Source organism: Vannielia sp. (genome assembly GCF_029212645.1).
In the GTDB taxonomy this organism is placed as follows: domain Bacteria; phylum Pseudomonadota; class Alphaproteobacteria; order Rhodobacterales; family Rhodobacteraceae; genus Vannielia.
Genome location: NZ_JARGND010000010.1, coordinates 1 through 55,849, shown reverse-complemented (window position 1 = coordinate 55,849; position 55,849 = coordinate 1). Strand labels below are relative to the sequence as shown.

Sequence of the window (55,849 nt, the reverse complement as noted above, 5' to 3'; positions counted from 1 at the left end):
ATCCGACGTAGAAGCAGACGACGTTTATGACGCGTATGAGGATTATTATGACAACTAGTCACCCCACGTTCCTGAGCCGCCGCAGCCTGCTGGCAGGCCTTGCCGCCCTTCCTGCCGCCACGCTGGCCCTGCCGCGCAGCGCCATGGCGCTCTCCTCCGGCGCATCCGAAAAGCTGGTGCGCGCCGCGGTGGATGATATCAACAAGGTCATCAACTCGGGCAAATCAGAGCGCGCGATGTATGGCGACTTCGAGCGCCTGTTCATCAACTACTCGGATGTGAATTTCATCGCCTACTCGTCGCTTGGCGTGGCTGCTCGCAGTGCCTCGAAAGCGCAGATGAGGGCCTATGTCCCGGCCTATACCGCCTATGTCAGCCGCAAGTATGGCCGTCGCTTCCGGGAGTTGATCGGCGGCAAGATCGAGGTTGATGGCGCGCGTCCGGTGAAAAGCTGGATCGAGGTTGATACCACCGCACGGCTGCGCGGCGAAGCGCCGTTTGATGTGACCTTCCTCGTGAGTGACAAGAGCGGCAAGCACAAGTTTTTCAACCTGTTCATTGCCGATGTGAACATGCTTTTGACCGAGCGCACCGAGGTTGGGGCCATGCTGGACAGACGCGGCGGCAACGTGGATGCGCTGATCCAGGACCTGAAACGCGCGTGAGCAAGCACCGGCTTCTGGCGGCGTTTCTGGCGCTTGGCATCGCGGCCCCCGCTGCGGCGCTTGAGGTGGAGGGCCGCTACAAGGCCACACCGGAAGCCGATTGTGCCGGGCCGGATGATGCCGAGGGGCTGATCCGCATCGAAGGCGGGATCTTCAGCGGCATCCGCTCACGCTGCGAAATGCGCAATCCGGTCAACGTGGTGGGCATGAATGCCCAGCTTTTCGATATGCACTGTGAGGGCGAAAACGAAACTTGGACAGAGCGCGCGCTGTTCATGGAAGGGGCCGAGGGCGGCCTCATACTCGCGTGGAACGGCTACGCCTTTCGATATGAGCGGTGCCCGCTGCCAAGCGAAGAACCCGCCACCGAAGAGACGCGCGCCGAGGATGCCAGCGCCGAAGAGCGCCCTGAAACAGCCGCCGATTAAGCTTGGCGACCCTCGCGACCCTGTGGGCGATCAGTTATTGCCGCCCAGCAGGTTTTTCAGCACATCATCAAGAATCCGCTCTGCGAGATCGCCGTTTTCCTTGCGGCGTTGCTGGCGCTCCTGTCGGCGTTTATCCCGTTCGGCCTGACGCTGGGCACGCTCTGCGGCGCGGCGCTCGGCGGCGGTTTGTTCCCGCCGGGATTGCTGGGGGGCTTCGGCAACCGATGGTTTTGCCGCCTCGGGCACCTTCATCGGCAACGCCCGCACCGGCAGGCCCTCGTTCACCCGCAACATGGTTTCGCGCCAGATCTCGGCGGGCAGCCCGCCACCGGTGACGCCGGTGAGCGGGGTGTTATCGTCATATCCCATCCACACGCCTGCAACGTAATCGGCGGTGAACCCAAGGAACCAGGCATCCCGCGCCGCCGAAGTAGTGCCGGTTTTGCCAGCAGCGGGGCGGCCGATCTTGGCGCGCCTGCCGGTGCCAGACTCAACCACCTGGCTCATCATATAAACCAGGTATTGCGCCGCCTCATCGGTGATGACGCGCTCGCCAATGCCGCCACCCTGGCCCATCAGCGGGGCGTCATCGCCCTTGATGCGCAACTCGATGATCCCGTAGGGCGTAACCGACTGGCCGCCATTGAGAATGCCCGCATAGGCGCCAGACATCTCCAGCAACGACGATTCGGACGCGCCCAGAGCCAGCGCGGGGCCAGCGGCGAGATCACTCTCGATGCCAAAGTCCTCGGCAATGTTGCGCACGTTTTCACGCCCCACAGCCTCAGAGACCTTCACGGCGGGGATATTGTAGCTATGGGCCAGCGCCTCGGTGAGCGTGACCCGGCCGTGGAACTTTTTGTCATAGTTCTTGGGGCTATAGGGGCCGGAGCCGGGCACATTGATGGTAAGCGGCTCATCCACCACCGTCGCATTGGGGGTATAGCCCAGATCAAGCGCGGCGGCGTAAACGAAGGGCTTGAAGCTGGAGCCGGTTTGCCGCTTGGCCATGGTGGCCCGGTTGAACGCACCGCTGACCTTGGTTTGCCGCCCGCCGACCATGGCGCGCACGGCACCATCGGCGCTCATCACCACAATTGCCGCCTGCGCCTTGGAGCCTTCGCGCACCTTGGTGGCAAACACCTCTTTCATCGCGGCCTCGGCAGCCTTTTGCAGCCGCTGGTCGAGGGTGGTTTTGAGAATCACGTCCTCGGCGGTGTCTTTCGTCAAAAAGTCGGGACCAGCCTCCATCACCCAATCGGCAAAGTAGCCGCCAGCCCGCGCTTGCGCCGCTTGGCTGAGGGTTGCCGGGGTGTTGGTGTTTTTCTGGCGCTCGTCCATGGTGATATAGCCCTGCTCCTGCATCAGCTTGAGCACGGTTGCGGCACGCGCCTGTGACCGCTCCAGATTGTTGGTTGGGGCATAGCGCGTAGGGGCCACCAGAAGGCCCGCCAGCATGGCCGCTTGCGCCGGGTTCAACTCTTTGGCGGGGATGCCGAAGTAGCGCTGCGAGGCGGCGGCAAACCCACGCGACGAGGCCCCAAGATACGCCCGGTTGAGGTAAATCGCGAGCACCTCATCCTTGGTGTAGCGGGTTTCCAGCGCCATGGCGTAGATCATTTCCTTCAGCTTGCGCCACAGGGTGGTTTCCCGGCAATCCGCCTCATAGGCGGCTTCGCTCTCCCATGCGCTGGGATCATAAGGGGTGCCGAGGCAGAGCAGTTTGGCGGTTTGCTGGGTGAGGGTAGAGCCACCGTGCCCCGAAAGCGGCCCGCGCCCCTCCGACAGGTTGATCTTGATGGCAGAGGCAATGCCGCGCGGGCTGACGCCGAAGTGGCGATAGAATCGCTTGTCCTCGGTGGCCACCACTGCGTTTTTCAGGTGGGGGGAGATATTATCAACGGTGACGGCACCGCCAAAGGTTTCTCCGCGCCAGGCAAAAACCTTGCTCTCCCGGTCAAGCAGGGTCACGGAGCCACGGGTGCGGGCATCAAGCAGCGCGTTCACATCTGCGGGAAGCTTGGTGTAAAAATAGGCAACGGCCCCGGCCACGATCAGGCCAGTCACCACCCCGGCGCGCCAGGAAATGCCCCAGATCAGCCGCACGAAGAAACCGATCACCCGGCGCACCCATCCGGCAAAGCCCTTGGGCGCGGGGCGCTTGGCCCGCGGTGCTCTCTTTTTCTTCGGGGGTTTTGCCTTGGTCTTGGCCGGTGCCGCGCGTGAATAGCGCCGATCCGCCCTCAAAGGCGTCTTCTTGTTTCCGTTCCCGCTCATGCGTGCCTCGTTCGCATTTTTGCCGCACCATAGCGACCCCAACACCAAAAGGGGAGACAAAGCAGCGCGATCTGGCCTCTTTTAACTTCGCTTAATTTTTATGCATGACCATCAATTTGTGCAAAAATTGTGCAACTGCACCCAGATTCAGCCCCCTTTCCCCCCTCCCGTTCCTTGAAGCTCCCCCCCTTCCCGGCGTGACTGACCTCCGTCAACCCGCCGGGGGAGCCTGGCAAATTGGAAGGGGACATCAGTGAAACTCATCATTGCAGCAATCAAGCCGTTCAAGCTGGAGGAGGTCCGGGAAGCCCTGACCGCCATTGGCGTGCGCGGGATGATGGTGACCGAGATCAAGGGTTTCGGATCGCAATCAGGGCATACCGAAATCTACCGTGGCGCAGAATACGCGGTGAACTTCGTGCCCAAGGTAAAGCTCGAAATCGCCGTGGCGGCCTCGATGGCCGACCAGGTTGTAGAGACCATTCAGACCACCGCGAAAACCGACAAGATCGGCGACGGCAAGATCTTCGTGCTGGACATCAACCAAGCAGTGCGCGTGCGCACCGGCGAAATGAACGAAGAAGCGCTGTAAGGCGCGACGGGACAACGGAGAGACCGAGAACCATGAAAGCGATCAAACTCCTTATGGCCAGTGGCGCGATTGCGCTATTTGCCAGCCTTGCGAGCGCCCCGGTGGCGATTGCGCAAGAGACAGCCACCGAGGAGCCTGCTGCGGAAGCTGCGGCTGATGGCCCCTCTGCTGCGGCCCTTGCGGCTGCCGATGCGGCCTATGTGTCGCCCGAAGAGATGCTGAAAGCAAAGGCCGCCGCCGCTGCACAGGCTGCGATCGACGAGGGTGAAGACCCCGCCGAAGCCGCTGCTGGTGTGATGTCGGCAACCTATCAGCCCTTCATCAACGGCGACTTCATCCTCACCAGCTTCCTGTTCCTCGTGGCAGGCTTCCTGGTGTTCTGGATGGCGGCTGGCTTTGCCATGCTCGAAGCGGGCCTTGTGCGCCAGAAGAACGTGACGATGCAGCTCACCAAGAACGTGGCGTTGTTTTCGCTCGCTGCGATCTTCTATTACCTGATCGGCTATAACCTCATGTACCCGTTGGGCACATGGTCGGTTGATGGTGTGTTTTCGGGCGTTTGGGGCCCGGGTGTTCTGGAAGCTGTGGGCGTTTCGGCCGCAGATGCCGACGACATCGGCTATGCCTCCACCGGCTCGGACTTCTTCTTTCAGTTGATGTTCTGCGCCACCACCGCTTCGATCGTTTCCGGCACGCTGGCCGAGCGTATCAAGCTGTGGCCTTTCCTGCTGTTCACCATCGCGCTGACAGCCGTGATCTACCCGCTTCAGGCTTCCTGGAAGTGGGGCGGCGGTTTCCTCGATGCGGCAAACTTCCAGGACTTCGCCGGCTCGACGGTTGTGCACTCTGTGGGTGGCTGGGCCGCTCTGACAGGGGCGATCATCCTTGGCGCCCGGATTGGCAAGTATAAGGACGGTCGTGTGCATCCGATGCCCGGCTCCAACCTGACACTCGCCACGCTTGGTACGTTTATCCTGTGGCTCGGTTGGTTTGGCTTCAATGGCGGCTCGCAGCTTGCCATGGGTACCGTGGGCGATGTGGCTGATGTGAGCCGGATCTTCTCCAACACCAACACCGCTGCTGCGGGTGGCGCGATTGCCGCACTGGTGATGACGCAGATCCTCTACAAGAAGGTCGACCTGACGATGGTTCTCAACGGCGCTCTCGCGGGCCTCGTTTCGATCACCGCCGAGCCGCTTACGCCTTCTCTGGGCATGGCAACGCTGATCGGCATGGTCGGTGGTATCATCGTGGTCTTCGCGGTGCCGTTCCTCGACAAGCTCAAGATCGACGACGTTGTGGGCGCCATTCCGGTGCACCTGATGGCCGGTATCTGGGGCACCATCGCGGTTCCGATCACCAACGGCGACGCTTCGTTTGGCGCACAGCTTTACGGCATCGTTGTGGTGGGTATCTTCACCGTGATCGCCTCCGGTCTGGTGTGGTTCATCCTGAACCTCGTGATGGGCCTGCGGTGCAGCGAAGAAGACGAGATCAACGGTCTCGACACTTCGGAGCTGGGCATGGAAGCCTACCCCGAGTTCGCAAAGGGCTGATCCGCCCCACCGAACCAAAGCAAACAAAAATGCCCCGGGTGCCTATGGTGCCCGGGGTTTTTCTTTGCGCGAATGCATGGGTGCGGGCTGTTTGTGGCTGTCCGTGGGGGCTGGCACGGATCAGCGGCGAAGCGCGCGCCCTCGGCCCCGGGCAACGCGCGCGGGGTTAGAGCGTGCCGCGTTCATTCGAATTCACGAGACACGCTCTAACTTATTGATTTCGCGTGTTCGAGAAGCTCAAAACCGGTTCCCACTTTTGAGCAACATGCTCTAGCTGGTGGCGTAGGCTTCAGCCGTCGGGCGCAGCTCTTCGCGGCCCTCTTCACCGAGCAAAAACACCTGCCCGTCTTCGATCACCACGCCAGAGAGCGGCCCGCCGTAAGCGGCGGCGCTGTCGATGTTGAGGCGGTTTCCGTAATGAACGGGGCTGCGCACGGGCGAGTGGCCGTGCACGATGAGCGGGCCATGGTCGCGCGGGTCCGAAAGGAACGGCTCGCGAATCCAAACCAGATCATCCTCAACCTGCTCGTCAAGCGGCACGCCGGGGCGGATGCCTGCATGCACAAAGTAGAGGCCCTCCATCGCAAGGACGTTTGGCATGGCCGTGAGAAAGGCGATGTGTTCTTGGGGCACCGCGGCGAGGGCATCCGCGTGGATTGCCTCCTTGCCACGGTCGGGGTTGGTATCCACCCCATAGCTTTGCAGGGTTTCGCTGCCACCGATGCTGAACTGCAGCCAATGCAGATCAGTGCGCAGCTGGTCCCGCAGGCGGGCAGGATCAAGGAAGCGGCTCATGAGCCTGTCATGGTTGCCTCTCAGCGCCTCCCAGGGTTTGCCTGCGTTCATGCCTTCCAAAAGGTAGGAGATCACGCCCGCCGAATCAGGCCCACGGTCCACAAGATCACCGACATGCACCACAAGGGCGTTCGGGTCATTGACCTGCGCCCTGTCAGCCGCGATGCGGCCGTGGATATCCTTGAGCTTATCGAGATGTCCGTGAACATCCCCAATCGCATAGACACGCATACCGCTTTGACCTTTCAACAAAAATCGGGCGACACCGATCAACCGACACCGCCCGATAAAACACACCTGGCTGTGAGGTCAACCGCGAGGCGATTGATCCCACAAAACCGTTACGAAACGTCGAACGCAAGCGGCTTGATTTGCTGGAACAGGCCGGTATCGCGCAGCTTGCCCTGCACCTCTGGCGAGATCACCCCATCAACGTAGAGCAGCGCAATCGCATCGCCGCCAACATCGGAGCGGCCAAGCGTAAAGTTGGCGATGTTCACGCCGTTTTCACCCATGGTTTGCCCCAAGGTGCCGATAATGCCCGGCTGGTCCTTGTTGGTGGTGTAGAGCATATGCGCCCCGATCTCGGCGTCGATGTTGATGCCCTTGATCTGGATGAAGCGCGGCTTGTTGTCGGAAAACACCGTGCCCGCGATTGAGCGTTCACGCGTTTCGGTCACCACCGTCACCTTGATGTAGCCCTCGAACACGCCGGACTGGTCCTGGTTGGTGGTCGACAACTGCACACCGCGCTCTTTGGCGATAACCGGTGCGCTCACCAGGTTCACGTCGGGGTTCGAGCGCTTCATGATGCCCGCCACCACGGCGCAGTTGAGCGCCTCAAGGTTCATCTTGGACGCCACACCATCATAGAGGATGTTGATCGCCTTGATCGGATCATCGGTCAGCTGGCCGATAAAGCTGCCGAGGTGATCCGCAAGCTTGACCCACGGCCCCATGACCTTGGCTTCTTCGGCGGTCATCGACGGCATGTTGAGCGCGTTTTCAACAGCGCCGGTGAGCAGGTAGTTCGACATCTGCTCCGCGACTTGCAGCGCCACGTTTTCCTGCGCCTCGGTGGTGGCCGCCCCAAGGTGCGGGGTGCAAACCACGTTGGGCAGGCCAAACAGCGGGTTCTCCTTGGCGGGCTCTTCGGAAAACACATCAAAGCCAGCGCCAGCCACATGGCCGGATTTCAGCAGCTCGGCCAGAGCGACCTCATCAACAAGGCCACCACGGGCGCAGTTGATGATCCGCACGCCTTTCTTGGTTTTGGCGAGGTTCTCGGCCGAAAGGATATTGCGGGTGCTATCGGTGAGCGGGACGTGCAGGGTGATGAAATCGGCGCGCTGGAGAAGCTCATCAAGCTCAACCTTCTCGACCTGCATCTTTTGCGCCTTCTCTTCCGAGAGGAACGGATCAAAGGCCACAACCTTCATGTGCAGGCCACGGGCGCGGTCACAGACGATCCCACCGATGTTGCCCGCGCCGATCACGCCAAGGGTTTTGCCGGTCAGCTCAACCCCCATGAACTTGGACTTTTCCCACTTGCCCGCATGGGTCGAGGCAGAGGCCTCGGGGAGCTGGCGCGCGACGGCGAACATCATGGCGATGGCATGTTCGGCGGTGGTGATCATGTTGCCGAAGGGCGTGTTCATCACGATCACGCCCTTCTTGGAGGCGGCTTCCTTATCGACATTGTCGGTGCCGATGCCAGCACGGCCCACCACCTTGAGCTTGTCGGCATGTTCCAGCAGCGTGGGCGTGACCTTGGTGGCGGAGCGGATGGCAAGGCCATCATACTGGCCGATCACTTCGGCGAGCTTTTCCTTGTCTTTGCCCAGCTCGGGCATGAAATCAACGTCGATCCCGCGATCGCGAAAAATCTGCACAGCGGTTTCGGAAAGTTTGTCGGATACGAGTACTTTAGGCGCCATTTTGCGTGGTCCTCGGCTTTGAGTCAGGGGTCAGTTCTGTCCCTTGCGTGGGGTCAGCACGCGCGGGCTTTCAGGTCGGGGTGCCCTCCCCTGTGGCGGGGAGGGCGCGTGTTTTACACGGTTGGCACAGGAGCCGGGGGCGTGGCAGCCAGCGGGTCGGGACCAAAACGGTTTGGCCCTTCGGTGCCCTTGGTGCAGAACCACACGATCAGAATGATCGCGCCAACCAGCGGGATCAAACAGATCAGCAGCCACCAGCCGCTTTTGTCGAGATCATGCAAACGGCGCACGCTGACTGCGATACCAGGGATCAGCAGCCCGAGGATCACCACCAGAACGATGATGGCACCAATGAGCGCTGCGGTCTGGCCCATGGCAGCGAAAACGCCCATGAGAACCTGCGCGACGATGTTCACAATCTGTGTAAATAGGAACCACCACCAAAAACCCGACCGCGGCGTGCGATCGCGAAAGTTGGTGTAATTGCTGAAACCGTTAGAAATTGCTTCTCCAAAAGTCATTTTATTGTAACTCCTTAGTGGATAATTTAATTTAGACCTGTTCGCCCAGAACTGACTCAAGGCCAGTCCGGGCTACCAGAGGTCTTAAATTGAAGCAACTTCAACGTTATAGGCCCACTCCAGCCACGGCAGCATCGCTTCCACGTCTGCGGTCTCTACCGTGCCACCGCACCAGATACGCAAACCTGCGGGCGCGTCACGGTATGCGCCCACATCCAGGGCCACATTTTCGGCCTCCAGACGCTTGGCGACGGCCTTGGCGAAGGCCGCACCATCTGTGATGCGCGGATCGGTGAACTTGACGCAAACCGAGGTGTTGGAGCGGGTCGCCGGATCGTTTGCGAGGTTGGCGATCCAGTCGCGGCTGTCGCAAAAATCCCATACGGCACGGGCATTTGCATTGGCCCGGCCCATCAGGCCCTCAAGCCCGCCAACCGATTTGGCCCATGCCAGCGCTTGCAAATAATCCTCAACGGCGAGCATCGACGGGGTGTTGATGGTTTCACCCACGAAGATACCCTCGATCAGCTTGCCGCCCTTGGTCATGCGGAAGATCTTGGGCAGCGGCCATGCGGGGGTGTAGCTTTCAAGCCGTTCCACCGCGCGGGGGCTCAGGATGAGCATCCCGTGGGCCGCCTCGCCGCCCAGCACTTTTTGCCAGGAGAAGGTGGTGACATCGAGCTTGTCCCACGGCAGATCCTGCGCGAAGGCCGCCGAGGTGGCATCACAAATGGTCAGCCCTTCGCGGTTAGCCGGGATCGCCGCGCCATTTGGCAAGCACACGCCAGAGGTGGTGCCGTTCCAGGTGAACACAACGTCGGTGTCAAAGTCGATCTCGGCAAAGTCGACGATCTCACCGTAGTCGGCGGTTTTGGTGGTCGCGTCGATCTTGAGCTGCTTGACCACATCGGTCACCCAACCAGCGCCAAAGCTCTCCCATGCCACCATGGTGGCGGGGCGGGCACCGAGCATCGACCACATCGCCATTTCAACGGCGCCGGTATCGGAGGCGGGCACAATCCCGATGCGATAATCGGCAGGAACGCCAAGAATTTCGCGGGTGGTCTCGATCGCTTCTTTCAGCTTCGCCTTGCCAATGGCCGCACGGTGCGACCGGCCCAAAGCGGCGTCAGACAGCTTGTCGAGTGTGAAAACGGGGGGTTTGGCACAGGGGCCAGAAGAAAAACGCGGATTTGCCGGGCGCGTTGCCGGAGCTTCGATAGCCATTGATGGTATCCTTACAGATATATGCCCTTCGTTGGGGAAGGGTGTCCCACCCCCGCCCATAAAGCCGGTTTCACAGAGGCGCAAGGCGGAAATTGCGGCAATGTCGACGCATCTGGGCGCAAAAGCGGCAGCGGCGGGTGGGATCGTCAAAAGCTTGGCGTGGCGCGCGCTAGTGAGTCGGCGGGCCGAACCGTGCCCTCATGCGCTCCACGAGTTGATCGCGCACCTGCCGGTAGACGGAAAGCTTGGCATCGCGGGTTTCACCCAGGCCGCTTGGGTCCATGATCGGCCAATACTCCACCTCTAGGTGGTAGATCCGTGTCAACTCAAGGACTTGGCGCTGTGACGCGGGCGAGAGCGCGACCACCAGATCAAACCCCGAAAGATCATCGCCCCACTGCTGCATCTCTTCGAAACTGCGCGATTTGTGCCGCTCCAGTTCCACCCCGATCTCGGCGCAGACGGCAATGGCGAAGCCGTCAATATCAAGGTCGTTATACACCCCGGCAGATTGCACATAGGCATCGTGGCCATAGAACTTCTTCATCAGCCCTTCGGCCATAGGCGAGCGTATGGCATTGTGATCACAGCAAAAAAGCACTGACGAAGGGAAGTTTTTGCCCAACCCCTAGCTCCCGAAGTGCAACACGCAGATGAGAGTAAAGAGCCGGCGGGCGGTGTCGGTATCAACCTCGGCCTTGCCTTCAAGGCGCTCTTGCAGCACGCGCGCGCCCTCATCGTGGATGCCACGGCGGGCCATGTCGATCGCCTCGATCTGATGCGGCGGCAGCTTTTTGACAGCGTCGTAATAGCTTTCACAGATTTGCCAATAGTCCTTCACGACCTGCTTGAAAGGCGACAGCGAAAGGTGGAACGCGCCAATCCTTGCGCCGCTTTCATCAGCGATATCAAACACAAGGCGACGGTCGCGGATAGAAAGGTGAAGCTGATAGGGGCCCTTGGGCACGTCTGCACCATCGCGGGCCGCGGGCGTGAAGCTATTGCTTTCCAGCAGGTCAAACACCGCAACCTTGCGCTCTTGCTCGATCTCCGGCGTGGGCGGAGGCAGATTGGCGTCGTCGATCTCGATCCGGCAGATGCAACTCATGGGCGCACGTCCTTTAGCAGTTGCCAAAGGAGTAGCGCGGCTGGGCGCATACTGCAATGCAGCGAAGTCCTAGCGATTGAGCTTGTCGAGCCGGGCACGCACCGAAAGCCCGTGGGCTTCAAGGCTTTCCGACTTTGCCAGTGTTTCCGCCGCCGGGCCGATGGCGGCGAGCGCCTCGGGGGTCATCCTGGCGACGGTGGTGCGCTTGAGAAAGTCCATCACCGACAAGCCAGAAGAGAAGCGGGCGGAGCGGGCGGTGGGCAACACATGGTTGGGGCCGCCGATGTAATCGCCGATGGCTTCGGGGGTCCACTGACCAAGGAAAAGCGCTCCCGCGTGCTTGATGCGGGCGGCCAATGGCTCGGGGTCGGCTACGCAAAGCTCCAGGTGTTCGGGGGCGATGCGATCAGAGAGTTTGGCAGCTTCTTCAAGGGTTTGCACGGTAATGACCGCCCCGAAATCGCGCCAGCTTTTGCCAGCGATCTCGCGGCGCTCCAGCGTTTTCAGCCGTTTCTCAACCGCTTCGGCCACCTTGCGGCCAAAAGCGGCGTCGGTGGTGATGAGGATGGATTGCGCGCTTTCATCGTGCTCGGCCTGCGAAAGCAGATCAAGGGCGAGCCAATCCGGGTCATTCTCGGCATCGGCGATCACGAGAATCTCGGAGGGACCGGCGATCATATCAATCCCGACGCGGCCAAACACCCGGCGCTTGGCGGCGGCCACGAAGGCATTGCCGGGGCCTGTGATTTTATCCACTGGATCAATGGCTTGCGTGCCATAAGCCAGGGCCGCAATCGCCTGGGCGCCGCCGATGCGGTAAACCGTTTCCACCCCGGCCAAACGGGCGGCGTAGAGCACCAGCGGGTTCACCACACCGCCCGGCGTGGGGCAGGCCACCACCAGCCGCTCCACCCCGGCAACCTGCGCGGGCACGGCGTTCATCAACACCGAGGAGGGGTAGCTGGCCAGCCCGCCGGGCACATAGAGGCCCGCCGCCGAAACCGCACCCCAGCGCCAGCCAAGGGTTGCGCCCTCGGGATCGGTCCACTGGGCATTTTCGGGCATTTGGCGAACGTGATAGGCGCGGATGCGCTCTGCCGCGAGTTCCAGCGCCTCGGCCTCTGCCGGGGGGACGCGGGCGCAATGCGCCTCGATCTCGGCCTCGGAAAAGGCCAGCGTCTCAGGCGTGAGATCGAGCTTATCGAACTTTGCCGTCAACTCGATCACCGCTGCATCCCCACGGGCGCGCACATCGGCAATGATCCCGGCGACGATATCATCGACATCCGGCGCATCTTCGCGCTTGGCCCCCAGCAGGGCGGTGAAAGCGGCCTCGAAGCCGGGTTCGCTGCTGTCGAGATAGACGGGCATGGCAACTCCTTTGCCCGCCTCTTACCCGCCCTGCGGAATGCGCTCAAGCGGTGAGATCACCATCAAGACGCCGTATCATATGCCATTCATCGTGAAACATATCGTTAACGCGCAGCGCACGGGGGGCCACGCCCACCCTCTCAAAGCTGTGCCGGGCATAAAACGCCTGGGCGCGGGGGGCGGCGGAGGAGACATAAAGCTCTGCCTGAAGCACGCCATCCGCGCGGGCCTGGGCAAGCGCGGCCTGCATCAGCGCATCGGCCGCGCCGGTGCCGCGATGGGCAGGGCTGACATAGGCCGACATGATCCAGGCGCGATGGTCAATCTTGAGGCCGTCTTCGCGGACATAGGCGAGGAAGCCCGTGAGCTTGCCCGCAGAAAAGGCCCCGAAGAAGGTGAGCATTTCCAAGCGGTTGACGAAGTGCGACAGCGGCAGGCGGCGGGCCTCATCGTAAGAGTCGCCAATGGCTGGGGGGAAATGGCGCTGGGCCTCACGCCGCCGCGCGCTAACGGCTTCGCCGTCGCGGGTGGTGCGGCGCGGCTGGCTCACACGGCGGGGTGGGTGGGGGCGTGGCCGGAGGGGGCGATGTAGGGGCGGGTGACATCTTTTAACACGATATCAAGGCATTCCACGGTGAGCTTGATCGCGCCGTCGCCTGCCAGTGTGAGCACCACAACCCCGGTGCCATCTTCGCCCTCCTGCCACGTGATATCGAGCAGGGAGAGGATGGTTTCACTATCGTGCCGGTCAATCCCCATCGTGGAAACGCCTGTTACATCGCCCAGCCGCAGCACCGATTGAACCCGCTCGTAGGGGCGGCCACTGGCCTCGGCGCGGGGCTTGTCTTCCCAGCGGAAGCGATTGAGAAGAAGGGCAAATTCGCGGTGCGCGCGATCCCATTTCATCTCGGTGATGGGAAAGATTGCATCCTGCACCAGTGACGCAACGATCGGCACAGAGCCTGCATCCATCGCGGCGATATAGATCGGGCGTTCGTCGCCGTCTTCAAATTTGGCATCGTCAGACAAAGCGGGCCTCCGGGCGGGATGGGATGGGTCACGTTGTCAAAGACATAGGCGCTAAGCGCCCCGGTCTCAAGCGGACAGGCGGGTTAAGATCGGAACAAAGGGGGAGGATTGTGGGGGCCACAAGCGATGCACAAGGGATGCACACCCCATATGGGCGACATTTGCGACATTTCATGGTGAAGGCGGCGGGCGGTGCCGCAGGGGAGTGGCAAGGATGCTTGCCGGAGCCTCCGCCACAGGCCAGCGGCAGGAGCGCGGAGCGCGAGGCGCGTGGGGTTTTGTGTCCGGTTGATTGCTCCCGCGACCTGGCGGGCAATTATTCGCCGCTGATCCGCTCGATATTTGCGCCGATGCCGGAGAGTTTGCGCACCACGTGCTCGTAGCCGCGATCAAGGTGGTAGACGCGGCTGACAACGGTTTCGCCTTCGGCGGCAAGGCCCGCGAGGATGAGCGAGACCGAGGCGCGCAGGTCGGTCGCCATAACAGGGGCGCCTTTCAGCCGCGCCACGCCCTTGACGGTGGCGGTGCCGCCCTGAACCTCGATCTCGGCACCCATGCGGGTGAGTTCAGGGGCGTGCATGAAGCGGTTTTCAAAGATCTTCTCTTCGAGCACGCTCTCGCCCTCGGCGGTGCACATCAGCGCCATCATCTGCGCTTGCAGATCGGTCGGGAAACCGGGGAACGGCTCTGTCACCACATCAACCGATTTCACCCGGTCGGTGGTGCGCTTGACCTTGAGGCCACGGGCGGTTTCGGTGACTTCAACGCCCGCCTCTTCAAGCTTGTTGGCGAAGCTTTGCACCAGCGAGAGCTTGCCGCCGAGGCACTCAACCTCGCCGCCGGCGATCACCGGGGCCAGCATATAGGTGCCAAGCTCGATCCGGTCGGAGACAACGGGGTGGGTCGCGCCGTGCAGGCTGTCAACGCCCTGAATGGTGATTTCAGAGGTGCCGTCACCCTCGATCTGCGCGCCCATCTTGCGCAGGCAATCGGCCAGGTCCACGATCTCTGGCTCGCGGGCGGCATTTTTGAGAACGGTGGTGCCCTTGGCCAGCGTGGCGGCCATCATGATGTTTTCGGTCGCGCCGACCGAGGCAAAGGGGAAATCAACCACAGCGCCTTTGAGGCCCGAGGGGGCCTTGGCGTGCAGGTAGCCCTCTTTCAGCTCGATCTGGGCGCCAAGGGCCTCAAGGCCGTGGATGTGAATGTCCATCGGGCGGGCGCCAATGGCGCAGCCGCCGGGCAAGGATACAACCGCATGGCCCAGCCGCGCGATCATCGGGCCAAGCACCAGGTTGGAAGCGCGCATCTTGCGCACGATGTCATAATCGGCCTTGTGGTTGTTCAGATCATGCGAAGACATCGCCTGCACCTGCCCGGCCTGAAGCGAGGTTACCTCGCAGCCGAGCGACTGCAAAAGCTCGGTCATCGTCGCGATATCCGACAGGCGGGGCGCGTTGGTGAGGGTAAGCGGCTCATCCGAAAGGAGCGTTGCGGGCATGAGGGTAAGGCAGGCGTTCTTTGCCCCCGAAATCGGAATTTCTCCCGAAAGCGCGCCGTTACCTTTGACCAGAATCCTGTCCATCACTGCCCTCTTTACTACTCGTGGCCCGCTGCCCCGCATCATCCGGTGCGGCGCGTGCGCGAGCCTGTGCCTTACGGCGCGCCATATTTGCCTTGAGCGCCTGTTTCAGCCGGTCTTCGCGCGAGGGCTTTTGGGTCTTCGCCATGCGCTCCCCATAAGGCATGGGGCTTGGCGCGTCCAGAGTCTGGCGTCAGTGCGGGGCGGCAATCCATGCGGCGGCGCGAGACATGATTGCGGCGCCCGCATCGGAGAGGTCACCATGGGCTTCAACCACCGAATACCCTGCGGCAAAGTTCGCACGGTCTTCTGCCGCGCGGTTCAGCGCGTCGGTGCGTTCTTCGGGGGTAAGGTGCGGCGAGGCGGCCAGATTTTCCATCGCCCAGGCCATGCGGGCGGAGACATAGGCGGCGTGGTAGATGCCATCCATCGGGCGATCATCGGCGCGCAGCGGCGACGGGTAAAGCGCGTCGTCCGGGTTGAACACCAGCGGTGCGTCGATGGTTAGCCCAAAGAGCAGGCTGTGCGAGATTTCATGAGTCAGCACCTCGGCCAGTGCGAGGCGGGTGGGGTGGAAGGCCGGGTTCAGCAGCAACATGCCCCAGAACTGGTAGTGCGATGCGCCATCGAACTGGAACTTGCTGTCCTTGCGCCCTTCTGCAGCGACGACCCTGTGGGTGATTGCGGTCAACTCGCCATGCAGATCCGGCAGCGCTTGTTTCATCAGCGCGAAGGCTTCGGCGAGGCGGGCCTTGAGGGCTTCGGCCTTGGCCGCACTGGAGAGGGCAAAATCGGCGGCTTCTGCGCCCATGCGCAGCTCCATCAACGCATCAAGCTCGCCCGCGCCGCCGCGTGGCACGACGGTGAGGCCCCCGCGCGGCGTGGCAATTTCGCGGGTCAGCGCGGCGAGGTGTTCGGGCAGGCCGCTCGGTTCGTCCGCGAGGAGCTGGGCAGCGATCTGGAAGTAGCGGGCGAAGGCTTCGGGGCCAACAAGCTGGCCCGCCGCGAGGCGTTGCGCGGCGTCAGCGAGCGGGGCGGCGACATCCGGCGTTGCGGCGCTGGCTTCGGCCAAATGGCTCAAGCTGGCGGCGAGCTCGTGATGCATCCGCGCATCAAGGAAGCGGCCTCGCGCCGGGTCTGGAACGAAGCCGTAGAGGATGTCATCAGAGGGCGGTGCTGGTGCCACGCCCGAAAGGCCGCTCATTTACGACCGGGGGGCAGCGACGGATTTCACACCTGCCTTGGCGCCGACTTTACCGCCAAGTTTAATGCCAGCCTTTTTGCCCATCTTGAGGCCTTCGGCTTCTGCCGAATCGAGTTTGAAGCCGAGCAGCTTGGAAGGGTCAATCTTGGTCATGTTATCGGTCCTGCATTTTGGGTTAACGTGCGAAAAGTAACGCCGATTCACCACGTTCTGTCAAGGATAACCCAATGCCAGCCCTGCCCCGCCTCCTGATTTTCACCACTCGGCAGCGGCGCAACACCTTTCGCGCGATGCGGGCAGGGGCCGGGCGACATGGCTATCGGATCGAGCTGATCGGCTATGAACAGGCGGTGCGGCGCTGGCATCTGCCGGGGGGCGCGGCGATATTTACCGACTTCGAGCGGATGTCGCCGCCCTGGCTTGAGGTGGCCGCCCGCTTGCATGCGCGGGTCAAGGCGGCGGGCGCACCTGTCCTGAACGATCCAACGCGGTTCCTGCCGCGCGCGGCCTTGTTGAAAGCGCTGCACCGGGAGGGCATCAACCGCTTTACCTGCTGGTTGCCAGCCTTGGGCGAGGTGCCAGAGCGGTTTCCGGTTTTTCTGCGGACGCTCTGGGCGCATCGCGGGGTGATCGGAGACCTGTTGGAAGGCCCGGACGCCGCCGCTGCGGCATTGAAAAGCGCCCTGGAGGAGGGGCACACGCTGAGCGATCTGGCCTTCATCGAATATACTGGAGTGGCGGAGCAGAACGGGGTGTTTCGCAAGCTGTCGGGCTATGGCGTTGGCGATGCGATCATCCCGGGGCTGACGGTGAGCGATCATCACTGGGTGGCGAAATCCGGCGTGGAGGGAGCGGCCGGGGCCGAGGCCTATGCCGCCGATCACGCCGCCCTGGAGCCATGGCCGCATGACGGGCTGGTGCGCCGGGTGATGGCCGTTACCGGAATGGAGTTTGGCCGGGTGGATTTTGCCGCGTCGCAAAGCGGGCACGCGGTGTTCGAGCTGAACACCAACCCCTACATCCGCGCAGTTCGCAACCATCCAGATCCGAATCGCCTGAAAACCAGCGCCTGGATCGAGACCCGCCTGCACGAGTCGCTGGCCGATCTGGCGCGACAAGGCGCCGGGACCGGGCGGATTGATCTGCGCGCGGCATTTGGCTGACGCGGGAAGCTGCGAAAGCCACCGAAAATGCCATAGAGAAGGCTTGCACTTCAACAGGACTGATGTAAAAGGCCCCTCACGCCGCGCGCTGCATCCGCAGAGGTGGCGGAACGGATGCTGTGGTAGCTCAGTGGTAGAGCACACCCTTGGTAAGGGGAGGCTCCGGGCGCAGAGGCGGCTGATACTGAAGGGCTTTTCCAGAGCCCGCTTGATCCGGGGTAACGCCCGGGGTAGCTATCTGGAAAACAGCGGGCTGCTGTAGCTCAGAGGTAGAGCACTCCCTTGGTAAGGGAGAGGTCGAGAGTTCAATTCTCTCCAGCAGCACCACCCACCCCACGAAATCAAGCACTTACGGGACCGGCAACGGGTCAATTCTGCGTTACCCCAGCGTTACCCGGAGGCGACTCACGCCACCTCGCCCCAGTCAGGGTCGATGTCGCAGCCATTGCCGCCGTCCGCCTCGACCATGATGCCGTTGTGGCCGCCCCCAGCCTCCATCACAGCGTCAGCGATTGCCCAGCGGAGGTCGGGCAGCCAGAGGCCGGGCCGGACGGTCACCGTGTAACAAGCCCCGGCATTTGAATCGCACCAGATTGTTTCGAGACGGCGCGCCATAAGCTCGGGCATCGCGTCGATGATCCGGCGCATGGTGTCCAGCTCTGCCATGACCGCCCACCGGCTCTCAATCTGGACGCCCCGGTAGCGGAAGCTGGAAACCGGGGCCTTTGGTCCGGCGTCGGCGCGGTCAATGTCATACTGGCGCTGGATCAGCTCAGCCGCCTCGGGCGGCAGGTCAGTGTATTCTACCATGCTTATCTCCTGTGAACTGTCGTGCCCCGCGAAGCTCTGTCGCAGGGCACGACGATGGCCGTCACTTCTTCTTGATGGTCTCCACCACGTGGGTGGACTTGCGTTGCGTGGCCTTCTTGACCGTGGTGAAGCGGCCAGTCTTGGCGCTGCGGCCAACTTTGAACGATTTCGATTTCATCTATTCTGCTTTCATTAGTGCATGGTGGGTGGGAGGCACGCTAATCGCGCCTCCCGTTGATCTGGGTGGGGTGTCTATTCCGGGATCAGAATAGGCCACGCCCGCAGCCCAAACGCTTTCGCGTAGAGCCGGGTGCCGGTCTTTGGGCATGTCCGCCAAGGGCGGAAGACATACCGGTATCCCGGCGGAGGGGGTGTGTGACGCTTGGTCATTACACTCTCCACTTCGGGGCGTATCTTGCCTTTAGACCCAGATTGCGCTATGTGCAGTCTTGCTTAGGAGACTGATTTGCGCTTCCGGGAGGCTCTGCATCGTCAAGCCCCTGATGCACGATGAAGAAATCTGCGAGGAGGCTCGGGCGCCAACCTGAGCCTTCTTTCGTTAGAGCCTCCCGTTTTTGTGGAGGTAGCGCAGCCGGTTGCGCGCCGCCTCCCACGAGACGCCGAAGCGCTGTATCAGGTCATCCTCATCGTCCAGAGCGTCAATGAAGCACTCCGGCATCAGGAACTCTGCGGCAAACTGGTTCGCCTGCGGCTCGGCCAGACGGAAGGACGGGGTGCCATCCCCCCTCCGCGCCCGGGCGAGCGGGATGTTGGTATGCATCGCCCAGTGGCCCAACTCATGGGCGGTGGTGAACCGTGCGCGACCCTCACCCGCCCAGACACCCTCATAAACATCCTCGCGGAGCATAATGAATTCGCCCTTGGGGCAGGTGTAGCCCTCCGCACGGCCCATTTCCTTTTGGCTCCCAACCTCAAAGTTGAGGAGCCCGAGCCGCTGGTCCAGCACGCGCTCAATGATCTCGATCACCGGCACACAGGGCGTTTGTGCCTGCCCGAGTTGGTGGCGGAGGTTGTCCGCGATGCCGCCGATTTCCGCCCAGCGGCGCGGCGGCACAATGAAGTCATTCGTCTCAGTCATTTCGCGTCCTTCTTGCTGAGGATTTGGAAGATGTTGTTGAGCTCATCCTCGGACAGCGAATTCATCCGGCGGGCCATCAGCCCTGCGGTGTCCCTCGCCAAGAGGCTGTCTGCCTCCAGAGTAAAGTTTTTGCGTGATCTGTCGGCGGCCCGGCGGAGAGATGCTGCGGCATCCTCAGCCAGCCTGTAGGCCCGGATCACAAGCTCAACAAAGCCTTCGGGCGGGGTCTTAGTCCCCCGCTCTACGGCGGAGATGAACGCGGAGGACTTCTCAAGCCTTGCGGCCATATCCAACAGTCGTTCATCCTCATCAATTCGCAGTTTCCGCAGCTCCTTCCCGATTTCTGTGGTCATGGTTGGTCTCCTGGTGGTTCGACACCCAATATGTGGTGTCCGCGCGGAGCTGTCAACCTTGTTGGTTAATTTTTCCTCCCCAAGAGGTTAACAGCCCAACCGTCGCACTAATCCCCGCCGGAACCGCGCCCGATTGGCGCGACCGACACGGGGCGCGCGGTGTGGCAATTCTCCTTCCACTGGCCAATGGGGCCGGATGGAAAAGGAGAAGATCAATGGGAGAGAACACCAAACGCGAACTGACCTTCGCAGAGGTCATCGAAGCGGCAAGGCGGGTCGATCAATATTCCAGACGCCTCGCGGGACATTGCACGCTTCATATGGACAGCAAGGAAGGGTCCACTTTCTGGGCCACGCCCGAGAAGTCACCCGAAGGCGACCCATACCTCACCCGCGCAATTGAACGGATGAACGAGGCTGTCGCGGTGCTGAATGCCGCGACAGCCGACAATCCGAGCGTCCGCGTGTCGATGGACGGCGAGCGCGTGACTTTCAATTTCAAGTCAGCCTGAAGCCCCGCGCCGCCCGGCGCGGTGTCGGGCGGCGCTCCGCCCAAACACGAAAGGAACACTCCCGTGGATATGAAGGAGCATGAGCAGGCCATTGCCCGGCTGATGGAGCAGATCAAGGCCGCGCCGGAACACGATGGCATCGACTACCACTTTCTGGCGCTGGCCGGGCTGGAGGTCGCGGAGCTTGCCTTGGCTGCAATGCGCGATGACCTCTGGCCGGTTGACCATGCGGCGGCGATCTTGGGTGATGCGATGGCGGAGGCGGCGCACACTGGGCCGGAGCGCTGGATTGGCCGGATTGAAGGTCCCGCGCGGGCACTTGCCCAAGCCGGGCGCAACGGCCAGCGTGACTGCGAGTGGGATGATGTGGAGCAGGATGGCTGGACTGAGGCAGCACCAGCCCCAGCGCAGCGCGTCCTGCATTGACGGTCACCCCGAAAGGGCCGCGCCGGGGACGACCTGCGCGTCCCTGTTTCCTTGGATTCACGGCGGGGCAAGGTCGCCACCGCTGAAAGCGGTCGGTTTGAGGGTCAGTGCAGGACCGGGGAGCGCAGGCGAAGCCAGCCCAGATCGGTCGTGGCGCAGAACCATCCGAAGGCCCGGACCACCTTGTGGTCGTGCTGGCGGATCAGGTGCGGCGTGGCCTTGTCTGGTTCACGGACAGCATCGACCCAGACCGCGCGCCGGTCCGCCACCGGCTGGCGCGACAACATTCCAACCAAGGCCCCGAGTGGGCCGCGCGGCACACCGTAGAGCCGCGAGAACCGTTCCACATCCGAGGGTGTGGGCCAGCCGTCAGGGCTGGCCTCCTCGGCCCAGGCGACAAGCGCCATATGGGCCTGACGAAGGCGGCACGGGAAAAGGGTCGGGTATGCTTCTGCGATCCGCCGCGACCAGACCAAATCCATCACCCCAACTCCACAGCCGCGCCTGCGTTCTTCGCCGCGTCCCGGTCGGCCAGCGCCGATGCGATCCGGGCGGTGGCGTTGCGGCGGCCAGACGCAAACTCGCGGTCAGCGTTCAGGGCGCGCTGGTGCGCCTGTTTCACCGCCGCGATGGCCGCGCGGGCCTGCCGCACATCGTCACCGATCAAGCGTTCGGCCAGTTCCTGCGGCGACACGATCCGCTGCTTTGCGTGCATCCGGTCCAGCAGGGCCGCTACACTGGCGCCCAGAACCCTGTCCAGCGTGGCGGCGGCCAGCGCAGCCGCCGTGCGCAACTCCGCCGGGCCAGCGCCCGAAAGCTGCGCCATATGGTTCGTGCGCTTGTCGCTGCCCATCCCGGCGCGGGCCAGAGCGACCACCGGCGAAGCCCAGAGAACATCCGAGGCGGACAGACCCGAGGCCAGCGCGTCGAGCTGGCGCAGGATCGCCCAGCGGTCATCGTCAGACGCGGCGCGCACGTCATTGCGGGCCTTCGCGGCCATCTTGGTTTCGGCGTTCTGGGCGTCGAGCTTGCCAAAACCCGCGCGGCGCGCACTGTTGGCGGCATCCTGCGCCTGCTTCAAGATCGCGGCCTCAAGCCGTTCGATCATCGCGCGGTGCTTCTCTTCCATCTGGATCGCGGTGGCGACTGCCTCGGCCAGTTCGGGCAGGCCATAGAGCGTCCCGGCGCCGGGCAAGGTCGGGGGCGTGTCGTCGGGGGAAAGCGTTGCGGTCATCGGTCGGTCCTCTCAGGTTTGGGGGCCGACGCGCTGCCACTGCGCTGTCAGGGTCGCCATCGCCCCGGATGCGCAACTATAGCGCGAGCGCTTGGGGCGGCAGAGCGGTATTCGTTGCTGTTCAATCTCGGAAGACTGGGTAAACTAGAGAGAGGCGGCAGACATAAGCAACCCAAAAGGCGAAGTTTACGAATGGACTTGTCAGAACTCATAAAACCCCAGTGGGTTTTCCGTTCAGAGGATAACGGAGATTGGGACGTATATTTCTATTCTGTCAACGCTGCCGTAGCCATCGAGAAGCACCTTGAGAGCGATCAGCCGAACTCAATAGACGCAATCCGAGCGCTTATGGGAATAATGCTCAAGAGCCACGTCGAAGATCAGGATCAAGGAGACGGCGAAAAGTCGAGCGAACCGACAGAAGGCGAACTTGCCGCGTTCACCGACGAAGACGTAAATAGATTCGCGCACGAGTTTCTCGCGAATGACAAGTCGTTCGAGCAGGAAACTGAGATCGAAAGAAGCGAAGATCAGTCAGATTCGGATTTCTTGCTCAAGGTGCTAGAGGCGGAGAACAAGAAGCAAAGCGCGAAGATGGCCGACATGTTCGCAGGCCTAAAAGGCTCACTTGGCGGTCTTCTCGGCAGCAAGAATCTTGGCATTAGGAGCGTCAGCGAAGACCTTCTCAAACAGAGCGAGGGCCTTGAGAGCATCTATGGCCCGAAACCAAGTATATGGGCCCCCTCACCCGCGACATTTGAGCCAATGGATTTCCCGCCGCACCCGGCTCACGAGACGAACGAGCGTTTGGGCGACATGACAGATCGGCTCGAAAATCTCGTTGGCTTCGGGGAGAACGCGCTTAGGATCATGAATGGTCTACAAGTTGCGGCGGCAGAGTTCCTCGATAATTTCTCGACAGAAGCAGAGAAGAACAGCAAGGCCGCCAATAAGGCTATCCTCGTCGGCATCTTCGCAGTTGTCTTCTCGGTCGCGCAAATCGCCTATACTGAGTATTGGCGAGTTCCGCAGGATTCTGCGGTCATGGACGCGGCTCTCGAAAGTATCCGAGGCGAGATAGACGAACTGCAAACGGCATTGGGAAACGACTTAGGCACTTCTCAAGCCGCAATAGAGAGCGTTTCCGCCGCCGTTGCGGATGCGGTTCAGGCAACCGGCGAAACCAATGCTGCCCTACTAGCAACAATCGAGCAATTGCTCCGGCAGCAACAGGCGCGGGATCAGGCTATCATAGAAGCGTTAGAAGGTATTGTTGCGACCCCGTCTTCGCAACCCGACTAGCTTTTCCCGATAGTCAGTCACCCCGTTTGGTCTCAGGGTCCAGCACCGCCTCGATGGTGCGCTGTCCGGGGATGCGCTCCACGGTGTCGGGCCGGACTGGGCTGTCATACAAGCCCGCCTGCCGCTGGGCCTCAAGGAACTCCTCCATCGTCATCTTGTTCGGCACCACCAGAACGCCGCCGGTGTCGATGTTCACGTTCACATTCGCTCCGGCCTGCTCGCCCTCGCGGTATCCGTGGCGGGCCTTCAAGAGGAACATCGCCGGGACATACTGGCCCGCCATCGCCAGATCATGCAGGACACCCACGAGCTTGTCGTGTTCGGTCGCGCGGCCCCGGTCGATTGCCTCCTGCACCGCAGGATCGCGCCGCTTCGCAGCGCGAAAGGCATCCTTGCCCATCCGCAGGGCCTTGGCCATCGTCGCCTCGGCAACGCCGCGCGCGGCAAGCTCTTCCACGATCTCCAATCCACGCTTGCCGACGCGATAGGCCGGACCGCCGGGGGTGCCGTCCGACACGCGGCGCGCCACCGCGTCAAAACTGTCTTCATCCATCTGCCGTCTCCTTGTCAAACTCTTGGCAAACCCTCTGGCTCAGGCCCTTGCCGCATTTCAGGTTGCGCGCGATCCGGTCCATCCCCATTCCGTCCGCGCGCAGGGCGCGGATCGCGTCGATCAGCGCGTCAGAGGCCGGGGCGCGACCGATCTGCTTGCCGCGCGCCCGGGCGCGGGCCATCCCGGCTTTCGTGCGCTCCACGATCATCGCCCGCTCAAACTCAGCGAACACGCCCGACATTTGCAGGAGCGCGCGGCCCGCCGGTGTCGAGGTGTCGAGCGCCTGCTGTTCCAGAAAGAGGTCGCAGCCGACGCTGCGCAGCGTCTCGAATAGGTCCACCAGATCGCGCAGGGATCGCCCGAGGCGCGATACATCCCAAGCCATCACCACGTCGAACCGGCGGCGCGCGGCGTCCTTCACCATCGTGTCCAGTCCGGGCCGCGCGCGGCTGGCCCCGGATGCCGTCTCGACATATTCGCAGACTATGGCCCACCCCGCGCGCTCCGCCACCTCTCGCAGGCGGATAAGCTGGTTTTCGGGCGTCTGTTCGCCGGTCGATACCCGGGCATAGATCGCAGCCTTCCTCATCAAAATCTCCTCTTGCAGTAATTAGCACTATTAGCTATTTATAGACGGTAAGCAGAATCGGAGAAAGCTATGAATAGGACCATCTCAGTATCGACGGCGGTTTTCGCGGCAATCTGGGCACAGCGGCAGGCGGGGGAAGACACGGAGGACGCCATCCTCAACCGATTGCTCAAATGCGGCGAACCCGCACCGATGCAGAACAAAGACACACCGAAGGGCAACGGCCTCACGGATAGGCGAAGCGGCGTCCATTTCGCAGAAGGCTTCGAGGTTTTCCGCAACTACAAGCGCAAACATTACACCGGCGTGGTCGAAGGCGGCCAGTGGATCAGACCGGATACCGGAGAACGCTTTCCGACGCTCAACCAGCTCAACCAGTCGATAGTGGATGGCAACGAAAACGTCTGGAATGGGAACTGGAAGTTTCTCGGAACAGATGGCACCCAGCGGTCAATCGCGGAACTGCGATAAGCGCAGGCCACCCCCTGCCGGTCGGTCCGGGGGTGGCTTTCTAGGCGGGGATAGACGCCTGCGAATATGGGCTTTCAGGGGGCCAGATCGCGCGACCCTTGCGGGGTGGCCATTGCCCAGCAAGATCAGGCTAAGGGGATCGGCGCGGCGGATCGCGGATCACAGCACCAAGACCAACTCGGCGGGGCGCAGGATCAGGAGCAGCCTTTTAAGAGGGGCGCACAACGCGGGTTTCGGTGTTTCGGCCACGACGGCCCATGCCACACGCAAACTGCCCAGAGGGGCCAGCGAGGCACGAACCCGGTAAACCCGGTTAAACCCGGTAATCACTTTTCCCTTATCTCTCTTATACTTAACCGGGTTAACCGAGTTAACCGGGAATAAAGTTCGGAAACAGAACCGCCGGATTGTCTCGCCCTCTGGGCATAGAGGCCCCGCGAGCTGGGGGAACGGAAATGGGACGGCTAACCCGGCTAACCCGGTTAATGGCTTGTTCTCGAACAGAAAGGCATTACCGGGCTCACCGGATACAGCCCCGACCCGGTAATCAGCGGCACGAACTCGGCAATCAGGCCCGTTCACCACGGCTCACCTCCCCCAGCCCAGTCAGCAGCATCATCCCAAATCTGGGCAGGCAGGTCCGGCTGCGCATCCCATGTCGCGCGCGCATCGCTCAACAGCGGCAGGACGTAGCCCGAGGGGCGACGCTTGCGGTTCTTCTCCGCGCCGATCTTGTCCAGCACCTTCGACACCTCGACGGAGGTTATCACGGCCCGGGTCTGGCGCTGAACGAATGCTGCCAGCTCACCGGTGGCGACAAAGGGTCGGGCGTCGGTTCCTCGCGCGTCGGCGGATATGTCGGACGGCAGCGCCCCCTCGCGCAACATGTCGAGCGCCGCCGCGTGGACGGGATCAAGGCCGCGCGACTTCTGGTCGTTCAGCGCGTCAGTCTTCGGCACGTCCTCGCGCGGGTGCCAGCGCCCTAGGTCCATCTCCAGCAGGTCATGCAGCATCGCCGCCAGCCCGCCGGATTCAAGCTCGGCAAAGAGCGGCGCAAAGTAGTCTCGCCTCTGGCGCTGGGTGGCCGACACGTCAAACACGGCATAGCGGCGCTCGAATGGACCGGCAGGGACAACCCACTCGCTGTTGCTCGAAATGATGACGTGCAGCATATTCGGCCACGTCACCGCGTCCACGCCCTTGCCCTCAATCATAAGCGTTGGTTCGGTCAGGAAGGTCTTGACCTTGGCCTCCGCCTTCCTGTCACCGTCCCAAACCACCTCGTCAGCGAACAGCAGGCAGCAGTCGCGGAAGTGCTTGTTGAAGCGGCCCGTGATCATCTCACTGCCGCCGGTGTGCAGGCCGTGCTGCCCAAAGAGCTGCGCCATCGTCCTGCCGAACACGCCCTTGCCGGTCCCGGGCTCGCCCCGGAAGGTCAGCGCGACCTCCGCCGGTTCATCCGGGTTCTGTAGGGTCCACGCCATCCACCGGATGATGTAGCTGTCGGACGCCTCGTCACCGCTGGCCAGCACATCGCGGATGTGGGCGCGCATCAGGGACCAGTCGCCCGGCGCGGGCCGGACGGTGAAGCCCTGCCAGAGGTTCAACTGGCGGGTTGCGCCGGTGCCGACCTCCTCGCCATCGCGGGGCCGGAACGTCAGAGAGTGGAACTGCCGCCGGGCCGCATTCTGTAACCACCACTTGCCGAGGGCCATCTTCACATCGTTGCCGTCCTTGTCCCGTCCGACCACCACGCTGCGGTTCAGGAAGCGGTTGCGGAAGTCCTCGAAGCTCTGGAGCGTCACCACGGATCGGGTCTTGCCCTTCACGCCAGTCGGCATCTCGACAAACTCAAGGATGCGGCACTTGCCGCCCTCGTTCTCAAGAACCGTGAACTGGTCGTTCAGCTCGCGCAGCGCGGGGTCAATCGCATGGTCGTGCGCGCGCTGGATCTGCCTCTGGGCGTATCGGCGCGGGTTGGGCTGTTCGAGCACGTGGGCGCTTATGCCGTGGTCCGGGTCAAGGATCACCGCAGCAATCACATCGTCGGGCACCTCCGCCCTGACCAGTTCACACAGCACGGCGAACAGGACCTCAGACCGGCTCGGATACTTGGTCGGGTCGTCCGGGTCGTCGCCATTCGTGATCAGCATCTTGGTCCGGTCACTGACGGCGGCGGGCAGGCTTTCGAGCCCCTCCACCTTGGGCAGGTCCTGCGACAGGCTGACCCGTGCAGTGCCACTGGCAGCGCCCGCCGCCACCATCTGGCTCCGCTCGAAGTCCTCCAGCGTGTAGGACCGCGACCAGTCCGCCGACACCACCCGCGCCAGCGCGGGCGTGCGCCCCTTCTTACGCTTCTTTTCCCCGGGCCAGTTGACGGTCCCGGGCAGCCGCATAATGCGGTCGATGTTGTGGCAGCTATCACCCTGCAAGGCCGTCTCAATCTTGAGGTTCCGCTCTTCAACGGGCAGGTGGCGGGCCTCGTCACTGGGCTCGCCCGGCAGGTCCAGCTCCCCGCCCAGCCGCCAGAAGCCTTGGAACCCGCCCCCGCTGTCGATGATGACCGTGGCCGCAGGGCTGTATTCCCTCAGCACCTTCTCCGCCCGGGTGCGCTCGCTGTCGAAGTCCTCTCCCGGCCTCGGGTCCACGTCCACATGGAGGCCCGTTGCTGACGCCAAATCGTCCTTGGTCGGCTTCTTGCTGACCGGCTTGCGCGTCACGTTCACGGTGAAGTAGAGGTTCCAGCGCCCGCCGCTGTGATCTAGGACCCAGCGCCGCACCTCGTCAGCCGTGGTCAGGGTCACGGTCGGGATGCGGGGTTGCTTGGACTCGCCGTCCCTGCCCTTGGGCGGGTCCACCTCAATCGCGGTCAGGACCCAAGGCCCACCGGGACGCCACGCCTCAAGGAAGCCCACCGCCGCATCGGCGTCAGGCAACAAGTCTTTATGGTCGGCTCCGGTGCCATCCGGGGCTATACTATCCCCGATGATGTCAGGGTTGTCTTCGACATGCTCCCCTTCGCCCCCGGTCTGCTGTCCCGCGCCGGGGGCGTTTTCTTCATCTCCCCTCATACCGCAGTCCTCGCCTCAGCTCGGGCCGCGACCCATGCGCTGACCTCGCGCTCAAGCCACGCAACCTTGTTGGCGCAGAGGCGGAGCTGGCGGGGAAAGTCCCCCTGCCGGATCAGCTTGTAGATGGTGGGCTTGGAGAGGCGGGTGCGCACGGCAACCTCCTCAATCGTCAGCAGTGTGTCTGCGTCTGGCATGGTCTTTATCCCCGGATATGGCGTCATCTGGGGAGAGACTACGGGGGCCTAGACCATAGGTCGGTCGCGCCAATCGGGGGTGGAAACGCTCGACATTAGCGCGACCGCGCTCGATGAAGCTGGTCAACTTGGCGCCAGCAATCATGCAACAGACGGCGCTTTGCGTCCGGCCACTTCATCATGCGGTAGTGTTCGGGGATTGCCCGCAAGACACCGGCGGCGACAAACCGCACAGTCGGTGTAGGGCGCATGGGCCGTTCCCCCGGATGCTGTCGGCCATCCGTGGTGTAGAGCCTGCCCGGCTGGACCGTCCCGCCTTGGTTCTTCCAAGCCTGCATCAAGGTCTGGACCGCCTCTCGCAATCCGGGGAAATCCGGCGGGTTGCCCTCACGCCCCCTCGCGTTCTCGACAATCATCTGCGCCGCCGCGCCAACGTCGATTGCCAGCGTGTCCGGTATCTCTCCGACCTGCGCTGACAGGACACGGTTGAATTCGTCACGCTCGGCAGGCGTCATGTTGGACCAGATCGCCGCAATCTTAGCGGCTGCCCCAGCGGCAGTCGCGGGCGCGATTGCATCGTCACCGAACGTGGCGGCTGCGATCCGCTCCCACTCCGGGATGTCAGCGACCGAATGGAACGCTTGCCGGGCCTTCGCCACGTCTGCCTTGGTCAGCCTCGGTTTCACACCCATTCCTGCCCCCATGCGTCCAGCGCCGCCCGCTTCTCCGGCAGGTAGCTGTATCGGTTGTAGGTCCCCGCCACGCCTTCAATCGCATGGCCCAGGACGCGCTCGATGTGTTCCTGCGCCACCCCGAGGCGCGCCATGTGCGTTGCGGCGGAGCGGCGCAGGTCGTGCAGCGTCCAGCCCTCCACCTCGGACAGCTTATCGAGCCGGGCCTTGGCCTTGGAGAAGCCGGAGACGGGCCGCTTGCCCGCCGTGGTGGACAGCATGAAGTCCCCGCTGTTCCACTTGGGCAGACCCTCGACAATGGCCAACGCGGGCGCTGAAAGCGGCACCACCTGCGGGCGGTCGGTCTTGTAGTGGCTGGCCGGGACCTCGAATGCCTGCTGGTCGGGCAGCAGCCATCCGCGCTCAAGGTTGGCGACCTCCGCCCGGCGCTGCGCGGTCAGGATCAGCAGCCGCACCATCGGCCCGAACGGGTATCCCATCTTTCCCGCCGCTGCCCAGACGGCGCGCAGCTCGTCCATCGACAGCACCCGCTCGCGCGGCGTGTAGCCCAGCTCGGGGCGGCGCATCCCGGCCACCGGGCTCGCAGCCAGCAGTCCCCGGTCCACCGACCAGTTGAACAGCTTGGTGATGTGCTTCCGCACCTCGCGCGCCGCGCCGGTGCCGTGTTCCATCGCAATGTCGTCCAGCAGCTCGTGCGCCGCCGCCCGGTCAATCTGGTCGATGGGTTTGCCGCGCCACGCCGGGACCGCGTAGGTGTCCAGAAGCCGCTCGGTGTCGCGCCACTTGACGGTGTGCGCCTTCGCGTGAAGCTCGATGAACCGGGCGCAGATCACCTCGAACACCCGCTCGCCCTTCTGGCGCATCTCATCCTTGCGCTTGTCCGCCGGATCGTCGCCCCGGTCGGCAAGGTCGATTGCGGCCCGCGCCCTCTCGCGCGCCGCCTTGAGGTCGATCAGGGGATAGGCCCCGAGGGTCATCCGGCGGAGCGGTCCCCTGTTGCCCTCACGCCCCCGGCCCGCGACCCGATACATGACAGACCAGCTCTTTTTGCCGCGCTCGGTCACGCGCAGGGCGAGCCCCGGCGTCAGCGTGTCGAACACCTCAAGCCGCCGCCCCGCCTCTGGTGCGATCTTGGACACGGCCATCTCAGTCAGCTTCTTCTTCATCTGCGGCTCCGGGGTAACGCTCGGGTAACGGATCAGTGGGCTATTCGACTTTACGGGCCGATACCACCGGAGCCGATTATAGCGTCCAAGTGCCTGCAAAGAAAGGGGTTTAGGTTATGCGCAGAGCCCGCCGGATACCGTGGGAAACTGTCGGCCCGGCCCTTGGTAAGGGTGAGGTCGAGAGTTCAATCCTCTCTCACAGCACCATCTCACACTTTTTTCCGGATAACCCTCCTAACACCTTGAAAGGTAAGGTCGTTTTTGGAGTTCCATACACACCTTCTGGCGTGAATGTCAGCGGATCAGAAAAAGCCAGTCTCAGCACTGTCTGACGGACCGCATAGCTTCCATTTTTGTATATATCCCAAGGCCTTGAGAGGAATCGCAAAGAGAGTTCAATACACTCTTCGAATTTGCCCGCATTTGGCAGCGGCTCAGAGGCCTTTTCGACAAGCGCGATCTTCTCCCGTTCGAGCTTTTCGATCTTGGATTCTATGGCCTTGATGACTGTGGCGTTCTTGGTCTCGACCATGCGGTCAATGAGTTCCAACAAACTCTTGTCAGCAGCCTCGGCCTGACGCTGCCACTCATCCCGTTCAGCCTGGGCCAACTCTAGGCGGCTGTTCCAGGCGTCTTTGAACATGGCGATGGCCAGATCGAGCAGCCGATTGCTCGGCTGTAGGCGCTTGAGGATATCCTCGAAGCCGCCTTCCAGCTTGGCGCGTGCAACCGACTTGCTCTTCTGAGAGCAGCCGCGTGTCATGCAGCGGTAGTAGGCGTAATGCTTGTACTTGCCCTTCGACCATGCGCCGGTCATGTGGTTCCCGCACTCGCTACAGGTGACGAAACCGCGCAAGGGGAAGTCTTCACTGAAGTCAGCGCGTGCAGGTCCGCGCGCGCCTTCCTCCAGATTCTTCTGAATCTTCTCGTAGGTGGCGAAGCTGATCAGCGGCTCATGATGACCCCGCCGCAGCGATACGCCCCACTTCTTGGCCTGCACATACCCCGCATAGATCGGGTTCTTGAGTATCTTGGTGACCTTCCAGGCCCTGATCTTGCCGTTCGGCAGGTCTTTCGGGAAATCGGGCTTGCTTTCAAGAAAGCGCTGAACTTCGGCCTGAGACCGGAAGCGACCATTGGCATATCCGGTCAGGGCTTCGCGCAGATAGTCCGCAATCGGTTCATCCGGCGCGAGTAGTTTTCCATGGATACGATCCGTAGTGAATTTATACCCCGTTGGCGCGTGAAAGACCCAATAGCCTTTCTCTACGCGCGCGGTCATCTTCTGTTTGACTTGGCGGCGATTTTGATCGCGCTCAAGCTCGCCTTGTGCGGCGATGATCGTTTCAATGAATTTTCCTTCAGGCGTATCTTCGAAAGAAAAGTTCAGGCATTCGATCTTTGCACCGCGATTGGCGAATTCACGGCGCAGCTTAATGTGAAATTCAACGTCGCGGGCAAAGCGTTTCAGATCATCAAAGATGACGACGTAATCTTTGCCGCGCTGCGCATCGAGATAGGCCAGCATCCCGCACATGCCGGGGCGTTTGAGGAAGTCTCCACCGCCCGACGCGTCATCAGGAAAGACCATCTCGACGTTATAGCCCTTGCTCTCCGCGTATTGGCGGCAGCGGTGTTCCTGGCTGTCGAGGCCTGATCCGGTCAGCTTTTGCTTGGTTGTCGAGACGCGGCAATAGATGAGCGCTGAGACCTGCTGCGTTTCTATTTTTGGGATACCCATGAATCCTCTCTTTCTCGCACCTCTCGCTAAATGGCGGGCGCGTCTGTGTCTGGGTTGTTCTTGTCTTGCTTATGTTTAGTGGACTCCGATTTTGCCACCCGATCAAGGTTTGATTGTGGTTTTCCACAGGCTTGTTGGGCAGGATGCACGCCAAAGCCAAGTTCCACAAAGGCGCTGATGATCATCCACAACGCGCCGATGATCTCCTCCTTCTGATCAGCCGACAAGGACGGATCATCGAGGTAGCTTTGATAGTGGTCGAGATCGATCTCCAGGTGACTTCCATGGCCAAGACCAACGGCCCTGTCCAATGCCTCAGACAGATCGGGAGCGTCGATGTTTTTGCTATGTTTCATTGTTTCGATCCTTGTATTGCAGGCAAGACTTGTCGGTTCGCTCTCACAGGGCTGTGGAACGTTCGGGCACGTGCGTGTCTGAGATGTTGACGCGACCAACCACCGGTCAGTCCGCGTTTTTTTGCGATACACCTGAAAGGCACGCTGAGAGCGGCTTTCCAATGATCGCTATTCCCTAATTATATCACGGATTCCAATTCCTTCGCAAAAAACGCCTCATCGATCATAGTCCTGTGACCGTTGGCGTTTGCGGCTTGGCGAGCGGGTTTGCGCCTCATCGCGCTCCCGCTCGCGCAAGTTTTGGATGGTCTCATAGGCTTTTTCATCCAGACGCGCCGCCTTCAATAGATCGCGTTCAGGGATCACGTTGGTCTTCTGCCAGTTGCCATCCTGATCGAGATAAGATCGTGTTCGTTCGGTATTGAAGACAAATCCCTTTTCGGTCTCACGCCGCCAAATCGCAACCTCGATGGCTCCGTCACGGTGTTTGTCGATTGGACGGTTTTGTTCTTTGGGCTGTTCAGACATGCCATTGCTCTCCTTCTGGTTTATTGGCTTCGTGTGATTTGTTGGGCTTTTCTCCCAATCGCGCGGGCGTTTTGCTTATGCGGCTCAAAGTCTCGGATATTCTCTTTGAAACGGCGATGGAGCTTGAACAGCGCCTTCATGTTCTTCTGCGGGTCAGCACCGACTGCCTGTAAATCCGCCTGAAGCGACTTGTTCTTGTCATCATCACGCAGGAGATCAGCCTTAGCGCGCCGCGCTTCGAGAAGCAGGGCTGCATGTTCTGAGCGCACATGTTCGGCAGAAAGCTTCGAAAGGTAAGCCTGGCGATCAACATCGGCGGCGAGCTCAGGCGATGGCTTGAGCTCTGGCATCGGGCGCTCTCGCTCAACCATGGTTTCACCGCGCCGCCTTGCCTTGAACGCTTCGCGCCGCGCCTCGCGATCATCGCTCGCTGCATTGAAGTACTGGGCGACGGGATCAGTCTGCCTGTACAGAGCGCTCTGCGCGCGTAGCTCAGGGCTTTCGTGCGCATAAGACAGTCTTGATCGGGGTTGCTTTACCATCGACTCTATTCCTCAACCCGCGACCAGAATCCGTCGCGATACTGCGGGTAGTGCTCAAAGCGCTTGGGAACCGGCTCACGAATGATGCGGCGTGTTGCTGGGCCGCGCTTGGTCATGAGCTGCACGCGATCCAAGGGCGGATGGTAAGGGTTCGGATGGAAGTTTTGCCCTAGCTCAGTCCAGTAAGGCCTACGATCAATCTGAGCTGGATGGCGGAGACCATCGGCGAACAGGAGCGCTTTGTCGGCAGGCATGCGCATGACTTCGTCAGGCGTCATCAAATCACGCTGCTGCTTTGCCTGATGCGCTGTTTCGTTGCGTTTTTGAGCCATCGAGAGGATCGACGATACGGGGTCACGGCCAGCGAGCAGACCGAGCAGAGCGCTGCGCCGTTCGTGCGCAGCCTGAGATTGCCTCAGCGTATCGTCGTAGACGAGCGTTTGCTTGCCCAGCATACGACTGGCTTCCTGCGCGCTGGGCATGTCGCGGATCGCAAACATCAACCGGCAGCCAGCACTGGAACTGATCAAAGCGGATGCGTTTTTCGCCAGCCCGTTCATTTGCTCGTTTGTCTGGAACAGACAAACCGGCGTTATCCCGATTCCAGCACCGTAGGTGAACATGAGCGGCACAAGCGGAAACCCACCAGAAACACCGTTGGCCAACTGACCGCATTCATCCAAGAACCAAACTTGTCGCGGCGCGGATGGCGCTCGCGATTTATGCGCCATGGCGCAGACAAAGATGGACTTGATGATCGGCGACCACGCAGAGATGAACTCTGCGGGCGGCATCAAGTAGACCTGCCACGCCTGATCACTGTCACAGAGCTGATCCAGCGACATTGTGTAGGGCGGTGACACCGACTCCATAAGGATAGGATCGGACAAGCAGGAAAATGACTTGTAGAGTTCGCCGAGAATGCCTTGCCAGCCAGCTCCAGGGTTTTCGCGGCTTGCAGCGATTTCTTCTTCGATCCGCCGAACCAGCGGAAACCGCGACTCGCTCATGGCAAAAGCAAAATCCAGCCACGCATCATTGTTCAGGGCGATGAGATTGATGAGCAGATAAAGATCGGGCGGCGTAACAACACCGTTGATTTCAGCGAGGAACAGGCAGAACGCTTCACCCACTTCGCGGGCACGTCCCTCAAAATACGCGCCTTGAGGCGAGCCCGAATTTGGCGTGAAATTCTCACACGTTACTTTGGTATCAGAAACCAAAGTTGGGCTATCGATCCGCAGATGTCCAAAAGGATTGATGCGATCTTCGGGAAGCCCGTGGAGCGCCGCCGGGTTCCAATAAGCGCAGAACTTTTGATCCGGTGTCTGGTCCTGACTCAGATACGCGCCTTCCCCTTTTGGATCGAGGACCAAGAGGGTTTGCTTGCACGTGCCAGGGAGCAAATTCTTTGCTAGAAACGTCGTCATCTTGCCTGAGCGAGCACCGCCGGTCACGACCATGCCTGCTGGTGAATTGTAAAATATCGGGCGACCTTGGAAGTAACCGATAAAAATGGACGATGGAGTTTGCTCGAACATGCCAGCATCTTCAATCGCCAGAGCATCGGAACTATCAGCAGAGCCAAAGCGGAATGTTTCATTGTTGAACATTTCCGCAGCCCTCAAACGTAGCGCATGGCAAAGCCAAGCAGTCCGGTTACGGCAATGCTCACAAGGCTCATGCGGATCGCGAAATACACAAGCGGATATGCTGCGATCATCAGCCCGTAATAGAGAATGGGCACAAGCCCATCGTCATAAAGCTCAAAGAGCTTTTCGATGATGTAACCATCCGCCATGTTCCAGATCGGCGGCACGGCAAAGACAGCGACAATGCCCGCTGCGACTTTCGAAAAACCGTCCGCGCTTCCCCACATCGATCCCGCTTGGGAACCATGCCCTGAGTTTTTACGTGGCCACATGGCTTATTCTCCTGCTGCTGATGGATTGAAGATGTCGGGAACGAAGCGCATCAGGTGGGACGAGAAACGCCCTGTGACGCGCGTGAAGTTGTTGAATTCGCTGTCAGACTTGCTGTAGCTGTTCGCCACCCCAATGATCCTGTAGCTCTCGCCGCCATCGCGCGACAAAATGAGGGGAGCCCCAGACGAGCCAGGTCTGCCCCAGCACCCGTCGGTCATGATCAATCCCGCATCATCGCCAGTGTCACGGTGCCCCACCATTTTGCAGCGGGTCCCAAACAGATGATTGCGGTGTTGAGACGGGTTCTGGGTAAAGAATGGATGGTTTGCATAGCGCGGCAGGGAAGCGAAAGGATAGCTGCCCAAGCTGATCAGGATTTCTTCGTTTGGATCGTGCTCTTCAATCGCCCTGTCGCTGAGCTCTTCTGCTCGCAGCGGCTGCGCAGCAGCGCAAGCCGGTTCGGCAAGGCGCGCAACGGCATAGTCTTTGCCAAGGTTCTGGCGGGGCGACATGCTGCCCAATTCGATGTGGACGAATTCGTAGCTGCGACCGCAAGCGGCGAGATAGATCGAGCCTTCGGACGGATTGTGCGTCGGAGTGTGATGCCCGCTATTGGTCAACCATTGACCGGCTTTCGCGAAGGCATGCCCCGTTGAAAGGATGACATCCGGGGCGATCAGCGCGCCTGTTCCCGAGTAACGGCCAACCCAATAGACGGTACCGAACCCCGACAGCTTTTCGACAAGATACGGATCGTCAATCTCGAAGTAGAGGGACATGTACTCCAGAGGGGTTCTGTCGTCCCAGCCAGGGTTTTGACCGAGTGGTACGGCGGGCTCAGGCGGCAGCGGCTTGGCGGTTTCTGGTGCTTTGGCGTCGGGCCGCAGACGCGCGAGTTCCAACTCAACGCCCAGCTTCTCTTCAAGCGTCACAACACCGACGACCGTGGAGAGACCAAGTGCAAAGAACGTCGGCCAATGATCAAATATTGCGAACGGGTTTCGCATGTCACTGATCCTCGTTCTTGGGCTTGTCGATTTGCGGAAATGCAGTAGAGACTTCCCGCATGGTTTCGAGCATGCGGTGCGTTTCGCTGACATGGTGAGCCATCGCAGCGACCCGGTTCAGATCAGCACGCGTGAGATACGCATCATACTGGTACGCATGGGCTTCTTCATCGCGGCGGCGCAGCGCCCGATAGGCGACAAACCGGAAGCCTATGACCACCCAGCCGCAGAAATCGAAGAAGAGCGCGGCCATGGAAAGGCCAGGCATGCGCAAGAAGTTGTTTATCAAGTGCTCTTCTTGGCTCAGAGTGTATGCCCGAGAGGAATCTGGGACGCTGCCAGCCAAGCTGTCAGCCTGGCCTTCAAGTGAACGGGCGAAAGACGCCATCTCAGAACGGATTTCAGAAATGCGCGCTTGCGAGAACGCCGGTGCCCCGCTTTGGTTCGGGACGCCCTGCGCGATGATCTGCGCGGCACTTCTGGCTGTGCCAGCCACGTCGAGCGAACGGATTTGATTGACCGCGACGATGATCTGCCCGCTGAGGGCCTTGAGTTCCGAGCTCAATTCTGACGGGCCTAGGCTCGTGTCTTCGCGCGCAGCGCGCATGTCCCTCAGAAGCTCTGTAACCGAAGACGCTATCCGCTCCGAGTCAGCAAGTTTGCCGCTGACCAACCGCGTAGCTTCGCGATACCGATTGGTCGCCGCCAGCAATGAACGATGGACGGGACCGCTGCCGCCGACACCTGTCGGGCCAGTTCCAGACAGTTCCGCGTTCGCAGCCGCCTGCGATTGCCCCGCTTGGGCTGAAAGCTCAGCCTCTATCGCGCGAAGGCTATCCGCATATGCAACAGCGGCGGACGCCGCGTTCTCCAACTCATCGATTCGCGCTTCTTGGGAAAGCGACTGGCTAATGTCTCCGGCGATAGCGCGCTGATTGCCAAAGTAGGATACTGTCCCAAACGCCAGAAAGCCGATCACGGCGACCACGATGTAAGCAGCAAGTAAGCTCCCACCGAGCATGAACTGGGGCAGTATCCATGCCCCCATCCAGAACATCTTGGCGATGAGCCAGACGCTAAAGCCGAACAACACGGCCATTGAGAATTCGAACAGGCCTGCGTTGGGGAACTGATTGACGAAACCAACGCCCGAGAGGATCGCGGTTACGATGGCCATCGCACTAAGGAGAATGAGACCAGTACGATCCAAATGCCGGATGGTTTCCAGGTCGGCGTCTCGGCTGAAGATCGGGCGCGCACTCATGACGCGAACCCCGATGCAATACATGCAACGAACTTCGTTCGTAGGTGTGTTCCGACGTTAGTAACAAGTTTTGGGAATCCCTCTTCAAGCATTCTTGAAGGGATCGAACGAAACAACTGCACTTCTTGCCCCTTTTTGGCTGGGGCGGAGCCGTGGCCACGTCACCGCAAGGTAACGACTCACCAGGCTAAGCTGGTAAAGCCACTATGGGGGTATATTTACCCTCATGTCAACAACCGTGTGAGTGTGATCAGCCTTTGTCCTTCGGAACCAACGATATTTCAACATCATAGCCGATACTTTCGGCAATCTTCCGCATTGTCCTTAGACTAGGGTCAGTATCACCACTCTCAATCTGTCGAAGGTTCTTAGGATCGATACCCGATGCCTTGGCCGTGGCACGCTGACTGGTTTCTCCGCGCGCATTAGCAAACATTGCCCCTACGGCTTTCGCTTCTGCTGCTGCTCTAAATTTTTCATCTTTCAAATATTTTGAAGCTGTATGACGCTCCACATCTGTTTTTATTATCCTATTTCCAATCGTAACATACTTTTCTTCTCTATCAAATATTTGAATACTATTTAGAATTGGCCGATCATCCGCGTCTAATTCAAGAATTGCCAATAACAATACCCCCTCAACAAGATCGGATGCGTCTGTGCTTGCAGACAAATTAGACCTGTCGAACATTGTTGACAAAGCAGGAGCGCCAAAATCAATAAGTCCCTTTCCACGCTTGGCGTCGAAAAATGATAATGTACCAGACACCAAACCAAGTTCACCGACTGCCGCCTTTACTGTTCGCCAGGCTTTAGCCCTTTCACGATTGACAACTCTAGCCCGATGCTTTCGCTTGGCGTCAGAATTGCGATCTGGTGGGTTTTTATTATGATATTTAATGATTATTTCTCTAGCCTTCATGCGGCTTATATTGCTGTGCAGCGCTAGATTTTTTTCCACCTCGGAAGAGGCATGCCCCTCATCAAATAACCGACCAGCTTCGCGGAGCAACTCCGTGTCTGATTCTGAGCCAACTGATGCTGTGTCTTTTTCCTGATCAGTCAAATCTTGACCTCGAAACTCTTGAGCGGTTATAGCCGACAATCCGGCTTATTTCTGATGAACAGTTATAGGGATGCTCCTAACGAAGATTCATCGGATTGAACGGGGTCGTCGGGACATCCGCCTGCCAGCGCTCAGCTCTTGTAGCACGTCTCACGAATGCTCGACAAACACTCTGCGGTTTGCAAGCGCGAGTTGGTCCACGGTACATGAGGAAGAGCTCATCGGCAGGCTCGTGAACGCGGCAGTAGGTTCGGAAAACCGACCTTGTTGTCGCAAGATGACGTCCGTAGGCCCAACGCCTGTTCCATCGCGAACGTGTAATCATTCAACTCATCGCAGATCACTTCGGCCTTCCGAGAGCGCGGACCAATGATGTTTGCACCGGCACCTGTTGAAAGCCTCGATTTTGGCGGGTGTCCTTATTTCGCTTCGAGGCAGCCGTTCGTTCTGCGTCGCACAAATATCCAAGTGATTTTCAATTATCTACCACCCGCAAGATGTGCGGTGTAGTACACCGCATCTTGGCAAGGGAGCCCGCTGCGCGCTCCCGTTGCATCCCTCCGGCCATGGCTTTTTCAGGGTGTTGAACCCATTTCAGAGCCAGCAGACCGTATCGCCGGTCAAACACTCGCGGGAGACTTCGCTCTCCCTGCACCCATCGATCCTTTCAGGAAGATCAGGGGCTATCGTGCCCCTTGAAACCCACTCACAGGACTTGGAGACATGCCTCTCCACCTGCACCGAACCATGCACAAACGAATGGCCGTTCGATCACCAATCAGGGGAGCCTTCGAGCTCCCACCGATACCCCCATGAGGACTTCATCCAGACCATTTCATGGAGACTGACCTTTCATTCGGCTTGGATAGGTGGCTCCACTACGCCATCTGGCGCTCCAGTCTCAGCTTGCGCTTTTCCCAATCCGGCATAACGCGTCTCAAAGATTCAAAAAAAGCTGTCCCGTGATTTGGGTGGTCGATGTGGCACAGCTCGTGAGTGATCACATAGTCAATAGCTTCGGTGGAGGCACCGATCAGTGCGCGATTGAGCACCAAATTCCGCCGCCCTGTCATTGAGCCCCACCGAAGGCTCAGCTCTCGAATGATGATGCTATTCGGAACGACCTTCTCAGGGTCTGGAAAGCGCCCTCGACAGATGTCCAAACGCTCCGCAAATTTGATCTGGGCACGCTGTAACATCCAGTCTCGGACAAGCTCGCGGGTCTGGGCGGTGCGACCTGGCTTCGTACTCCAAACCACCAGCTGACCGCGCTGCATTTTGACGATGTTCTGTATGCCGGGGATCACCTTGAGTTTATATTGGCGACCCAAATACAGGTGGGTCTCACCGCCGATGTAGCGCCGTTCCGGCGTTTTTGGTTGGAACTGGTCGTAGTAGCGCAGCTGCTTGCATATCCACGGCGCGCGTTTGCGCACTTTATCGATGATACGTTCAGAGCTCGCGTCTTCGGGCGCGACAACCTCGACCTGCTGGTCAGGCAAGACGCTTATGGACAGGGTTTTTCGAACCCGCCTGACGACAGAAAAACGGATTGTCTCGCTGCCGAAGCTTGCCTCAAGAACCTCAGCGCTCACCCGGGGAACCTCGCCCGTGCGATATCCATGATCCGCAACTCGATGTCGTCGAGAAGGTCGAGGGGAATCTTGATGCCCTTCTCGTCGCGCACAACATCGAAGAAGTAGTCGTCGATGGCGTTGCGCATGTTGTTCTGCGCCATCTCGTTCGACCAGACATCGACAATGTGGTGATCCTTGACGATCCCGATGATCGACTGCGCGACATCGGCTGTCACAGTATCCTCAACGCCTGCGTTGATCTCCTTCATGATAGGCTCAAGGACGCCGAAGACGGCTTGAGCGTCCGTGTCGCCCTTGATGCTTTCGGGCATGTCTCGGCCATGATCACGGCGCGCAACGCGCCCCGCCAAGTCCATAACTGTCTTGAGGTAATCCTTCTCCGAAATTCGCTTCTCCCGGTAATCGCGGATCGTCTCCGCCAGCATCTCGGAGAACTGCCTGTAGAAGGAAGGGTCTTCCTCCATCTTTTCCGTGATCGTGCGTTTGGTGGCGCTTGCAATGCGATCCGCCTTGGAAGCGGCGGTCGTGCCCTCTTCTTCGATCACGGCGTTCAAAGCGTCAGGATCATTGATGTTCACCAGGTCGATGATGACCTCGGCAGGTTTCGCCGTGACATGATCGTCGAGCAACTTCTGAATCTTGGGCTCGAACTCCTTCACATCGACGGTTTCCTGATAGCGCAACTGAACGGAACGCTTCAGCTCTGAGAAAGCTTTCCAATCTTTCGTGAAGGTGGCGACCGCCGCCTCGTCGAACACGTCATAAAACTTCTCGGAGGACAGCGAGATGTGCAGGCAGCGACCATAGTCCTTCAATCGAGAATAGAAGTCTTCGCGCTTGGCATCGTCCGCCAAGAGCTGTTCGAACTGCTCCATGTCCTTCTTGTTGCGAACCTCCTTAAAGACATCCCATAGCTGGTTATGCAGCTGCGGCAGCCTGCGGATTTCCTCGCGAATGTCGTGCAGCGATCCGGCAACATCCTCGCCGTCGAAACCCTCAAACGCGCTATAGGTCGTCAGTGCCGCATCGAGCTCGCCAAGCAGCCCTTCATAATCGACGATGAAGCCGAACTGCTTCTCCTTGTCGTCATCCTCATAGAGACGGTTCACACGGGCAATGGCTTGAAGAAGATTGTGTTCCCGCAACGGCTTGCACACGTAGAGCACCGTGTTGCGCGGGGCGTCGAAGCCAGTCAAAAGCTTCGAGACGACAATCAGGATTTCGGGATCGCCTGAGCCCTTGAAGGCATCGATGATCTGGCGATTGTACTCGTCCTCGGTTTTGTGCCTGGCCATCATCTTGTCCCAGAACTTGCGCACCAAGTCCTTGGATTCCTGATCGACCTCCTCGTTCCCTTCCTTGTCGTCAGGGGCGGAGATGATGATCTCGCTCGTCACATGGCCTATTTCGTCGAGAACCTCTTTGAAGCGGACCGCAGCGGCTTTTGAGGGTGCCACGAGTTGCGCCTTGAAGCCCGTGCCCTGCCAATACTGGCGGAAGTGCTCTGAGATATCGAACGCCTTTGCGCGGATGGCTTGGCTAGTCTTGGACAAGGCATCCATGCGCGAGAATTTCCGCTTCAGATCGGCTTTCTGCTTTTCCGTCAGCCCCTCGCTGATCTTGTCGAACCAGGTATCGACGACACCGCCACTAACCTGCTGCTCAACCAAGCGCCCTTCGTAGAGCAACGGGACAACAGCCTCGTCCTTCACTGCCTGATCAATCGTATATTTGTGAATCAGCCCCCCGAACGTATCGAGGGTATTCTTGTCCTTCTTCAGAAGCGGTGTGCCGGTGAAGCCGAGATAACAGGCGTTCGGTAAGATGCGCCGCATCTTCAAGGCAAACTTGCCGTGTCCACCATAGCGACCTGTCTGGCTGCGGTGGCTTTCATCGACGAGAACGAAGATGTCAGCGCTGTCGTCCTTGAAGTCGCCCGTCTTCATGGCGGTATCGAACTTGTTGATGATCGTCGTGACCAAAGGTTTGCGGTTTCTGATCAGCTCGATCAGATTTGCCCCCGTGGCTGCCCGCACGGGTTCAAGGTCGCAGGACTTGAACGTGCCCTTGATCTGCTTGTCCAGGTCATCGCGATCCGTGACGATCAGGATACGGGGGTTCTTCACGTCCTTGTCGAGAGCAAGAGCACGCCCGAGCATCACCATGGTCAGGCTCTTGCCTGAGCCTTGCGTGTGCCAGATCACGCCGCCTTTGCGACGGCTTTCCAGATCAAAGCTTTTCAGGCGGGCGAGAGCTATTCTGATGCTGAAGAACTGCTGATGGCGGGCGATCTTGCGCACCCCTCCATCGAAGACCGTGAACCGGCGCACAAGGTCGAGAAGGCGTTCTGGACGGCACATCGCATAGATGGCGCGATCCTGCTCACTGATCGACCTCTCCCCTCCCGCTGCCAGCTCCTCGAAGAAGACGCGCGCATCGGCCAGGTCGCCAGAGAAGACAGCGTTCTTTTCCTCTGCTGTCAGAGGTCGATTGATCGCGGCGGAGATATCCGCATCCTGATCTTCTTCATCGCGCCAGATTTGCCAGAACTTACGCGGCGTGCCCACGGTGGCGTAGCGGGCTTCCTGGCGCTTCATGCTCATCAAGAGCTGCGCGTAGTGGAAGAGCTGCGGGATGTTGTCCTCAAACTGATACCCGATTAGCTGGCTATCAGCCTTCTTGAGCGACTCTGTGGGACGCTTGTTCTCGATCACGATGACCGGGATGCCGTTCACGAAACAGACGATATCGCAGCGCCGTGTCGCGGTGCTTGCCGTCCGCTCGACACTCATCTCCGCCGTCACATGGAAGACGTTGTTTTCAGGCGTCTCCCAGTCGATGTACTTGAAGGAATAGCTTTTGCTGTCGCCTTCAATCGCCTTTGAAATCGTCGTGCCCAGAACCAAGAGATCATAGATATCCTGGTTCGTGCCCTTCAGCCCCTTGAGCTTGTCAGGGGTGGGCTTGAGGCGGCGTAGCGCTTCATGCGCGTCCTCCAAGTCGAAGGCATAGCTCTTGCCGCGATAGCTGTAGCTGTTGAGCTTCAGCATCTGCTCCACAACGATGTCGTCGAGGATCACGCTGCGGGTTTTACCCCGCAGCTGATCTGCCTGCGCCTGTGACAAGGGCTGGAAGCCAAGCGCCACCAACGTCTGGATCGCAGGTATCTGGGATTGGTACTTTTCACTCGGATCAAAGCCATCAAGCATCGAGAGCCTCCTCGATCACTTCGTCATCCTCATCACTCTTCGTCGCTTTCTTCTTTTTTACACCAACCGCCGCTGGTTTCTTAATCCAAGCGAACTCGTAGCTATAGCCCAGAGCCTTCAACTCTCGGGCTGCTTGGCGCAGCGTGATCATGCTAAAGAATGGGAGCTTGGGTGTCTCGCCAGTGCCAATTACAGCGTAAACGACTGTGAAATCCTGAGGACGGAAATCTTCGCCATCCGCACAGATTATCGTTTCAAATCCCGTCTGTCCTGTCTGAGCCTGTATGGCACCCACTTTAACGCGTGTTTTATCGCGGCATGGACCATCAAGAATGAGTACACGACCAGACACAGTGCCCTGACTAAACAGGTGGCTCAACCGTGAAGAGGACGTCTTATCTTTTATGTGGATCAGCCTGTTGTCTTTGCTCAAAAAATCGCAGACTTCAATCGTGGTCGCCGAGCCCGTGGGCTTCACCAACTGCGCGTCCAGGCAAAGCAGATCGGGTTCTTCGACCTTGAGCCGCGCATTGTACTTCTGCTCATTCTCCTCAGCTTTGGCATCAGGCAGTTCATACCGATCCAGCTTCTCAAAGAACTCTTGAACCTGCTTGGCGAGGTCGCTTTCTACTTCGTACCATCGCCCGCCAGATAGCACATAGGTGCGACCGTCGTGCTCGACTTCGCATACCAGACACTCAGAGATCTTCCACTTGCCGCCGCAATCACGCCCTTCGTCATCGACTTCGTGCACGGTGTGGCTACCAAAATCGTCGAGCCCATAGTCAGTCTTGCCGCGCTCCTGGAGGGCTTCAAGATACCCGTCAAGGTCTAGATCAGGATAAATCTGACTGCTGCGAAAGCCCTTGTAGCGCAGCTGATTGCTTTTCTCAGGATCGTATATGACCGGGAAAGCAAGATGGAGACCCTCCGGCTCACTACCTTTCAGCGCCGCATCAATTACGGCTACCGCCGCCGCGTTCAGATTCTCGATAATTTCGTTTTCACGAACATGCTTGATCTGGTCGATCCAAGAAAAATGCTCTTTGTAGTCGTCTTTTTGGTAAGATGCTAAAGTCTCTGTGCACACGGCAGGAAGATCAGCTACCGTCACTTTCCGATCCATTGAAAGCGAGTCTGTTCCGGCCACGCGGGAGGCAAAGTTCTTGTCCTTTGGCGTACCTGCGAGTCCCCGAACAATGTCACGTTCCACGTCGATCAAAAAAGCGGTTTGGTCCGATCCTCGGCTTGTCTGGGAGCGACGAGAGAGCGTATTTTCATCGGGCGTACGTACGTCAGCGCTTTTGAGCTGGTTCGGATCGACTGAATTGAGAACGATCCTCAGCCCAAAATCCTGCTCGAACTTCGTAGGGTCGAGCTTTACATGCCCCATGCCAAAAGAGACAGCAAACCAGCGGCCTGCGGCAGGGATAAAAACAAGTCCAAAGGCTGTGTTGTTGTAAACCTTCTTCTTTTGCTCGTCGGACAGCTCAAGGAACTTCGACCACTTCGGTGCAGCACCGCCCATTGTGTCGAGCACGATCAAAGCGCCTTCGAGCTTGTCCCAAGCTTCGAGATCAACTCCGTCGCGCGCGCCGTCCTTTGGTTCAAGACCATCCTTGAGAAGGCGGATCGACAGCTTTTGTGTATTACCTGTCATGCCGCTGCCTCCTCATCGTCCGAAACCTCGACACGCCATTCGCCCGTCAGGAGCTTCTGCATCAGACCGCGCTTCTGGTCGTTCAAGGCTTTAATCTCTGTGTCGAGAAGAGTGAGTTCCTCGTTCCCAGCTGTGAGGGCAAGGGCAATCTTTTTCTGGAGATCGCGAGCAGGAACAACCACTTGCAGACGCTCAAGGTCACCGCGTTGAATGTTCGGGAGGCCAGAGCCAACGCGAAGCCGCATGATCTCAGCCTCTCGCGATTTCAGCGCGTGAAAGAGGAAATCCCTTTCGATCATGTTCGAAAGTTCTTGCAAGGCATAGCAATGCCCTCCAAGCCAGAAGCGCGTTTCGGACACGTTGACGAATCCGCAGGAGTTGCCTCCCTCGCTGATGGTGATTGTTCCGCCCTCGGTGTTCCATTCGTCATGAAAACCAGAAGGGCTGATGCCACCATTCCAGACAGGATACTCGCCCGATGCGATGTCGAGCTTGTTAAGCTGCTTGCCCTTTATGATGCGCACAAGGTCAGCAAGCGGCCTTGATACTGTAGCCGGTTCGTTCGCCGCCCGATCAATAAGAGCGAGGCCCAGTCCCACAAGCTGCCGCGCCTTCGTGGCCCGCAGCGCGGTGAGCTTTTCGAGCGCCTCGTCCCAGGTCCGCAGGATCACCGCGATTTTGCGCTGTTCGGGAAGCGGAGGCAGGCCAAAGGTGAACTCGGCAAGCGCATCTTGGCTAAGATTGCTGATGCTAGAGCCTCCACCCCTTCGATACAGGTGCTCAAGAAACAGTGGTGACCGCACCAACTTGGAAAGGTAGCTGTGGTCAACATTGGGGCATTTGACTCGTGCCCGGATGGTGAACCCCGAGAACGTGACTGGTTCCTTAATCCCAGAAATGAGTACGCAGCGGCCTACGAGCGCTTTGTTGCCATTTGATCTGACAAACAAAAGGTCATTGTCGCGGAGAAGGTCTTTCTGCGCGATGCGGTTGGAAATGGTCACAGAGGCAGTATCAGAGAAATCTGCAAGCGTCTCATGCCGCTGAAAATCTCCCACACCGACAACCTTCACCGTATGGCCACTCTCTCCACGCACAAAGTTGAGGCCATTGCGGAATTCGGCGATGTCCGCAAAAGCCGTTGGTGTCCATCCTTCACGCATCAATCCCGAGCTCCTTCAAATAGCCCGACATCTTCGCGCGAACGTCTGCCAGCTCGCTCTCGATCCGCACGATGTCCACTTGCACGGCGGCGACGTCGATCTCTTCCTCCGGTTCGAAGGTGTCCACGTAGCGCGGGATGTTGAGGTTATAGCCGTTCTCGGCGATCTCATCGGTGCTGGCGAGGTGGGAATACTTCTCGATCTCCTCGCGGGCGCTGTAGGTGTCCAGCACCCGCTTGATGTGTGTGTCCTCGTCCATCACGTTCTGCGCTTTGCCAGCCGTGAACTCCTTGCTGGCGTCGATGAAGAGCACGTCCTTGCGATCCGCGTTTGCGCCGCCTTCTTCGCGGGAACGGTCAAAAACCAGAATAGCAACGGGGATGCCAGTGGTGGTGAAGAGGTTGGCAGGGAGGCCGACAACGGCGTCGAGCAAGTTTTCCTCGATCAGCTGCCGGCGAATTTTGCCCTCAGCGCCGCCTCGGAACAGAACGCCATGCGGGACGATCACCGCCACGCGGCCTGACTGGCGCTTGGCGATCTCGATCATATGCGTGATGAAAGCATAATCGCCCTTGGACTTAGGCGGAATGCCCCGCCAGTAGCGGTTATACTGGTCTGTGTCCGCGTCATCCGCGCCCCACTTGTCGAGCGAGAACGGTGGGTTGGCGAGGACGACATCGAACTTCTGAAGGTGGTCGCCCTCGATCAGCGCGGGGCTGTTCAGGGTGTCACACCATTCGATGCGCGCGGCATCCTTGGCGTGCAAAAACATGTTCATCCGCGCCAGAGCCCAGGTCGCGCCATTCACCTCCTGCCCGTAGAGGGCGAAGTTGTTCGAGCCGACCATTTCAGAAGCCTTGATCAGCAGCGAACCAGAGCCACAGGCGGGGTCACAGATCGTGTCGCCTTCCTTTGGCGCAACGAGTTTCGCCAGCAAGCCGGAGACGGGGGCTGGGGTAAAGAACTCGCCTGCCTTCTTACCCGCGTCCGAGGCAAAACGGGAAATCAGGTAGATGTAGGTCTCCCCGATGATGTCTTCCTTCACCCGCGACGGACGCAGGTCGAGGGCGGGCTTGTTGAAGTCTTCGAGGAGGTGCTTCAGGCGGCGGTTGCGATCCTTGGTGCGGCCAAGGTTCGATTCCGAGTTGAAGTCGATGTTGCGGAACACGCCTTCGAGCTTGGAGCGGTTCTTGTCCTCAATGTCTTCGAGCGCAATGTTGATTAGCTCGCCGATATTGGGCTCGTTGCGCTGCTCGTAGAGGTCATAGAAGCTCGCGCCCTCCGGCAGATAGAAGCGCTCACGCTCCATGCGGCGACGGATGCGGACATCATCGTCACCGTACTGCTTGCGGTAGGTCTCGAAGTGGTCGTTCCAGTTGTCCGTGATGTACTTCAGGAACAACATCACTAGGATGTAGTCCTTGTATTGCGCGGGATCGACCGCGCCACGGAAGGTGTCGCAGGCAGCCCATGCTGCGTTGTTCACTTCCGCCTGTGTTAGTTTATCGTTCATTTTCAAATCCTTTTGCGTATCATTGTGGGGCGGGACAGGTGCCCGCCCCAAACTGTTTCTCAAATCAATCCACAGGGCGGGTTGAACTGCGTGCGAAGTTGGCGTTCGATCACCATCCGATTTTGCGCATCGGCGTAGATGGCGGCCACCGCAAGCTCTGCATGCCCCTGTCCGCGCCAACAGAGCGCGCGATCATGATTTCCGACACGCTCGCGAATGTCTCGCGACTCGCCGATATCGACGACACTCCAGTTGGTAGCGGTCTGCTTGCGCCCAAGGATCACATAGACCCCCGAACGGGCTTGCAGGTAGTTCTCGTTGCCGAAGGGGCCCTCGGCGTGGTAGTTTCCAATGTTAATGGACATGTTCACCTCATGAGTTTGTCCGTTGCTACTTGCCCGCATGCTTAGACGGCTGACGGGCGACAGGATGCCCAGCTTCATTGCCGTGAAGCTGGGCGTTTCGCACCTGTCTAAGCAGGGCGAAGCTCGTGAATTCTTCTTTCTTTTGCGCGAGTTCGCGCAGCAAGCTTGCTTCCTTTGCCGCAAGCCGACTCACCTCAACCACTAATTTCTGGATCACCAAGTCAGGTATGCTGACTGGCAACTTGTCCAGGCAGTCGCGCGGGATCATTCTCAGATTCGTGCCGCGCGCGCACGAGTCCAGGTAGCGCTGCGCTTCAGGTTGATTAATCAGCCACATCAGAAACTCGGGCAACACAACATCGGCGTGCGCACGAAGAACGATCAAGGGCAAGAGGGCAATGGCCTGGTCGCCTGCATCACCGACAGCGATGACCGCCGTGTTTTTTTCGCCGCGCGAGCGAAAAAGGACATCGCCAGGTGAGACTAGATAGCGGTCCAACTTTCCATCCAACTTGAAGCGCGAGGCCGACGCCAGCGGAACCTCGATATCGCCGCGCAGGTCACCAAGCTGAACAGCCGGAATCCCCCCAACCCTATCCTCGACAAGCGCTGACCGCGCCGTAAAGCCGCTCTGAATGTCACACACGTCCGCAAGAGGGACATATTTTTGTCTGTAGATCATGCTACAGCTATAACAGCCCAACCCAAGGGCTGTCAACTTAATTTTCTGCAGTACATAATTCTACTGCAGAAATAAACGTGCTCACTTGGTCAGCCTAGAACCCTCTTTTATCATCCGCGGTAAGGCCAGCCCTGAAGGGATGTGAAGTCCGGAGAGTTCAAAGCAGCGAAATTTTTTCGGCGATTTCAAGGTATCGGCAAAACGAGTTCGCGAGTTGCATCTGCCACGGTGTCTTACACTCCGCTTCAAACACGTCGGGCGATGCCACAAGTATGGCGACGCACTGAGCGCGTGATATTGCGACGTTGAGACGGTTGCCGCTGTATAGAAACTCCATACCACGCGGGGCGTCTGTGTGGCTGGACGTTGCCATCGAGTAGATCGTTATCGGGGCTTCCTGTCCCTGGAACTTGTCCACGGTCCCAACTCGCGCGTCTGGAAGGCGCTGCTGAATCTCGAATACCTGCGCATTGTAGGGCGCGATGATGAGTATATCGTCTTTGGTGACATCTCGCACGACGCCATCGCGGTCTGTCCATTGAGCGCCGCTGGCGAGGATTTGTTCGACGAGGTTGGCGACCGCGTCCGCCTCTTCGATGGATGCGCTTGTGTTGCCTTCATGCTTGATCGGTAGATATCGCAAGCCAGTGCCGGATATCGGACCGTCCGCCGTGATGAGCTGACGCTCGCAATCTTCTTCGGCCTCCAACTTGCCTTCGTAGAAGAGCTCGGAATTGAAGGCGCAGATTTCCGGATGCAGGCGGTAGGTGGTTGCAAGGAAAAGGCCTTGCTCTTTTGTGATCGTCTGGGCTCCGCCGAGCAGGTGATCTAGCGCCGATACGCCGGTTCCATCCGGGTGTGTTCCCTGCGTTGGTTGTTCCAGCTGTTGAGGGTCGCCGAGCATGACAACTGTAGGCGCTGCCTGTGAGACGGCTAGAGCGTTGGCAAGTGACATCTGTCCAGCTTCGTCGATGATGAGAACGTCTACCAGGTTCTTAGCGTTTTCTGTGGCCCAGAAAAATGGTGTTGCCGCTGCCAACTGCGCTGCGCCGGAGCGGATGGCGCTGATGACATCGTCATTGGTTTTGGCGAAGGTCAGATGATCGGTCGGGTCTTCCTTGTGACCGCTCTCGGGTTTCTGGATGCAGACGAAGTTTGCGCCACGTTCCGGAGCGGCCTTGATGGTCTTGTCGACGAGGCCCCGGATCACCTTGTGGCTATTGGCCGTGATGCCAACCGTCTTGCCCTGCTTGATCAGCTCGCAAATCATGCGCGCGCCTGTATAGGATTTGCCGGTTCCGGGTGGCCCTTGGACCGGTAGCACGCCTCCTTTCATGAGGCCGGTCAAGCGCAGCGCTGCATCGAGGGTCGTTTCTCCATCTTCTTGAAACGCTTGTCCGCCTGCATCCATCGGTTTGCGCAGCAGGATTTCCCTTGCAGCCTGGTACTCGCCATCACCGCTGATGCCATGTTCGGCGACGTACTCGCCAAGGCGGAAGAGAGCAGCGGCCTGTTCTTTCGGGTCGATGAACTTGTGCGCGTAGACGGCGTCGGGGTGTATGTTTGCGGTTGCCTTGGATTTCTTGATGTCGATGGTATTGGTGTCCGGCGAAACGGCGAGCGCCGTGCCGAGTTTATCGCCTCCGACATTGTGAAGGTTCTCGTCCCCTCTGATGTCTGTATCTTGCGGCTCGAAACGGTAGCGATCCGTTGGAATGCCTTGTTTCGAGCGCTCAATCGTTTCAACGTATTGAAGACGGCCAATGGCCGCTTTTTCTTCTAAGAGCTCCTCCGCGCTCAGGTCCTTCAGGCGGAAATACTCCCACCAAGTGGCCTTGTTTTCGCGGCGGTGCCAATCAATGATGTAGGCTAAAATCCAGCGTGCCTGCTGCTCGCTCGTCCGTGCTTCAGGATCGACGGGCACGTCATGCGTAAGTCGCTCAATGAGCTCCTGAACGCGTTTTTGCCTTTCATCGAGTTCTTCGCTTGGACCATCTTGCCCTGGCGCTGGCCTGGGAACGTCAGTGCCTGCCGCTATCAATTCCGAGCGCAGGTTATCTAACCAATCTCTTAGGCCTGCCGTCGCCAGACAGTCATCTTTGTTATAGGCGGCGACCGTCTGTTTGGTCTCGTCGTCGATGGATGGGACATCATTCAGTTCCAGACCCGCCGAAACTCTGGTGAGGGCAATGTTGGCGTCGCGCAGAGCGGTTGCGCGCGTAAATCCGAAGAACGGTTCCAACGATTTAAGCGAATAGCTTTCTACGCTGGCCCGCAAGGCATTGCGGGTCACACTCAACAGGTCGACTAAAACAAGGCCGCGAAGGAGGTTGTCCACCTCGTCCTCACGGGTTGCATAGCGTCCCATCAAGCGCTTGAGCGCTCCAGGCTCATATCCCCCAAAGTGATAAATGTGCATATCGGGGTATGTCTGCCGTCGCGCCGTAACAAAATCGATGAAGCGCTCGAAGATCAGCTTTTCGCCGTCGCGGTCAAAGGCCCAATCGGCGATGTATGCGCTCGCGCCCGTTTCATCTACGTAGCTGTACCCGAAAAGATATTCGAGGCCGTGCTCGCCGACGAATTCATCACCTTCGATATCAAAGAAGACGTCGCCCTCTGAGGGTTCGGGAATGGCCGCGAGACCGAATTCAGGAACAACATCCAATAGCGTGTATCTGTACTGGCCCGTGCGTCGTCCTTCTACCTGGATCGCGGCTTGGTCCCGCGCTTTCTCGAAGGATTGTGCCGAACCGCGCTTGGGCTTGAATGGGACAGGTAATGGCATCTCGGCGAGTGCCTCAGTTGTCCCGAAGCCGTTTTCCTTCAGTTCCGCTATTTGGTTCTTTGTGATCCCAGCCACCAAACACAAATGATCATCTTGCCGCCTGCGCGCATCGCACTGGTTTTCCCATCGGCAGATATCACAGTGAGATTTGGGTTCGGGATAGGTCTCAGCTCCGTTTTCTTCCGAAGCGGCATGCTCAGCCGCACTCTTCACACGGCGATAATAAGCCGCGTAGTCAGCGTAGCGAAAGCTTTGAGGTTCGAAGTCTGACCAAGGCGCAACCACATGCACATATTCCGGCGCAATACCCTGCATAGCCTCCAGGAGATCGGCATATAGGCAGAGCTGGAGGACCGTTCCGCCCTTGGTCTCGCGCGCGAGTTTTGTGTCGATGACTTCGTAGGAATATTCGCCCAGCTGGCTCGGCTTGCTAACACGGCGGAGTATGTCGGCGCGTCCGCGCCAGCGATTATTGCTCAGCGCGGCCTGTATGATGATCTGCTTGCCTTCGCTCATGGCTTCGCGTGTGGCCTGAACGGCCTGCGCTGTGATATCCACACCGTCAATGGCCGCTATCTCATAGCCGTTCTCTTTCAAGTGATCGATATACGCTGCCTCGTGTCTTTGACCCCGCTCGCGCAGGATTTCGAGCAACGGGTCGTAACGATCCGGCTTTGCCATGCTGCCAGCGGCGACTTGAACGTCGAGTGCCGTCAAATGATTGCAGTTCAAGTGGCCGACGAGATCGGATGCGCTGAGAATAAGTTCGCCATCTAACTTTTTCATGATTCACAATACCTTGGTTTCGGCATCCTTGGCGATATTCTGCGCCTCTGGAAACCGATTTGATCCACAACAATACTTGCGCACCCGTCCGGGCCGGGCTCTCGTGAATGGAGCCTGATAGGTCAGTCTCCACCATCCGGCGTCGATCCCTTGCGCGGCAATCGCCAGCCGTGAACGGCTGACATCCTCCTCTTTCATTGGGGCCTGATGGCCCATCACCCGTCAAGACCAAGCCCTTCGCTATGGCTTCGGGCGAAGGCCATGGGCCGTGGCTCGCCTTTGGCTGCGCCCGCACCACCCACCATGGCCTTCGGTCTGGACGGTCTCCCCCCTCTCTTCGCCAGAGGGGCAGTTCGGTTGCATGCGCAACCGAACAAAGGAGAAAAGGCCAATGACACGGGACATTTATCAGAAAGTAACAGACAAGATCATTGCCGATCTGGAGAAAGGTGAACTGACATGGCTTAAGCCGTGGTCCGCCGGAAACATGGACGGACGGATCATCAAACCGCTACGCCATAATGGCATGGCCTACAGCGGAATCAACGTGCTGATGCTCTGGGGCGCAACCATAGAAGGCGGCTATCTCTCGCCGTTCTGGATGACCTACCGCCAAGCCAAGGAATATGGCGCACACGTTCGCAAGGGCGAGCGCGGGAACCTTGTCGTCTATGTGAACACCATCACCAAGACCGAAGAGCAGGACGACGGCATCGAGGAAGAGCGAAAAATTCCATTTATGAAAGGCTATAGCGTGTTCAACGTCGAGCAGATCGAAGGCTTGCCCGAGCATTTCTATGCCAAGCCAGAGCCGATCATCGACCCTGCGCAGCGGATCGAGCATGCAGACCAATTCTTTGCGGCAAGCGGGGCAAACATTCGGCACGGCGGGACCTCCGCCCATTACAGCGGCGGGACGGACCATGTGCAGATGCCGCATTTTGAGAGCTTCCGCAGCCCCGAGGCCTACTATGCCACGCTTGCGCACGAGCTGACGCACTGGACGAAGCACCCGAAGCGCCTAGACCGGGACTTTGGCCGCAAGAAATGGGGCGATGAAGGCTATGCCCGCGAAGAGTTGGTTGCCGAACTTGGCGCAGCATTCCTTTGCGCCGATCTGGCCCTAACGCCGGAACCCGGCACCGACCATGCAGCATACATTCAAAGCTGGTTGAAGGTTTTGAAGGAAGACAAGCGCGCCATCTTCAGCGCAGCAGCTCATGCGCAGCGCGCAGCAGATTTCCTTCATGGATTTCAGGTCGAAGAGAAAGAAGCAGGAGCGGCGGCATAGCCGCTCCAAGCAGCAAAAGAAAATTGCGGTGGGCCTTTCGGCCCACCGCGCGAGGCTCAAAGACCTGGCATTCTTGATGCCAATTCAGCCTCGATATTTTCAAGGGAAGCCAGAGCATCGCGGCGTTCTTGCGAACCGCGCGACGCAACAGAAAAAGCGTTGAAAGCTTCTGTGAAAAGACCGTGCAATTGCTCAGTGCTGCGGGATGCTGCTTCAAATCGAGTGACGAGTTTCATGTGATCCTCCATCGTCAGGGAGGCCCCAAACCACTCAGGGCCTTTCGGCCCACACCCCCATCAAGGCCCTTGATGGTTTGGTCGGTCTGCTTGTCGAGGCAGTGAGGATTCACACAAACAAAGGCACTCGATTGGTGCAGCAATTTCCTGCTGGACTGAAAAATTGACGTTCTTGGAAGGAGGCTTCTGCTCTATCTGTCGAGATCCGGGCCGCGTGGTTTCCGCGTTTGACCTTCTCGCAGGCGTGGAAGACGATCTTGCGGCGATACCGTGTCTCGTCCGGCCTGACGAACTCGGACGGTAGGTTTTTGCTGCTGTTCGTTCCGCAATTTTGCGAGGCGTTCTTGGGCGGCTTTTACCCGCTCAGCCGACATCTTCTTTTGGCTTTCGATATAGGCCTGCTTGACGGATCGCGCTTCGACCTTGGAGCTCTGAGCACGCGGCGCTTTTTCTGCGGTCGTATCCCGCGCCCCGATGCCGCGTGCGGGAGCCGCAATCTTTTTCTTGCCGATATCGGTCACTGGCTTTGCCGAAAGCTCGACCCTAGCCGCTTCATCAATGCCCCTTTTCAACGGCGAGAAGCCATTCTTAGCCATGGGTTCCAAACCACGCATCATCAGGCGGTTGTTTGTCCGGTCGTGGTGTAAGCTTCGCAGCACCTCAGCGTGACGGTTGCGGGCGGAAACAATCTCGGCTTGAAGGCTTTGCCTGTCCTTGAGCTGCGCATCGACAAGGGCATGACGCTGTTCTCGGTCACGCTGAAGGGACCATATCGCTTCCATCTCGTTCTGTTTTTCAAGGGCGGCGCGCTTGCCGGTTACGCGGTCAAGCAGTCCGCGCAGGCCTTTTCGCAAGCGAGCGGATCGAGCCGCGGCTTCCTGTTCAGCCCGTGCCTTTTGACCGGCATCGAGCGTGGCGCGCTCTGCCTTTTGCTGCGCTTGCATGTACTGACGGCGTCTCTCGAGGGCAGATTTTTCTGCGTTCGCGTCGGCGCGGGCTTTGGTGATGTATGAAGCGAGCTTCGGGGCGATGTCTTTCGCGATGCGCTGGCGGGTTTCACTGACGCTCTTCAGCTCCTGCGGCTTGCCCAGGCGCGTTGTCACGTCCTTAGACTTCTTGCCAATGGCACGGGGGATGGAGATCGCTTCCCCCTCATACGTCACCGCAACGTGTCCGCGTCGATCACCGCGCGCTAGGAACAGCCCGCGTTCTTCGAGCGCATGCGAAAAACTACTGCGGCTGTCGGATATCGCCCACGCTTCTTGAATATCGGCCTTGAGGTCTCCGGCATGCCGTCCAACACGTTTGGCTTGCTGCCATTCTGCCAAGGTGAAGTTACGCGGATCGCGATCTTTCGCGTTGGCCAAGCCTCGCGGCATCTGCCAGCCATGCTCAAGATAGAGCTGTTTGGAGACTTCCATCAGCTTATTCTTGAAGAACGGAAGAGGCTTGGCCGTCATGGTCTCGGCATCAATCCGACTCCAAACGGCATGACAATGCCGCCGTCCTTCCTTTTCGTGAAAGACGATCAAACGGGGTTGGTCGGTTAGACCGTGCTTTTCTTCGATGGCTGCAATCGCCTGTTCGAAGGCCTCGATACGCACGGATTCGGTCTCAGGCGGATTGAGTGAGACCGAAAACAGAAACTGACGGCACTTCGTCCCTTTCGAAACGGCTTCAGCTTCGCGGAGCGCGCCGACAACATCGTCGGTCATGAAACCTCTAACATCGTGGATTTCGACATGCTCGTTCTCGGCAGTCTTTAAAAGATGAAGCCCGAGTTGCTTGGCACCGCCGCGCTGAGAGCCTTTCAAGATCATGACGACCCCAGATCACTACGTTGACCGAGGGCACGCAGAAGCTCTTCCCGCATGGCAGCAACATCCGCGCAGGCGCGGCGGATATCGTGTTCTGTTTCAGCAACGACCGGCAAGGAACCGATATTCACGGCTTTGGCGAGCTGGTTAAGGTTGTTGGCGATCCGTGAGCCTCCAAGCAAGGCTAGTACATTGGCCAGGCTGGCATCGTCTTTCACGGGCCGTCGAAGCTTCGAGCGGGCACGTTTGTGCGATGCACCATTCCCATCGAAGAGCTTGCGCTTGATGTAGCTGCCGAGCGGCTCATCGCCCGCGAGCTCTTCTAGACGGCTTCTCTCCTCGAAAGTCAGGCGCAAGGAGAATGGCGCGGGCTTCTTCTTTGGCT

The 55,849-nt window shown here is 59.6% G+C and carries 57 protein-coding genes and 1 tRNA gene (1 of these 58 cut by a window edge); 12 read left to right on the top strand and 46 right to left on the bottom strand.

The annotated features are described in order from the left end of the window. The 3 genes in view from P1U55_RS05190 to P1U55_RS05180 are tightly spaced (each overlapping or abutting the next) and all read left to right on the top strand, a layout consistent with a single transcriptional unit that may run on beyond the window. A protein-coding gene (locus tag P1U55_RS05190) for a VacJ family lipoprotein (RefSeq protein ID WP_301046462.1) crosses the window boundary here: on the top strand, positions 1–58 show its 3' portion. The gene continues 716 nt to the left of window position 1, outside the view; the window shows 58 of its 774 coding nt (coding positions 717–774); its start codon lies off the left edge, out of view; it ends in the stop codon at positions 56–58. Next, positions 48–665, top strand: a complete 618-nt coding sequence (locus P1U55_RS05185) for a phospholipid-binding protein MlaC (RefSeq protein WP_301046461.1) — start codon at positions 48–50, stop codon at positions 663–665. The genes P1U55_RS05190 and P1U55_RS05185 overlap by 11 nt, the downstream gene beginning before the upstream one ends. Then, positions 662–1,093 carry a hypothetical protein gene (locus tag P1U55_RS05180; RefSeq protein WP_301046460.1) on the top strand — a complete coding sequence of 144 codons (432 nt, stop codon included), beginning with the start codon at positions 662–664 and terminating at the stop codon, positions 1,091–1,093. Before P1U55_RS05185 ends, P1U55_RS05180 begins: the two co-directional genes overlap by 4 nt. A gap of 30 nt (positions 1,094–1,123) precedes the next feature. Here P1U55_RS05180 and P1U55_RS05175 read toward each other — a convergent pair whose 3' ends face one another. Then, on the bottom strand, positions 1,124–3,370 hold the full coding sequence (locus P1U55_RS05175) for a transglycosylase domain-containing protein (RefSeq protein WP_301046459.1): 2,247 nt from the start codon (positions 3,368–3,370) through the stop codon (positions 1,124–1,126). A gap of 253 nt (positions 3,371–3,623) precedes the next feature. Between P1U55_RS05175 and P1U55_RS05170 the strand changes: the two genes are divergently transcribed. Continuing rightward, positions 3,624–3,962 carry a P-II family nitrogen regulator gene (locus P1U55_RS05170; RefSeq protein WP_301046458.1) on the top strand — a complete coding sequence of 113 codons (339 nt, stop codon included), beginning with the start codon at positions 3,624–3,626 and terminating at the stop codon, positions 3,960–3,962. Positions 3,963–3,994: 32 nt separating this feature from the next. Further along, positions 3,995–5,518 (top strand): ammonium transporter, encoded by a 1,524-nt coding sequence (locus tag P1U55_RS05165; protein ID WP_301046457.1) that lies wholly within the window; start codon positions 3,995–3,997, stop codon positions 5,516–5,518. 270 nt (positions 5,519–5,788) lie between these two features. Here the strand turns inward: P1U55_RS05165 and P1U55_RS05160 are convergent, their stop codons facing one another. From P1U55_RS05160 to P1U55_RS05100, 13 genes are all read right to left on the bottom strand, one after another. Next, a complete protein-coding gene (locus tag P1U55_RS05160) occupies positions 5,789–6,544 on the bottom strand; it encodes a metallophosphoesterase (RefSeq protein ID WP_301046456.1) in 756 nt (251 codons plus the stop codon). A 110-nt stretch (positions 6,545–6,654) separates the two neighbouring features. Further along, positions 6,655–8,250, bottom strand: coding sequence for a phosphoglycerate dehydrogenase (serA, locus tag P1U55_RS05155; RefSeq protein ID WP_301046455.1), 1,596 nt, complete (start codon positions 8,248–8,250; stop codon positions 6,655–6,657). A 113-nt stretch (positions 8,251–8,363) separates the two neighbouring features. Continuing rightward, positions 8,364–8,771, bottom strand: a complete 408-nt coding sequence (locus P1U55_RS05150) for a DUF805 domain-containing protein (protein ID WP_301046454.1) — start codon at positions 8,769–8,771, stop codon at positions 8,364–8,366. 84 nt (positions 8,772–8,855) lie between these two features. After that, a complete protein-coding gene (locus tag P1U55_RS05145) occupies positions 8,856–9,998 on the bottom strand; it encodes a phosphoserine transaminase (protein WP_301046453.1) in 1,143 nt (380 codons plus the stop codon). 169 nt (positions 9,999–10,167) lie between these two features. Next, positions 10,168–10,560: a low molecular weight phosphatase family protein gene (locus P1U55_RS05140; RefSeq protein WP_301046452.1), complete on the bottom strand. Its 393-nt coding sequence runs from the start codon at positions 10,558–10,560 to the stop codon at positions 10,168–10,170. Positions 10,561–10,626: 66 nt separating this feature from the next. After that, positions 10,627–11,106, bottom strand: coding sequence for a UPF0262 family protein (locus P1U55_RS05135; protein WP_301046451.1), 480 nt, complete (start codon positions 11,104–11,106; stop codon positions 10,627–10,629). Positions 11,107–11,175: 69 nt separating this feature from the next. After that, positions 11,176–12,477 carry a histidinol dehydrogenase gene (hisD, locus tag P1U55_RS05130; RefSeq protein WP_301046450.1) on the bottom strand — a complete coding sequence of 434 codons (1,302 nt, stop codon included), beginning with the start codon at positions 12,475–12,477 and terminating at the stop codon, positions 11,176–11,178. Positions 12,478–12,520: 43 nt separating this feature from the next. Next, positions 12,521–13,027, bottom strand: coding sequence for a GNAT family N-acetyltransferase (locus P1U55_RS05125; protein WP_301046449.1), 507 nt, complete (start codon positions 13,025–13,027; stop codon positions 12,521–12,523). Further along, entirely contained in the window at positions 13,024–13,506 is a 483-nt protein-coding gene (locus P1U55_RS05120; protein ID WP_301046448.1) for a DUF2948 family protein, read from the bottom strand. Before P1U55_RS05120 ends, P1U55_RS05125 begins: the two co-directional genes overlap by 4 nt. 316 nt (positions 13,507–13,822) lie before the next feature. Then, positions 13,823–15,091, bottom strand: coding sequence for a UDP-N-acetylglucosamine 1-carboxyvinyltransferase (murA, locus tag P1U55_RS05115; RefSeq protein WP_301046447.1), 1,269 nt, complete (start codon positions 15,089–15,091; stop codon positions 13,823–13,825). Further along, complete coding sequence (locus P1U55_RS05110; RefSeq protein ID WP_301046446.1) at positions 15,066–15,254, bottom strand: hypothetical protein; 189 nt, start codon at positions 15,252–15,254, stop codon at positions 15,066–15,068. The genes murA and P1U55_RS05110 overlap by 26 nt, the downstream gene beginning before the upstream one ends. 27 nt (positions 15,255–15,281) lie before the next feature. Then, the gene (locus P1U55_RS05105) at positions 15,282–16,292 is read right to left on the bottom strand and encodes an HEXXH motif-containing putative peptide modification protein (RefSeq protein WP_301046445.1); all 1,011 of its coding nucleotides are present in this window, start codon (positions 16,290–16,292) and stop codon (positions 15,282–15,284) included. Further along, positions 16,293–16,445: a hypothetical protein gene (locus P1U55_RS05100; RefSeq protein ID WP_301046444.1), complete on the bottom strand. Its 153-nt coding sequence runs from the start codon at positions 16,443–16,445 to the stop codon at positions 16,293–16,295. It lies immediately after the preceding gene. 74 nt (positions 16,446–16,519) lie between these two features. Between P1U55_RS05100 and P1U55_RS05095 the strand changes: the two genes are divergently transcribed. Further along, positions 16,520–17,455 carry a hypothetical protein gene (locus P1U55_RS05095; RefSeq protein ID WP_301046443.1) on the top strand — a complete coding sequence of 312 codons (936 nt, stop codon included), beginning with the start codon at positions 16,520–16,522 and terminating at the stop codon, positions 17,453–17,455. A gap of 252 nt (positions 17,456–17,707) precedes the next feature. Continuing rightward, a tRNA-Thr gene (locus P1U55_RS05090) sits at positions 17,708–17,782 on the top strand. Between the two features lie 78 nt (positions 17,783–17,860). On the opposite strand, the gene P1U55_RS05085 is transcribed toward P1U55_RS05090, so the two are convergent. The 3 genes from P1U55_RS05085 to P1U55_RS05075 form a co-directional block, all read right to left on the bottom strand. After that, the gene (locus P1U55_RS05085) at positions 17,861–18,265 is read right to left on the bottom strand and encodes a hypothetical protein (RefSeq protein WP_301046442.1); all 405 of its coding nucleotides are present in this window, start codon (positions 18,263–18,265) and stop codon (positions 17,861–17,863) included. 559 nt (positions 18,266–18,824) lie between these two features. After that, on the bottom strand, positions 18,825–19,364 hold the full coding sequence (locus P1U55_RS05080) for an ImmA/IrrE family metallo-endopeptidase (protein ID WP_301046441.1): 540 nt from the start codon (positions 19,362–19,364) through the stop codon (positions 18,825–18,827). Beyond that, positions 19,361–19,717, bottom strand: coding sequence for a helix-turn-helix domain-containing protein (locus tag P1U55_RS05075; RefSeq protein WP_028955023.1), 357 nt, complete (start codon positions 19,715–19,717; stop codon positions 19,361–19,363). Before P1U55_RS05075 ends, P1U55_RS05080 begins: the two co-directional genes overlap by 4 nt. Before the next feature lie 215 nt (positions 19,718–19,932). On the opposite strand from P1U55_RS05075, the gene P1U55_RS05070 reads away from it, so the two are divergent. Next, positions 19,933–20,229, top strand: coding sequence for a hypothetical protein (locus P1U55_RS05070; protein WP_301046440.1), 297 nt, complete (start codon positions 19,933–19,935; stop codon positions 20,227–20,229). Positions 20,230–20,292: 63 nt separating this feature from the next. After that, the gene (locus tag P1U55_RS05065) at positions 20,293–20,655 is read left to right on the top strand and encodes a hypothetical protein (protein WP_301046439.1); all 363 of its coding nucleotides are present in this window, start codon (positions 20,293–20,295) and stop codon (positions 20,653–20,655) included. Positions 20,656–20,759: 104 nt separating this feature from the next. Here the strand turns inward: P1U55_RS05065 and P1U55_RS05060 are convergent, their stop codons facing one another. Together P1U55_RS05060 and P1U55_RS05055 are read right to left on the bottom strand one after the other, a co-directional pair. Continuing rightward, positions 20,760–21,137 carry a hypothetical protein gene (locus P1U55_RS05060; RefSeq protein ID WP_301046438.1) on the bottom strand — a complete coding sequence of 126 codons (378 nt, stop codon included), beginning with the start codon at positions 21,135–21,137 and terminating at the stop codon, positions 20,760–20,762. Continuing rightward, on the bottom strand, positions 21,137–21,889 hold the full coding sequence (locus P1U55_RS05055) for a hypothetical protein (protein WP_301046437.1): 753 nt from the start codon (positions 21,887–21,889) through the stop codon (positions 21,137–21,139). The genes P1U55_RS05060 and P1U55_RS05055 overlap by 1 nt, the downstream gene beginning before the upstream one ends. A 192-nt stretch (positions 21,890–22,081) precedes the next feature. Here P1U55_RS05055 and P1U55_RS05050 point away from each other — a divergent pair, with 192 nt between their 5' ends. Then, positions 22,082–23,191, top strand: coding sequence for a hypothetical protein (locus tag P1U55_RS05050; RefSeq protein WP_301046436.1), 1,110 nt, complete (start codon positions 22,082–22,084; stop codon positions 23,189–23,191). Between the two features lie 13 nt (positions 23,192–23,204). On the opposite strand, the gene P1U55_RS05045 is transcribed toward P1U55_RS05050, so the two are convergent. After that, positions 23,205–23,744, bottom strand: coding sequence for a hypothetical protein (locus P1U55_RS05045; RefSeq protein ID WP_301046435.1), 540 nt, complete (start codon positions 23,742–23,744; stop codon positions 23,205–23,207). Continuing rightward, positions 23,737–24,333 (bottom strand): recombinase family protein, encoded by a 597-nt coding sequence (locus tag P1U55_RS05040; protein ID WP_301046434.1) that lies wholly within the window; start codon positions 24,331–24,333, stop codon positions 23,737–23,739. The genes P1U55_RS05045 and P1U55_RS05040 overlap by 8 nt, the downstream gene beginning before the upstream one ends. A gap of 69 nt (positions 24,334–24,402) precedes the next feature. Between P1U55_RS05040 and P1U55_RS05035 the strand changes: the two genes are divergently transcribed. Further along, positions 24,403–24,804 (top strand): hypothetical protein, encoded by a 402-nt coding sequence (locus tag P1U55_RS05035; RefSeq protein ID WP_301046433.1) that lies wholly within the window; start codon positions 24,403–24,405, stop codon positions 24,802–24,804. A 578-nt stretch (positions 24,805–25,382) separates the two neighbouring features. Here the strand turns inward: P1U55_RS05035 and P1U55_RS05030 are convergent. The 22 genes from P1U55_RS05030 to P1U55_RS04925 form a co-directional block, all read right to left on the bottom strand. Beyond that, positions 25,383–27,875, bottom strand: coding sequence for a primase-helicase family protein (locus P1U55_RS05030; RefSeq protein ID WP_301046432.1), 2,493 nt, complete (start codon positions 27,873–27,875; stop codon positions 25,383–25,385). Continuing rightward, on the bottom strand, positions 27,872–28,069 hold the full coding sequence (locus P1U55_RS05025; RefSeq protein ID WP_301046431.1) for an AlpA family transcriptional regulator: 198 nt from the start codon (positions 28,067–28,069) through the stop codon (positions 27,872–27,874). Before P1U55_RS05025 ends, P1U55_RS05030 begins: the two co-directional genes overlap by 4 nt. 95 nt (positions 28,070–28,164) lie before the next feature. Continuing rightward, entirely contained in the window at positions 28,165–28,761 is a 597-nt protein-coding gene (locus P1U55_RS05020; RefSeq protein WP_301046430.1) for a hypothetical protein, read from the bottom strand. After that, positions 28,752–29,927: a site-specific integrase gene (locus P1U55_RS05015; RefSeq protein ID WP_301046429.1), complete on the bottom strand. Its 1,176-nt coding sequence runs from the start codon at positions 29,925–29,927 to the stop codon at positions 28,752–28,754. Before P1U55_RS05015 ends, P1U55_RS05020 begins: the two co-directional genes overlap by 10 nt. Positions 29,928–30,123: 196 nt before the next feature. Further along, the gene (locus tag P1U55_RS05010; protein WP_301046428.1) at positions 30,124–31,668 is read right to left on the bottom strand and encodes a recombinase family protein; all 1,545 of its coding nucleotides are present in this window, start codon (positions 31,666–31,668) and stop codon (positions 30,124–30,126) included. 26 nt (positions 31,669–31,694) lie between these two features. Beyond that, the gene (locus P1U55_RS05005) at positions 31,695–32,024 is read right to left on the bottom strand and encodes a hypothetical protein (RefSeq protein ID WP_301046427.1); all 330 of its coding nucleotides are present in this window, start codon (positions 32,022–32,024) and stop codon (positions 31,695–31,697) included. A gap of 216 nt (positions 32,025–32,240) precedes the next feature. Next, positions 32,241–32,552 carry a hypothetical protein gene (locus P1U55_RS05000; RefSeq protein WP_301046426.1) on the bottom strand — a complete coding sequence of 104 codons (312 nt, stop codon included), beginning with the start codon at positions 32,550–32,552 and terminating at the stop codon, positions 32,241–32,243. A 20-nt stretch (positions 32,553–32,572) separates the two neighbouring features. After that, on the bottom strand, positions 32,573–33,094 hold the full coding sequence (locus P1U55_RS04995) for a hypothetical protein (RefSeq protein WP_301046425.1): 522 nt from the start codon (positions 33,092–33,094) through the stop codon (positions 32,573–32,575). Positions 33,095–33,099: 5 nt separating this feature from the next. Continuing rightward, positions 33,100–34,707 (bottom strand): type IV secretory system conjugative DNA transfer family protein, encoded by a 1,608-nt coding sequence (locus tag P1U55_RS04990; protein ID WP_301046424.1) that lies wholly within the window; start codon positions 34,705–34,707, stop codon positions 33,100–33,102. A gap of 11 nt (positions 34,708–34,718) precedes the next feature. Further along, complete coding sequence (locus P1U55_RS04985) at positions 34,719–34,973, bottom strand: hypothetical protein (protein ID WP_301046423.1); 255 nt, start codon at positions 34,971–34,973, stop codon at positions 34,719–34,721. Positions 34,974–35,021: 48 nt separating this feature from the next. Next, entirely contained in the window at positions 35,022–36,026 is a 1,005-nt protein-coding gene (locus P1U55_RS04980) for a hypothetical protein (protein WP_301046422.1), read from the bottom strand. Position 36,027: 1 nt separating this feature from the next. Then, on the bottom strand, positions 36,028–37,290 hold the full coding sequence (locus tag P1U55_RS04975) for a hypothetical protein (RefSeq protein WP_301046421.1): 1,263 nt from the start codon (positions 37,288–37,290) through the stop codon (positions 36,028–36,030). 250 nt (positions 37,291–37,540) lie between these two features. After that, entirely contained in the window at positions 37,541–38,356 is an 816-nt protein-coding gene (locus tag P1U55_RS04970; protein ID WP_301046420.1) for a helix-turn-helix transcriptional regulator, read from the bottom strand. 878 nt (positions 38,357–39,234) lie between these two features. Beyond that, the gene (locus tag P1U55_RS04965) at positions 39,235–39,951 is read right to left on the bottom strand and encodes a SprT family zinc-dependent metalloprotease (RefSeq protein ID WP_301046419.1); all 717 of its coding nucleotides are present in this window, start codon (positions 39,949–39,951) and stop codon (positions 39,235–39,237) included. Next, positions 39,948–43,163 carry an HsdR family type I site-specific deoxyribonuclease gene (locus P1U55_RS04960; RefSeq protein ID WP_301046418.1) on the bottom strand — a complete coding sequence of 1,072 codons (3,216 nt, stop codon included), beginning with the start codon at positions 43,161–43,163 and terminating at the stop codon, positions 39,948–39,950. The genes P1U55_RS04965 and P1U55_RS04960 overlap by 4 nt, the downstream gene beginning before the upstream one ends. Next, complete coding sequence (locus P1U55_RS04955; RefSeq protein WP_301046417.1) at positions 43,156–44,823, bottom strand: DUF6119 family protein; 1,668 nt, start codon at positions 44,821–44,823, stop codon at positions 43,156–43,158. Before P1U55_RS04955 ends, P1U55_RS04960 begins: the two co-directional genes overlap by 8 nt. Continuing rightward, positions 44,820–45,986: a restriction endonuclease subunit S gene (locus P1U55_RS04950; RefSeq protein WP_301046416.1), complete on the bottom strand. Its 1,167-nt coding sequence runs from the start codon at positions 45,984–45,986 to the stop codon at positions 44,820–44,822. Before P1U55_RS04950 ends, P1U55_RS04955 begins: the two co-directional genes overlap by 4 nt. Beyond that, positions 45,979–47,499 (bottom strand): type I restriction-modification system subunit M, encoded by a 1,521-nt coding sequence (locus tag P1U55_RS04945; protein ID WP_301046415.1) that lies wholly within the window; start codon positions 47,497–47,499, stop codon positions 45,979–45,981. Before P1U55_RS04945 ends, P1U55_RS04950 begins: the two co-directional genes overlap by 8 nt. A 59-nt stretch (positions 47,500–47,558) precedes the next feature. Then, positions 47,559–47,864, bottom strand: coding sequence for a hypothetical protein (locus tag P1U55_RS04940; protein WP_301046414.1), 306 nt, complete (start codon positions 47,862–47,864; stop codon positions 47,559–47,561). A gap of 25 nt (positions 47,865–47,889) precedes the next feature. Then, a complete protein-coding gene (locus P1U55_RS04935) occupies positions 47,890–48,546 on the bottom strand; it encodes a restriction endonuclease subunit S (RefSeq protein ID WP_301046413.1) in 657 nt (218 codons plus the stop codon). 157 nt (positions 48,547–48,703) lie between these two features. Continuing rightward, a complete protein-coding gene (locus tag P1U55_RS04930; RefSeq protein ID WP_301046412.1) occupies positions 48,704–52,120 on the bottom strand; it encodes a TM0106 family RecB-like putative nuclease in 3,417 nt (1,138 codons plus the stop codon). 3 nt (positions 52,121–52,123) lie between these two features. Further along, entirely contained in the window at positions 52,124–52,318 is a 195-nt protein-coding gene (locus P1U55_RS04925) for a hypothetical protein (RefSeq protein WP_301046411.1), read from the bottom strand. Between the two features lie 193 nt (positions 52,319–52,511). On the opposite strand from P1U55_RS04925, the gene P1U55_RS04920 reads away from it, so the two are divergent. After that, complete coding sequence (locus P1U55_RS04920) at positions 52,512–53,411, top strand: zincin-like metallopeptidase domain-containing protein (RefSeq protein ID WP_301046410.1); 900 nt, start codon at positions 52,512–52,514, stop codon at positions 53,409–53,411. Positions 53,412–53,467: 56 nt separating this feature from the next. On the opposite strand, the gene P1U55_RS04915 is transcribed toward P1U55_RS04920, so the two are convergent. The 3 genes from P1U55_RS04915 to mobC form a co-directional block, all read right to left on the bottom strand. Next, positions 53,468–53,647 (bottom strand): hypothetical protein, encoded by a 180-nt coding sequence (locus P1U55_RS04915; protein ID WP_301046408.1) that lies wholly within the window; start codon positions 53,645–53,647, stop codon positions 53,468–53,470. Positions 53,648–53,838: 191 nt separating this feature from the next. After that, positions 53,839–55,467, bottom strand: a complete 1,629-nt coding sequence (locus P1U55_RS04910; RefSeq protein ID WP_301046407.1) for a relaxase/mobilization nuclease domain-containing protein — start codon at positions 55,465–55,467, stop codon at positions 53,839–53,841. After that, positions 55,464–55,849: plasmid mobilization relaxosome protein MobC (gene mobC, locus P1U55_RS04905; protein ID WP_301046406.1), on the bottom strand; the 386-nt coding region annotated here is incomplete at its 5' end. The genes P1U55_RS04910 and mobC, both read right to left, overlap by 4 nt.

What these genes read in the sequence shown, in the direction of transcription:
- P1U55_RS05135 (WP_301046451.1), bottom strand. Translation starts at nt 11,106, where the DNA reads ATGAGTTGCATCTGCCGGATCGAGATCGACGACGCCAATCTGCCTCCG.
- P1U55_RS05110 (WP_301046446.1), bottom strand. Translation starts at nt 15,254, where the DNA reads ATGCCTTATGGGGAGCGCATGGCGAAGACCCAAAAGCCCTCGCGCGAA.
- P1U55_RS05175 (WP_301046459.1), bottom strand. Translation starts at nt 3,370, where the DNA reads ATGAGCGGGAACGGAAACAAGAAGACGCCTTTGAGGGCGGATCGGCGC.
- P1U55_RS05150 (WP_301046454.1), bottom strand. Translation starts at nt 8,771, where the DNA reads ATGACTTTTGGAGAAGCAATTTCTAACGGTTTCAGCAATTACACCAAC.
- P1U55_RS04950 (WP_301046416.1), bottom strand. Translation starts at nt 45,986, where the DNA reads ATGCGTGAAGGATGGACACCAACGGCTTTTGCGGACATCGCCGAATTC.
- P1U55_RS05105 (WP_301046445.1), bottom strand. Translation starts at nt 16,292, where the DNA reads ATGAGCGGCCTTTCGGGCGTGGCACCAGCACCGCCCTCTGATGACATC.
- P1U55_RS04920 (WP_301046410.1), top strand. Translation starts at nt 52,512, where the DNA reads ATGACACGGGACATTTATCAGAAAGTAACAGACAAGATCATTGCCGAT.
- P1U55_RS05145 (WP_301046453.1), bottom strand. Translation starts at nt 9,998, where the DNA reads ATGGCTATCGAAGCTCCGGCAACGCGCCCGGCAAATCCGCGTTTTTCT.
- P1U55_RS05005 (WP_301046427.1), bottom strand. Translation starts at nt 32,024, where the DNA reads ATGAAACATAGCAAAAACATCGACGCTCCCGATCTGTCTGAGGCATTG.
- P1U55_RS05035 (WP_301046433.1), top strand. Translation starts at nt 24,403, where the DNA reads ATGAATAGGACCATCTCAGTATCGACGGCGGTTTTCGCGGCAATCTGG.
- P1U55_RS04925 (WP_301046411.1), bottom strand. Translation starts at nt 52,318, where the DNA reads ATGAAAGAGGAGGATGTCAGCCGTTCACGGCTGGCGATTGCCGCGCAA.
- P1U55_RS04955 (WP_301046417.1), bottom strand. Translation starts at nt 44,823, where the DNA reads ATGACAGGTAATACACAAAAGCTGTCGATCCGCCTTCTCAAGGATGGT.
- P1U55_RS05075 (WP_028955023.1), bottom strand. Translation starts at nt 19,717, where the DNA reads ATGACCACAGAAATCGGGAAGGAGCTGCGGAAACTGCGAATTGATGAG.
- P1U55_RS05165 (WP_301046457.1), top strand. Translation starts at nt 3,995, where the DNA reads ATGAAAGCGATCAAACTCCTTATGGCCAGTGGCGCGATTGCGCTATTT.
- P1U55_RS04915 (WP_301046408.1), bottom strand. Translation starts at nt 53,647, where the DNA reads ATGAAACTCGTCACTCGATTTGAAGCAGCATCCCGCAGCACTGAGCAA.
- P1U55_RS05000 (WP_301046426.1), bottom strand. Translation starts at nt 32,552, where the DNA reads ATGTCTGAACAGCCCAAAGAACAAAACCGTCCAATCGACAAACACCGT.
- P1U55_RS05085 (WP_301046442.1), bottom strand. Translation starts at nt 18,265, where the DNA reads ATGGTAGAATACACTGACCTGCCGCCCGAGGCGGCTGAGCTGATCCAG.
- P1U55_RS05070 (WP_301046440.1), top strand. Translation starts at nt 19,933, where the DNA reads ATGGGAGAGAACACCAAACGCGAACTGACCTTCGCAGAGGTCATCGAA.
- P1U55_RS05030 (WP_301046432.1), bottom strand. Translation starts at nt 27,875, where the DNA reads ATGAGGGGAGATGAAGAAAACGCCCCCGGCGCGGGACAGCAGACCGGG.
- P1U55_RS05010 (WP_301046428.1), bottom strand. Translation starts at nt 31,668, where the DNA reads ATGGGTATCCCAAAAATAGAAACGCAGCAGGTCTCAGCGCTCATCTAT.
- P1U55_RS04930 (WP_301046412.1), bottom strand. Translation starts at nt 52,120, where the DNA reads ATGAAAAAGTTAGATGGCGAACTTATTCTCAGCGCATCCGATCTCGTC.
- P1U55_RS04995 (WP_301046425.1), bottom strand. Translation starts at nt 33,094, where the DNA reads ATGGTAAAGCAACCCCGATCAAGACTGTCTTATGCGCACGAAAGCCCT.
- P1U55_RS05020 (WP_301046430.1), bottom strand. Translation starts at nt 28,761, where the DNA reads ATGGGTGTGAAACCGAGGCTGACCAAGGCAGACGTGGCGAAGGCCCGG.
- P1U55_RS05160 (WP_301046456.1), bottom strand. Translation starts at nt 6,544, where the DNA reads ATGCGTGTCTATGCGATTGGGGATGTTCACGGACATCTCGATAAGCTC.
- P1U55_RS05040 (WP_301046434.1), bottom strand. Translation starts at nt 24,333, where the DNA reads ATGAGGAAGGCTGCGATCTATGCCCGGGTATCGACCGGCGAACAGACG.
- P1U55_RS05140 (WP_301046452.1), bottom strand. Translation starts at nt 10,560, where the DNA reads ATGGCCGAAGGGCTGATGAAGAAGTTCTATGGCCACGATGCCTATGTG.
- hisD (WP_301046450.1), bottom strand. Translation starts at nt 12,477, where the DNA reads ATGCCCGTCTATCTCGACAGCAGCGAACCCGGCTTCGAGGCCGCTTTC.
- serA (WP_301046455.1), bottom strand. Translation starts at nt 8,250, where the DNA reads ATGGCGCCTAAAGTACTCGTATCCGACAAACTTTCCGAAACCGCTGTG.
- P1U55_RS04940 (WP_301046414.1), bottom strand. Translation starts at nt 47,864, where the DNA reads ATGTCCATTAACATTGGAAACTACCACGCCGAGGGCCCCTTCGGCAAC.
- P1U55_RS05060 (WP_301046438.1), bottom strand. Translation starts at nt 21,137, where the DNA reads ATGGATTTGGTCTGGTCGCGGCGGATCGCAGAAGCATACCCGACCCTT.
- P1U55_RS04945 (WP_301046415.1), bottom strand. Translation starts at nt 47,499, where the DNA reads ATGAACGATAAACTAACACAGGCGGAAGTGAACAACGCAGCATGGGCT.
- P1U55_RS04975 (WP_301046421.1), bottom strand. Translation starts at nt 37,290, where the DNA reads ATGAGTGCGCGCCCGATCTTCAGCCGAGACGCCGACCTGGAAACCATC.
- P1U55_RS04985 (WP_301046423.1), bottom strand. Translation starts at nt 34,973, where the DNA reads ATGTGGGGAAGCGCGGACGGTTTTTCGAAAGTCGCAGCGGGCATTGTC.
- P1U55_RS05080 (WP_301046441.1), bottom strand. Translation starts at nt 19,364, where the DNA reads ATGACTGAGACGAATGACTTCATTGTGCCGCCGCGCCGCTGGGCGGAA.
- P1U55_RS05095 (WP_301046443.1), top strand. Translation starts at nt 16,520, where the DNA reads ATGCCAGCCCTGCCCCGCCTCCTGATTTTCACCACTCGGCAGCGGCGC.
- murA (WP_301046447.1), bottom strand. Translation starts at nt 15,091, where the DNA reads ATGGACAGGATTCTGGTCAAAGGTAACGGCGCGCTTTCGGGAGAAATT.
- P1U55_RS04935 (WP_301046413.1), bottom strand. Translation starts at nt 48,546, where the DNA reads ATGATCTACAGACAAAAATATGTCCCTCTTGCGGACGTGTGTGACATT.
- P1U55_RS04910 (WP_301046407.1), bottom strand. Translation starts at nt 55,467, where the DNA reads ATGATCTTGAAAGGCTCTCAGCGCGGCGGTGCCAAGCAACTCGGGCTT.
- P1U55_RS05100 (WP_301046444.1), bottom strand. Translation starts at nt 16,445, where the DNA reads ATGACCAAGATTGACCCTTCCAAGCTGCTCGGCTTCAAACTCGATTCG.
- P1U55_RS05025 (WP_301046431.1), bottom strand. Translation starts at nt 28,069, where the DNA reads ATGCCAGACGCAGACACACTGCTGACGATTGAGGAGGTTGCCGTGCGC.
- P1U55_RS05015 (WP_301046429.1), bottom strand. Translation starts at nt 29,927, where the DNA reads ATGAAGAAGAAGCTGACTGAGATGGCCGTGTCCAAGATCGCACCAGAG.
- P1U55_RS04980 (WP_301046422.1), bottom strand. Translation starts at nt 36,026, where the DNA reads ATGCGAAACCCGTTCGCAATATTTGATCATTGGCCGACGTTCTTTGCA.
- P1U55_RS04960 (WP_301046418.1), bottom strand. Translation starts at nt 43,163, where the DNA reads ATGCTTGATGGCTTTGATCCGAGTGAAAAGTACCAATCCCAGATACCT.
- P1U55_RS05055 (WP_301046437.1), bottom strand. Translation starts at nt 21,889, where the DNA reads ATGACCGCAACGCTTTCCCCCGACGACACGCCCCCGACCTTGCCCGGC.
- P1U55_RS04990 (WP_301046424.1), bottom strand. Translation starts at nt 34,707, where the DNA reads ATGTTCAACAATGAAACATTCCGCTTTGGCTCTGCTGATAGTTCCGAT.
- P1U55_RS05045 (WP_301046435.1), bottom strand. Translation starts at nt 23,744, where the DNA reads ATGGATGAAGACAGTTTTGACGCGGTGGCGCGCCGCGTGTCGGACGGC.
- P1U55_RS05185 (WP_301046461.1), top strand. Translation starts at nt 48, where the DNA reads ATGACAACTAGTCACCCCACGTTCCTGAGCCGCCGCAGCCTGCTGGCA.
- P1U55_RS05050 (WP_301046436.1), top strand. Translation starts at nt 22,082, where the DNA reads ATGGACTTGTCAGAACTCATAAAACCCCAGTGGGTTTTCCGTTCAGAG.